The 56438-nt window shown below is 63.7% G+C and carries 54 protein-coding genes, 2 tRNA genes and 1 other RNA gene (2 of these 57 running past the window's edge); 33 read left to right on the plus strand and 24 right to left on the minus strand.

The features are described from left to right. Positions 1-1347, plus strand: the 3' portion of a protein-coding gene (locus tag K3M67_RS05230) for a ComEC/Rec2 family competence protein (RefSeq protein ID WP_285832476.1). It extends 804 nt beyond the left edge of the window; only the last 1347 of its 2151 coding nucleotides appear in the window; the start codon falls outside the window, past its left edge; the stop codon is at positions 1345-1347. On the opposite strand, the gene lexA is transcribed toward K3M67_RS05230, so the two are convergent. Beyond that, a complete protein-coding gene (gene lexA, locus K3M67_RS05235; protein ID WP_066855594.1) occupies positions 1338-2021 on the minus strand; it encodes a transcriptional repressor LexA in 684 nt (227 codons plus the stop codon). The genes K3M67_RS05230 and lexA overlap by 10 nt on opposite strands. 150 nt (positions 2022-2171) lie before the next feature. Between lexA and K3M67_RS05240 the strand changes: the two genes are divergently transcribed. After that, the gene (locus K3M67_RS05240) at positions 2172-2327 is read left to right on the plus strand and encodes a hypothetical protein (protein ID WP_198162805.1); all 156 of its coding nucleotides are present in this window, start codon (positions 2172-2174) and stop codon (positions 2325-2327) included. 54 nt (positions 2328-2381) lie between these two features. Here the strand turns inward: K3M67_RS05240 and K3M67_RS05245 are convergent, their stop codons facing one another. The 5 genes from K3M67_RS05245 to K3M67_RS05265 form a co-directional block, all read right to left on the minus strand. Beyond that, complete coding sequence (locus K3M67_RS05245; protein ID WP_285832477.1) at positions 2382-3563, minus strand: molybdopterin molybdotransferase MoeA; 1182 nt, start codon at positions 3561-3563, stop codon at positions 2382-2384. Then, the gene (gene moaC, locus K3M67_RS05250; RefSeq protein ID WP_066855588.1) at positions 3560-4030 is read right to left on the minus strand and encodes a cyclic pyranopterin monophosphate synthase MoaC; all 471 of its coding nucleotides are present in this window, start codon (positions 4028-4030) and stop codon (positions 3560-3562) included. Before moaC ends, K3M67_RS05245 begins: the two co-directional genes overlap by 4 nt. After that, positions 4027-4818, minus strand: coding sequence for an indole-3-glycerol phosphate synthase TrpC (trpC, locus tag K3M67_RS05255; RefSeq protein WP_285832478.1), 792 nt, complete (start codon positions 4816-4818; stop codon positions 4027-4029). Before trpC ends, moaC begins: the two co-directional genes overlap by 4 nt. Further along, positions 4815-5807 carry an anthranilate phosphoribosyltransferase gene (trpD, locus tag K3M67_RS05260; protein WP_066855582.1) on the minus strand — a complete coding sequence of 331 codons (993 nt, stop codon included), beginning with the start codon at positions 5805-5807 and terminating at the stop codon, positions 4815-4817. Before trpD ends, trpC begins: the two co-directional genes overlap by 4 nt. A 162-nt stretch (positions 5808-5969) precedes the next feature. Continuing rightward, entirely contained in the window at positions 5970-6560 is a 591-nt protein-coding gene (locus tag K3M67_RS05265) for an anthranilate synthase component II (RefSeq protein WP_285832479.1), read from the minus strand. Positions 6561-6744: 184 nt separating this feature from the next. Between K3M67_RS05265 and K3M67_RS05270 the strand changes: the two genes are divergently transcribed. Together K3M67_RS05270 and K3M67_RS05275 are read left to right on the plus strand one after the other, a co-directional pair. Continuing rightward, on the plus strand, positions 6745-6963 hold the full coding sequence (locus K3M67_RS05270; protein WP_066855577.1) for a hypothetical protein: 219 nt from the start codon (positions 6745-6747) through the stop codon (positions 6961-6963). Continuing rightward, complete coding sequence (locus K3M67_RS05275) at positions 6960-7196, plus strand: hypothetical protein (protein WP_066855574.1); 237 nt, start codon at positions 6960-6962, stop codon at positions 7194-7196. The genes K3M67_RS05270 and K3M67_RS05275 overlap by 4 nt, the downstream gene beginning before the upstream one ends. A gap of 12 nt (positions 7197-7208) precedes the next feature. On the opposite strand, the gene K3M67_RS05280 is transcribed toward K3M67_RS05275, so the two are convergent. Further along, positions 7209-7970: an NRDE family protein gene (locus K3M67_RS05280; RefSeq protein WP_285832480.1), complete on the minus strand. Its 762-nt coding sequence runs from the start codon at positions 7968-7970 to the stop codon at positions 7209-7211. Positions 7971-8053: 83 nt separating this feature from the next. On the opposite strand from K3M67_RS05280, the gene K3M67_RS05285 reads away from it, so the two are divergent. From K3M67_RS05285 to K3M67_RS05315, 7 genes are all read left to right on the plus strand, one after another. Next, on the plus strand, positions 8054-8455 hold the full coding sequence (locus K3M67_RS05285; RefSeq protein WP_066855568.1) for a DUF6766 family protein: 402 nt from the start codon (positions 8054-8056) through the stop codon (positions 8453-8455). Positions 8456-8530: 75 nt separating this feature from the next. Then, positions 8531-9043, plus strand: a complete 513-nt coding sequence (locus tag K3M67_RS05290) for a hemerythrin domain-containing protein (RefSeq protein ID WP_066855566.1) — start codon at positions 8531-8533, stop codon at positions 9041-9043. Between the two features lie 15 nt (positions 9044-9058). Then, positions 9059-9416: a transfer-messenger RNA gene (gene ssrA / locus K3M67_RS05295) on the plus strand. 293 nt (positions 9417-9709) lie between these two features. Next, positions 9710-10093 (plus strand): tetratricopeptide repeat protein, encoded by a 384-nt coding sequence (locus K3M67_RS05300; RefSeq protein ID WP_285832481.1) that lies wholly within the window; start codon positions 9710-9712, stop codon positions 10091-10093. Positions 10094-10352: 259 nt separating this feature from the next. Continuing rightward, the gene (locus K3M67_RS05305) at positions 10353-11942 is read left to right on the plus strand and encodes a beta-helix domain-containing protein (RefSeq protein WP_066855560.1); all 1590 of its coding nucleotides are present in this window, start codon (positions 10353-10355) and stop codon (positions 11940-11942) included. A gap of 89 nt (positions 11943-12031) precedes the next feature. Beyond that, positions 12032-14740, plus strand: a complete 2709-nt coding sequence (locus K3M67_RS05310; RefSeq protein WP_285832482.1) for a TonB-dependent receptor domain-containing protein — start codon at positions 12032-12034, stop codon at positions 14738-14740. A gap of 150 nt (positions 14741-14890) precedes the next feature. Then, positions 14891-16321 carry a CYTH and CHAD domain-containing protein gene (locus K3M67_RS05315; protein WP_285832483.1) on the plus strand — a complete coding sequence of 477 codons (1431 nt, stop codon included), beginning with the start codon at positions 14891-14893 and terminating at the stop codon, positions 16319-16321. Positions 16322-16327: 6 nt separating this feature from the next. Here the strand turns inward: K3M67_RS05315 and K3M67_RS05320 are convergent, their stop codons facing one another. After that, complete coding sequence (locus tag K3M67_RS05320) at positions 16328-16978, minus strand: prolyl hydroxylase family protein (RefSeq protein ID WP_285832484.1); 651 nt, start codon at positions 16976-16978, stop codon at positions 16328-16330. Between the two features lie 186 nt (positions 16979-17164). Between K3M67_RS05320 and K3M67_RS05325 the strand changes: the two genes are divergently transcribed. The 13 genes from K3M67_RS05325 (at position 17165) to K3M67_RS05385 (ending at position 29343) form a co-directional block, all read left to right on the plus strand. After that, positions 17165-18007 carry a type II secretion system protein N gene (locus K3M67_RS05325; protein WP_285832485.1) on the plus strand — a complete coding sequence of 281 codons (843 nt, stop codon included), beginning with the start codon at positions 17165-17167 and terminating at the stop codon, positions 18005-18007. Further along, on the plus strand, positions 18004-20220 hold the full coding sequence (gene gspD / locus K3M67_RS05330; protein ID WP_285832486.1) for a type II secretion system secretin GspD: 2217 nt from the start codon (positions 18004-18006) through the stop codon (positions 20218-20220). Before K3M67_RS05325 ends, gspD begins: the two co-directional genes overlap by 4 nt. Further along, positions 20217-21758, plus strand: a complete 1542-nt coding sequence (gene gspE, locus K3M67_RS05335; protein ID WP_285832487.1) for a type II secretion system ATPase GspE — start codon at positions 20217-20219, stop codon at positions 21756-21758. Before gspD ends, gspE begins: the two co-directional genes overlap by 4 nt. After that, positions 21751-22968 carry a type II secretion system inner membrane protein GspF gene (gene gspF / locus K3M67_RS05340; protein ID WP_066855543.1) on the plus strand — a complete coding sequence of 406 codons (1218 nt, stop codon included), beginning with the start codon at positions 21751-21753 and terminating at the stop codon, positions 22966-22968. Before gspE ends, gspF begins: the two co-directional genes overlap by 8 nt. Positions 22969-23135: 167 nt before the next feature. After that, on the plus strand, positions 23136-23603 hold the full coding sequence (gene gspG / locus K3M67_RS05345) for a type II secretion system major pseudopilin GspG (RefSeq protein WP_066856229.1): 468 nt from the start codon (positions 23136-23138) through the stop codon (positions 23601-23603). Between the two features lie 115 nt (positions 23604-23718). After that, positions 23719-24165, plus strand: coding sequence for a GspH/FimT family pseudopilin (locus tag K3M67_RS05350; RefSeq protein WP_353051174.1), 447 nt, complete (start codon positions 23719-23721; stop codon positions 24163-24165). A gap of 22 nt (positions 24166-24187) precedes the next feature. Then, a complete protein-coding gene (gspI, locus tag K3M67_RS05355; protein WP_285832489.1) occupies positions 24188-24562 on the plus strand; it encodes a type II secretion system minor pseudopilin GspI in 375 nt (124 codons plus the stop codon). Next, positions 24559-25302, plus strand: coding sequence for a type II secretion system minor pseudopilin GspJ (gene gspJ / locus K3M67_RS05360; protein WP_285832490.1), 744 nt, complete (start codon positions 24559-24561; stop codon positions 25300-25302). Before gspI ends, gspJ begins: the two co-directional genes overlap by 4 nt. After that, the gene (gene gspK / locus K3M67_RS05365) at positions 25295-26284 is read left to right on the plus strand and encodes a type II secretion system minor pseudopilin GspK (RefSeq protein ID WP_285832491.1); all 990 of its coding nucleotides are present in this window, start codon (positions 25295-25297) and stop codon (positions 26282-26284) included. Before gspJ ends, gspK begins: the two co-directional genes overlap by 8 nt. Beyond that, positions 26281-27399 (plus strand): type II secretion system protein GspL, encoded by a 1119-nt coding sequence (gspL, locus tag K3M67_RS05370; protein ID WP_285832492.1) that lies wholly within the window; start codon positions 26281-26283, stop codon positions 27397-27399. The genes gspK and gspL overlap by 4 nt, the downstream gene beginning before the upstream one ends. Next, a complete protein-coding gene (locus K3M67_RS05375) occupies positions 27396-27884 on the plus strand; it encodes a type II secretion system protein M (RefSeq protein ID WP_066855531.1) in 489 nt (162 codons plus the stop codon). The genes gspL and K3M67_RS05375 overlap by 4 nt, the downstream gene beginning before the upstream one ends. Next, complete coding sequence (gspN, locus tag K3M67_RS05380) at positions 27881-28603, plus strand: type II secretion system protein N (protein WP_285832493.1); 723 nt, start codon at positions 27881-27883, stop codon at positions 28601-28603. Before K3M67_RS05375 ends, gspN begins: the two co-directional genes overlap by 4 nt. Then, positions 28600-29343 (plus strand): prepilin peptidase, encoded by a 744-nt coding sequence (locus K3M67_RS05385; protein WP_285832494.1) that lies wholly within the window; start codon positions 28600-28602, stop codon positions 29341-29343. The genes gspN and K3M67_RS05385 overlap by 4 nt, the downstream gene beginning before the upstream one ends. Before the next feature lies 1 nt (position 29344). Here K3M67_RS05385 and K3M67_RS05390 read toward each other — a convergent pair. The 3 genes from K3M67_RS05390 to K3M67_RS05400 form a co-directional block, all read right to left on the minus strand. Beyond that, positions 29345-29421: transfer RNA gene (locus tag K3M67_RS05390), tRNA-Pro, on the minus strand. A gap of 204 nt (positions 29422-29625) precedes the next feature. Beyond that, entirely contained in the window at positions 29626-29829 is a 204-nt protein-coding gene (locus K3M67_RS05395) for a hypothetical protein (RefSeq protein ID WP_066861382.1), read from the minus strand. 157 nt (positions 29830-29986) lie between these two features. Next, positions 29987-31363 (minus strand): M20/M25/M40 family metallo-hydrolase, encoded by a 1377-nt coding sequence (locus K3M67_RS05400; protein WP_285832495.1) that lies wholly within the window; start codon positions 31361-31363, stop codon positions 29987-29989. 101 nt (positions 31364-31464) lie between these two features. Here K3M67_RS05400 and ettA point away from each other — a divergent pair, with 101 nt between their 5' ends. Then, positions 31465-33150, plus strand: coding sequence for an energy-dependent translational throttle protein EttA (ettA, locus tag K3M67_RS05405; RefSeq protein ID WP_066861388.1), 1686 nt, complete (start codon positions 31465-31467; stop codon positions 33148-33150). Between the two features lie 170 nt (positions 33151-33320). Here the strand turns inward: ettA and K3M67_RS05410 are convergent, their stop codons facing one another. Next, positions 33321-34325, minus strand: a complete 1005-nt coding sequence (locus K3M67_RS05410) for a cytochrome-c peroxidase (protein WP_285832496.1) — start codon at positions 34323-34325, stop codon at positions 33321-33323. 194 nt (positions 34326-34519) lie between these two features. Continuing rightward, positions 34520-34595: transfer RNA gene (locus tag K3M67_RS05415), tRNA-Lys, on the minus strand. Positions 34596-34850: 255 nt separating this feature from the next. Here K3M67_RS05415 and K3M67_RS05420 point away from each other — a divergent pair. Further along, positions 34851-36287 (plus strand): tyrosine-type recombinase/integrase, encoded by a 1437-nt coding sequence (locus K3M67_RS05420; protein WP_285832497.1) that lies wholly within the window; start codon positions 34851-34853, stop codon positions 36285-36287. On the opposite strand, the gene K3M67_RS21935 is transcribed toward K3M67_RS05420, so the two are convergent. Both K3M67_RS21935 and K3M67_RS05430 read right to left on the minus strand, forming a co-directional pair. After that, the gene (locus K3M67_RS21935) at positions 36257-36661 is read right to left on the minus strand and encodes a helix-turn-helix transcriptional regulator (RefSeq protein WP_353051166.1); all 405 of its coding nucleotides are present in this window, start codon (positions 36659-36661) and stop codon (positions 36257-36259) included. The two genes, K3M67_RS05420 and K3M67_RS21935, sit on opposite strands and share 31 nt — an antisense overlap. Before the next feature lie 199 nt (positions 36662-36860). Then, positions 36861-37844 (minus strand): FAS1-like dehydratase domain-containing protein, encoded by a 984-nt coding sequence (locus K3M67_RS05430; RefSeq protein ID WP_285832499.1) that lies wholly within the window; start codon positions 37842-37844, stop codon positions 36861-36863. A gap of 368 nt (positions 37845-38212) precedes the next feature. Here K3M67_RS05430 and K3M67_RS05435 point away from each other — a divergent pair, with 368 nt between their 5' ends. The 4 genes from K3M67_RS05435 (at position 38213) to K3M67_RS05450 (ending at position 42689) form a co-directional block, all read left to right on the plus strand. Then, positions 38213-38998, plus strand: coding sequence for a tyrosine-protein phosphatase (locus tag K3M67_RS05435; protein ID WP_285832500.1), 786 nt, complete (start codon positions 38213-38215; stop codon positions 38996-38998). Between the two features lie 385 nt (positions 38999-39383). Continuing rightward, positions 39384-40592, plus strand: coding sequence for an MFS transporter (locus K3M67_RS05440; protein ID WP_285832501.1), 1209 nt, complete (start codon positions 39384-39386; stop codon positions 40590-40592). A 308-nt stretch (positions 40593-40900) separates the two neighbouring features. Beyond that, positions 40901-42166 (plus strand): MFS transporter, encoded by a 1266-nt coding sequence (locus tag K3M67_RS05445; RefSeq protein WP_285832502.1) that lies wholly within the window; start codon positions 40901-40903, stop codon positions 42164-42166. An 85-nt stretch (positions 42167-42251) separates the two neighbouring features. Then, positions 42252-42689 carry a nuclear transport factor 2 family protein gene (locus K3M67_RS05450; RefSeq protein ID WP_285832503.1) on the plus strand — a complete coding sequence of 146 codons (438 nt, stop codon included), beginning with the start codon at positions 42252-42254 and terminating at the stop codon, positions 42687-42689. Between the two features lie 76 nt (positions 42690-42765). Here the strand turns inward: K3M67_RS05450 and K3M67_RS05455 are convergent, their stop codons facing one another. From K3M67_RS05455 to K3M67_RS05495, 9 genes are all read right to left on the minus strand, one after another. Further along, positions 42766-43524: an SDR family NAD(P)-dependent oxidoreductase gene (locus tag K3M67_RS05455; RefSeq protein ID WP_285832504.1), complete on the minus strand. Its 759-nt coding sequence runs from the start codon at positions 43522-43524 to the stop codon at positions 42766-42768. 222 nt (positions 43525-43746) lie between these two features. Further along, positions 43747-44517 (minus strand): SDR family oxidoreductase, encoded by a 771-nt coding sequence (locus tag K3M67_RS05460; protein ID WP_285832505.1) that lies wholly within the window; start codon positions 44515-44517, stop codon positions 43747-43749. Positions 44518-44573: 56 nt separating this feature from the next. Then, positions 44574-45377: an SDR family NAD(P)-dependent oxidoreductase gene (locus K3M67_RS05465; RefSeq protein WP_285832506.1), complete on the minus strand. Its 804-nt coding sequence runs from the start codon at positions 45375-45377 to the stop codon at positions 44574-44576. Next, complete coding sequence (locus K3M67_RS05470) at positions 45377-46327, minus strand: alpha/beta hydrolase (protein WP_285832507.1); 951 nt, start codon at positions 46325-46327, stop codon at positions 45377-45379. Before K3M67_RS05470 ends, K3M67_RS05465 begins: the two co-directional genes overlap by 1 nt. A 13-nt stretch (positions 46328-46340) precedes the next feature. Further along, complete coding sequence (locus K3M67_RS05475) at positions 46341-47081, minus strand: SDR family NAD(P)-dependent oxidoreductase (protein WP_285832508.1); 741 nt, start codon at positions 47079-47081, stop codon at positions 46341-46343. Further along, positions 47078-49033 carry a flavin-containing monooxygenase gene (locus K3M67_RS05480; RefSeq protein ID WP_285832509.1) on the minus strand — a complete coding sequence of 652 codons (1956 nt, stop codon included), beginning with the start codon at positions 49031-49033 and terminating at the stop codon, positions 47078-47080. Before K3M67_RS05480 ends, K3M67_RS05475 begins: the two co-directional genes overlap by 4 nt. Before the next feature lie 21 nt (positions 49034-49054). Further along, the gene (locus K3M67_RS05485; protein ID WP_285832510.1) at positions 49055-49921 is read right to left on the minus strand and encodes an SMP-30/gluconolactonase/LRE family protein; all 867 of its coding nucleotides are present in this window, start codon (positions 49919-49921) and stop codon (positions 49055-49057) included. A gap of 38 nt (positions 49922-49959) precedes the next feature. After that, on the minus strand, positions 49960-51720 hold the full coding sequence (locus tag K3M67_RS05490; RefSeq protein ID WP_285832511.1) for an N-acyl-D-amino-acid deacylase family protein: 1761 nt from the start codon (positions 51718-51720) through the stop codon (positions 49960-49962). A gap of 1 nt (position 51721) precedes the next feature. Then, entirely contained in the window at positions 51722-53395 is a 1674-nt protein-coding gene (locus tag K3M67_RS05495; protein WP_285832512.1) for a flavin-containing monooxygenase, read from the minus strand. A gap of 154 nt (positions 53396-53549) precedes the next feature. On the opposite strand from K3M67_RS05495, the gene K3M67_RS05500 reads away from it, so the two are divergent. From K3M67_RS05500 to K3M67_RS05510, 3 genes are all read left to right on the plus strand, one after another. Continuing rightward, on the plus strand, positions 53550-54506 hold the full coding sequence (locus K3M67_RS05500) for a LysR family transcriptional regulator (RefSeq protein ID WP_285832513.1): 957 nt from the start codon (positions 53550-53552) through the stop codon (positions 54504-54506). 208 nt (positions 54507-54714) lie between these two features. Continuing rightward, on the plus strand, positions 54715-55581 hold the full coding sequence (locus K3M67_RS05505) for an enoyl-CoA hydratase (RefSeq protein WP_285832514.1): 867 nt from the start codon (positions 54715-54717) through the stop codon (positions 55579-55581). A 97-nt stretch (positions 55582-55678) separates the two neighbouring features. Then, positions 55679-56438 carry the 5' portion of a DUF2889 domain-containing protein gene (locus K3M67_RS05510; protein ID WP_285832515.1) on the plus strand. 164 nt of this gene lie beyond the right edge of the window, so only the first 760 of its 924 coding nucleotides appear in the window; its start codon is at positions 55679-55681; its stop codon lies beyond the right edge, outside the window.

The following is a 56438-nucleotide window of genomic DNA, read 5'->3' on the forward strand; positions in this document are numbered from 1 at the left end:
ATGCGGCGGAGCGGCCTGGCCCATCTGCTGTCGATCAGTGGGCTGCACGTCACCGCGCTGATCGGCGCCGTGATCTTCCTGCTGATGCGCGTCATGGCGCTCAGCCGGCGCGCTGTGCTGGGCTGGCCGCTGATGCTGATCGCGGCGACCGGCGGGGCGCTGGCGGGGATCGGCTACACCTTGCTGACAGGGGCCGAGGTGCCGACGGTCAGATCCTGTGTCGCCGCACTGCTGGTTCTGGGCGGGCTGGCGATGGGGCGCGATGCGATCACCTTGCGGCTGGTGGCGGCCGGCGCGCTGGTCGTGCTTCTGTTCTGGCCCGAGGCGCTGGTCGGGCCGAGTTTCCAGATGAGTTTCGCCGCAGTGACGGCATTGGTGGCGCTGGCCGAGCATCCGCGCTTTCGCGCCTTTGCCGCGGCGCGTGATGAAGGGATGATTCGCAAAGGCGGCCGTCTTCTGGCGGTGACGCTGGCGACCGGCGTCGCCGTCGAACTGGTGCTGATGCCGATCGCGCTGTTTCATTTCCACAAGGCGGGCCTGCTGGGCGCCTTCGCCAACCTGATCGCGATCCCGCTCACCACCTTCCTGGTCATGCCGCTGGAGGCCTTGGCGCTGGCGCTCGACCTGGTGGGACTGGGGGCTCCGGCCTGGTGGGTGACGGAACAAGCGCTCAACCTGCTCCTGCTTCTGGCCCACAGCGTGGCCGCCAGTCCGATGGCGACCATGGTGGCGCCGGCCATGGGCGCCACCCTGTTCGGCATGACCGTCGTCGGGTTGCTGTGGTGCCTGTTGTGGCGGACGGGAATCAGGTGGCTGGGGCTGGCGCCGCTGGGCATCGGCATGGCGGCGACCCTGATGGCGTCACCGCCGGATGTCCTGGTCACGGGCGACGGACGGCATGTGGCGGTGCGGATAGAGAAGGGCATGGCGACCCTGCGCGCCGGGGCGGGAGACTATGTCCGCGACGTGCTGTCGGAAAGTGCGGGCCATGACGGTGAGCTGGAAGCCATCGCGGCGCTGCCGCAGGCGCGCTGTTCAGCGGACCTTTGCGCAGTCGGGTTGAGAGACAGGACGGGTCGAGACTGGCGGTTGCTCCTGACCCGCAGCGACATGCTGATCGCGCGGCGCGACTTTGCACGGGATTGCGCGGCGGCGGATATCGTCATCAGCGATCGGGGCCTGCCGCGCTGGTGCCGTCCGCGCTGGTTGAAGATTGACCGCCGGTTGCTGGCGCGCACCGGCGGCCTGTCCATCAGCCTGCAAGATGGCGAAGTTCACACCGTCCATCGACCGGGCGACGCCCATCCCTGGATCGTGCGCCCGAGGTCCGGAAAATCTCAGTTATAGCGGCGCAGCAGACCGGCGAGTTTGCCCTGGATACGGACCTGACGCGGATCATAGATCTGCGGTTCATATGCCGAGTTGGCGGGGTCGAGCCGGACCCGGCTGCCTTCGCGCCGGAAATATTTGAGCGTCGCTTCCGCATCGTCGATCAGGGCGACGACGATCTGCCCCTCGCGCGCGACATCCGTGCGCTGGATCAGGGCGAAGTCGCCGTCGAGGATGCCGGCTTCGACCATCGAATCGCCAGATACTTCCAGCGCATAATGATCGCCCGCGCCGAGCAGCGCGGCAGGGACGGAGAGCATGGCCTGTCCCTCCATCGCCTCGATCGGAACGCCGGCCGCGATGCGACCGTGCAGGGGGATTTCGATCACGTCATTGGCGGCGATTGGCAGGGCAGGCGCCACCCTGGGCTGCGGCGCGACCGCAGGCGCCATCACCGGCGCGGGGGGGCGGTGCATGGCGTCGGGCAGCTTGAGGACCTCCAGCGCGCGAGCGCGGTTGGGCAGGCGACGGATGAAGCCGCGTTCTTCCAACGCGTTGATGAGGCGGTGGATGCCGGACTTGGAACGCAGGTCGAGCGCATCCTTCATCTCCTCGAAAGAGGGGGACACGCCGCCCTCCTCCAGCCGGGTCTGAATGAAGCTCAGCAATTCCTGCTGCTTGGGCGTCAACATCGCTGCGGTCCTCCGTGGAACGTATGAGGAACGCATAGGAAACACATGGGGATTAGTCAAGCGCCGAACGGCCGGTCGCATTTCGCGGAACGCGCGTCGTGGTCCGGGGGTTTCAATGCCACCCTCCACAGAGGGTATAGGAGAGTGACAATGGCCAACCAGAATGATCAGGACAAGTCCCAGCGCCGCGACCAGCAAGGCGGCGGTGGTCAGAGCGACCGTCAGCATCAGCAGGAAAACCGGCAGGACCAGATGGGCGACGAACGCCGCCAGGACAAGGCGCCGGGCAACAAGCAGCAACGCTGACCAAGCCGACAGATCAGCAGAAAGGGGCCGTTCCGCGGCCCCTTTTTCTGTCCGTCACGCGAGTGGAAGCACGGTCATGCGGTCGCCGGGCAGGGCTGGCGGCGATCCTGCCGGGCGCAGGATCAGGCAGTCGGCCTGCGCCATGGCGGCGGTGGCGGCGCTGTCCTGCGACGTGACGGATACGGCTCCGTCCCTGCTGCGCCAAGCGCGGAGATAGTCGTCGCGATCACCCGTGGCCGGCAGGGGGGATGCAAGCCGCGATTCGCCGACGGGCGGCAGAGGATCGACCGCCCCGCCGAGGTGACGGATCAGCGGCAGCAGGAACAATGTGCCGGTGACGAAAGCCGATACGGGGTTGCCGGGCAAGCCGAGGAACAGCGAACCGCCAAGCCGACCGGCCATCAGCGGCTTGCCGGGACGCATCCTGATCTTCCAGAAATCGAGTGTGCCGCCCGCCTTGGCGAAGGCGGGACGGACGAGATCATGGTCGCCGACCGACGCGCCGCCGGTCGAGACGATGATGTCGGCCTCGCGGGCCTGTTCCAGCGCAGCCACCATGGCGTCGAGATCGTCGGCTATGATGCCGAGGTCGATCACGTCGCAAGGCACGTCCGCCAGCATCGCCGCCAGCATGGGCGCGTTGGAGGACGGCAGGAAGCCCGGCGGCGTCGGCGCGCCGGGAGGCACAAGTTCGTTGCCGGTGGACAGCAGCGCGACCCTGGGCCTGGCATGGACCGGCAGATCGCCATGGCCCGCCAGCACCGCAAGGGCGATCTGGGCCGGACCGATGCGCGTTCCGGCCCGGAGCAGGACAGTGTCGCGGGCGAAATCCGAAGCGGCGGGGCGAACGTGGCGGCCGGCGGGCAGCGGATCTGCGTTGGCGCGCAGCAGGTCGCCATCGCGGGTCGCATTTTCCTGCATCAATATGGCGTCGGCGCCAGGGGGCAGCGGCGCGCCCGTGAAGATGCGGACCGCTTCGCCGGGCGAGAGCGCGGGGAGGTGAGCCGCACCGGCCGCGCTTTCGCCGGCTAAGCGCCAGGGACCGGGATATTCGGCCGCGCGCACGGCATAGCCGTCCATCGCCGACAGGTCGGCCCAGGGCTGATCGCGCAGGGCGAGGATGTCCCGCGCCAGCCAGCGGCCGACCGACCGGCCGACCGGAACCATCTCGATCGGCAGGCGCCGCGCCAGTGCGAACAGGCGCGCCTGCGCGTCGGCGACGGGCAGTAGACTCATGCCGCGTGCCAGTCCCCGGACTTGCCGCCGGTCTTGGCGATCAGGCGGACGTTGCCGATGACCATGGCCTTGTCCAGCGCCTTGGCCATGTCGTAGACGGTGAGCAAGGCGATCGAAGCGGCGGTCAGCGCTTCCATCTCCACCCCGGTCTGGCCGGCGGTACGGGCGGTGGCGGTGGCCGTGACGCCGCTCTCGTCGAGATCGAAATCGACCGTCACGGCGCTCAGTGCGATCGGATGGCAGAGCGGGATGAGGTCGGCCGTCCGCTTGGCGGCCATGATGCCCGCCACCCGGGCCACGGCGAGCACGTCCCCCTTCTTGACCAAGCCTTGCGCGATCGCGGCGGCGGCATCCCCGCTCATCTCGATCCGGCCGGAGGCGACCGCCTCGCGCGCGGTCACGGCCTTGGCCGAGACGTCGACCATGCGCGCCGCGCCATCCGCGTCCAGATGCGTCAGGCCGGTCATGCGCCGGTCAACAGGTTGCGGGTCGCCGCCTCGACGTCGGTCTGGCGCATCAGCGTTTCGCCGACCAGGAAGCAGCGCACCCCATGGTCGGACATGGCGGCCAGATCGGCATGGCCGGTCAGGCCGCTTTCGGCGACGAAGGTGCAGCCGGCGGGCGCCTTGCCCACCAGTTCATAGGTGCGGGCGAAGTCGACGCTGAAATCGCGCAGGTCGCGATTATTGACGCCGATCAGGCGCGAGCGGAGATTGAGCGCGCGTTCCAGCTCGCTTTCGTCATGAACCTCGATCAGCGCGTCCATGCCGAGGCCCAGCGCGGCGTCCTCTATCTCCCGCATCTGGCCGTCGTCCAGCGCGGCGACGATGATGAGGATGGCGTCGGCGCCGAGCGAGCGGCTTTCCAGCACCTGCCAGGGATCGACGATGAAATCCTTGCGCAGCACTGGCAGCGCGCAGGCGGAACGGGCGGCCATCAGATAATCGTCATGTCCCTGGAAATAGGGTTCGTCGGTCAGCACCGACAGACAGGCCGCGCCGCCGGCGGCATAGGCCTGGGCATGGGCTGGCGGGTCGAAATCGGCGCGGATCAGCCCCTTGGAGGGGCTGGCCTTCTTGATCTCCGCGATCAGGCCGAAGCCCGAGCGCGCGGCATCGTCCAGCGCCTTGCGAAAGCCGCGCGGCGGCGTCTGCTCGCTGGCGCGAGCGTGGAGTCCGGCCACGGTGGTCGCGGCCTTGCGGCGGGCGACATCCTCCCGCTTGAAGTCGCAGATTTCGATCAGCTTGTTGGTCATGAATAGGCAATCCAGCAATTGAGGAGCGCGTTGGAAAGGCCGCGATCGATGGTTTCGGCGGCTTCCTCCACGCCTTCGCGAAGGTCGGGTACGGCGTCCGCCACGACAAGGGCGGCGGCCGCGTTCAGCAGCACGGCGTCGCGATATGGCCCCGGTTCGCCCTGGAGCAGCGCGCGGAGCGCCGCTGCATTGTGGCGGGCGTCACCGCCGCGGATCGCCTCGACCGGATGGGTGGAGAGGCCAAGCTCGGCGGCGGCCAGGCGACGCATGGCGACCAGTTCGTGCCCCATGACCTCCGCCATGTCGTTGCCGCCGGCCAGCGAGAGTTCGTCCAGTCCTTCATCGCCTGACACCACCATGGCCCGGTCGACGCCCAATTCAGCTAGCGCCTCGGCATAGATGGGGACATAGGCGGGGCGGGCGATGCCGACGAGCTGGCGGCGGACATTGGCCGGATTGGCGAGCGGCCCCATCAGGTTGAAGATGGTGCGTTCGCCAATCGCCTTGCGGATCGGACCGAGGCGCTTGAGCGCGGGGTGATAATTTTGCGCGAAAAGGAAGCAGATGCCGAGATCGGCAAGGGTCGCCTCGGCGGTCGCGGCCGCCCTGTCGAGGTTGAGGCCCAAGGCTTCGAGCGTGTCGGCGGCACCGGCCTTGGAAGAGGCGGCGCGGTTGCCATGCTTTGCGACCGGCACGCCGGCGGCGGCGACGACGAGCGAGACAGCCGTGGAAACATTCAGCGTATGGTGCCCGTCGCCTCCGGTGCCACAGACATCGATCGCCCCTGCGGGGGCGCCGACCGGGATCATGCGCGCGCGCATGGCGCGGGCGGCGGCGGCAATCTCGGTCGCGGTTTCGCCTCGCCTGGCCATGGTGACGAGGAAGGCGGCAATCTCCGCTTCGGGCAGGTCGGCGTCGAACAGCAGGTCGAAGGCCGTTGCGGCGGCCTCGGGCGGGAGCGGCACGGAAGGATCGGGCAGGCTGGTCATCGGCGCAGCCTTAGTCGGGGGGAGGTGACGGAGTCGAGAGGGCGTTCGTGCGAGAGCCCGCACTTTTCCTGCACGTCCCGAAATATGATGTCCCGTCTGGATCATATTCGACAAGCATGTGCGCCCTCATCGGCGGGCCGGCTGGCTGTAACAGGGCGGCGGTCAGGCCGCTTCTCGCTCCCGCACCGGCAGGCCGGCGATCGCCATGAAGTTCGCCAGCATCTCATGCCCATGTTCGGTGGCGATGCTTTCCGGGTGAAACTGCACTGAATGGATCGGCAGGGTCGCGTGGCGGAAGCCCATGACCGATCCGTCCTCGCTGGTCGCGTTGACGCGCAAGGTTTCGGGTATGTCCTCGACAATCAGCGAATGGTAGCGCGTGGCCGTGAACGGCGAGGGAAGTCCCTTGAAAAGGCCCGTGCCGTCATGGCTGACGGGCGACGTCTTGCCGTGCATCAGCCCGCCGCGCACGACCTTGCCGCCGAAATGCTGGCCGATCGCCTGATGGCCCAGGCACACGCCCAGCAGCGGCGCGCCCGCATCGGCGCAGGCAGCAACCAGGTCGAGGCTGACGCCCGCTTCATTGGGCGTGCAGGGGCCGGGCGACAGCAGGAAGGCCTTTGCGCCGGTCGAAAGTGCCTGACCCGCCGAAATGGCGTCGTTGCGGACGACCTCCACCTTCGCTCCCAGTTCCATCAGATAATGGACCAGGTTCCAGGTGAAGCTGTCATAATTGTCGATGACGAGGATCATGGATCAGGGCTATAATGGCGAGGGCCGGCGAGGGGAAGCGTGGCTTTGCGATGAGGACGAGAATTATCGCGACAGATGGCGATCCCTTCTGCTAGGGCTGGTGCATCGCCGCGAACCCCGCCCGCAAGCCTTCGCGTGACCGAGAGACCATCGTGCTCCCGCTTGCCAGCAAGGAGCGTCTCTCATGGGCGATCTCAATCATCTTCTCTATTCGGAGCAGGAAGCGCTGCTGCGTGCGCAATATTGCGCCTGTCCCGATGCGCGCGCTGCGCTTCGCCGTCGCGCCAACGGCTATGCCGACCGTATTCGCGACCATCGGCTGCCCTATCGTTCGCTTGCCATGGCGACCGGGCGCACGGCCTTCGATCCCTTCCCCTATGGCGCGAAAGGAAACCGCCCATGAGCCGCGCGATCAATCTGAAGGCCGAACCGGCGGATGTGCAGGCGCTTTGCACGCGCCATGCGTTGGCCATTTCCACGATCGAGGCGCTGCCTGCGGGTGGCACCCGCGTCGTCATGCTGAACCCGGACGGAGCGGAACGGGTACGCGCGTTGATGCAGAACAAGCTGATCCTGACGCCGGTGGTGCGTTCGTCGGTCTATCTGGCGCGGCAGCCCCGGTCCGCGCTGCGCTGAGGCGGCAGGCGCTCAGTCCGGCCAGCGGAAGGCGATGCCGTCCTCCCCGTTCTGCGCGCCATGTCGGTCGAAGCGGCGCTCCATGATCCTTCCCCTGCCTTCGGCGTCGATCGCGACGATCGTACTGCATCGCGTGCCGTAGATGGCGTTGCGGATGAAGATAGGTGACGCGGCGGCCTCGTCGGGCGCGTCGGAAGGAGCGGTCGGGGCGATGCCCGCGTCGGGAAGATCCTCCCGACGCAGGATATCGAACAGGCGCTCTGGCTGCTCCGCGCCGCCGGTCAGCCAGCCGAGCAGCCCCTCCTTGAGCGCAAGCGTCTTGGGCCAGGGCGCGTCCAGCGCGCCATTGGAAAGGCCGTAGAGGCCCGGCGTCAGTGCTGCCCGCATCGGGGCCGGGCGGTTGGTTAGGAAATGGGCGCTGGCGCCATCGACCAGGACCAGGTTGAAGGGGTTGAAATCCTCCAGCGCCGCCTGTTCGGCATCGCCATAGCGACCGTCGCCCGCCAGCAGATCCGTCACCAGCGCCCCGCGTGACGCGCGGTCGGATCGCGGGCCGCCATGGCCGCGCAAGTTGGTCACGATCGCCGCGCGCCCCGCTTCTGACACGCCGAGCCAGGTGCCGCCCGATTGCAGGTCGCGCCCGGCGATCAGGCCGGGGCGGCCGGCCCAGCGGGCGATCGGCGCGGCCGGGCGGGCATGATATTCGTCGCGGTTGCCGATCAGGATCAGCTGCCAGCGCCGATGCGCCCTCCATGCCATGGCCATGATGCACATGCCGCCGTCCTTCCCTGAACCCGCCTCTCGTCCGCGCGTTGTTCCAGCCTTCGCGTCCAGGAGCAAGACGAAGGAGCAGGATCATGAAGCGTTATGCCTATGGATGGATCACGGCCTTCTTTTTCCTCGTGTCGATCGCGGGGCATTGGCTGTTCGGCTGGTGGGCCTATGTCGACGAAGCGCGCAGCCATGGCCAAGGCCCGGAACTCGCCGCCTATCTGGTCGAGATGGGTCGGGACACGTTCGAGAACTGGCAGTCGGAATTTCTCCAGCTGATCTGGCAGGTCGTCGGTCTGGCCTATTTCCTCTACGCCGGATCGCCGGCCTCCAAGGAGAATGACGACCGGCTGGAGGCCAAGGTCGACGAACTGATGAAGATGGTCGGCGGCGACCGGGCCGAGCATCTGATCGGTGTGATCGACAAGCGCTACATGCGGACCGGGGGCCATGCCAAGCCCCACGCCCATGATGTAGGTTATGAATAGACGCGCGATTTTCAGCCATGGGAACCTTGCCAGTGCTGAGGGCTTCCACCTCCGTCCACGGACGAGGAGGATGTCATGCCCAAGGCCCAGTTTACCGACGCCATTGCCCTGTTGAAGGCCGACCACCGGACGGTCGAGGATCTGTTCGGAAAATTCGAGAAAGCCAGCGCATCGGCGCGCAAGCAGGAGATCGCGCGCAAAATCTGCCTGGAACTGAAAATCCACACGATGATCGAGGAGGAGATCTTCTATCCGGCCTTTCGCGGGAAGATCGAGGATGACACGCTGGACGAAGCCTATGTCGAGCATGATGGCGCGAAGGTGCTGATTAACGACATCGAGGCGGGATCGCCGGACGATGATTTCTACGACGCCAAGGTCAAGGTGCTTTCGGAGGAGATCAAGCATCATGTCCATGAGGAGGAAATGCCGTCGGAGGGCATGTTCGCCCAGTGCCGCAGGACCGATGTCGACCTGGTCGCGCTGCGCGACTTGATGGCCGCCCGCAAGGAGGAATTGCTGGCGCAGGCAGGCGCGGGCGGGCTGCCGGTCGCCAGGCCGAGCGCGGTCAACCTGATCGCGGCCTGACGCCTTTCACCAGGATGACTTGAAAAACCATCTGCTTGAGCCCATATGGGCAGTGCCGGGTTCGCTCGGCTATGGTGATAAATTGTGTCGAGTAATAGACGCAGCGGACCCGGGGGCAGTACCCGGCGGCTCCACCACATGTCCCGTTCCGGTCCGCAAGGCCGGGCGGGGTGTCTGACGGGGCCGAACTAGGATCGACGTGTGTTCAAAGGCGATGTTTTCACCCGGCCCGTGTAAGCCGTTAAACTGTGCAAAACTCACAAGTGCCAACGATAACGAAGCACTCGCCATTGCAGCGTAATTGAGGGCCTCACGGCCTGACATTACTCTAAAATAGCGCGGTTGAACCCACCGGGCAACAGAAGGGAATTCAGCGGCCTCCGGAGGCGCCGGGCAACAGAAGCCTCCGGACCCTTTACCGACATTGTGAGATTCTGACCGACGCGACCGGCAGGTCGGCTCGATAGCCGTCGGATCGTGCGAATCGGGTTCCTTGTGCGCGCGATTTCGATTACGCTTTTATGACAGTCTTGCGTAAAATTATTAAAGCATTGATTTTACTGTAAAGAAAATCGATTTTCTGGGTCGTGACCTGCCTTGCTCCGATGTCATCTAAATGAAATACTCCTGGCTATATTAGGAAGTTTTTTTTTGAGGAGATCGGGCATGAAGAAGGTCGCTGGAATGGTGGCGTTGGCGCTGGCCGGGATGGTGCCGGGCCTGGCCCATGCAGCGCCCGAGGAGATGGTCGTCGTCGGCGTGACCGACGGCAGCCTGGCCGCCAAGGCGCTGACCGCGGGACGGTTCGACGATGCGCTCGACAGGCTGGCCCCGATGCCGGTGTACGGCGAGAATGATCCCGCTCGCCTCATCAATCTTGGTAACGCCTATGCCGGCCTGGGCAAGATGGCGCAGGCCCGCGAAGCCTATCGCGCCGCACGCTTCTCGCCGGAAGTGACGCTGGTGCTGGCGAACGGGTCCGAGGAATCCTCGCGCGACGTGGCCGCCCGCGCGCTGGGCCGCCTCAATCCGAGTTACGCATCGCGCTGATTTCCACCGGATAGGTGCAGGGAGCAGAGGGCGTCATCCGTCGCGGATGGCGCCCTTTTGCATGGACGCCTGTCATGAAAATGAAAGATAATTCATCAAACTGTCATTCCAAAGTCTCTCCAGTGTCACAGAAGCGGAATGATCATGTCATCTGCCGTCCTTACCTGCCGCCGCAGAGGGCGACAGGGGGCGTTGTCCGATTCGAGTTTCCCCTGCGCTCCGCACTTCAACAACCCGGTACAGCCGGAGCGGAGACGACATGGCCAAGATTAACCGTATCCACACGATCCTGATGGCGAGCTGCGCCTGCGTGGGCCTGAGCGCCTGCGGTGCGGACGACATCGCGTCGCCTGGTCAGGGCACGATCGTCATTCCCGCTCCGACGCCGACCCCCACGCCAACGCCGACCCCGACGCCGACCCCCACGAGCGTGACCCCGGCCGCCAGCTGCCCGACCATTGCCGGCAGCGACCAGTTGACCGACCTCGGTACGATTTCGGATGGCTCCAACACCTGGCGCAATTGCGGCTTCCCGGCGCGCTTCAACAGCTCGACCGCGATCGCCAAGGTTGCCGGCGTAATCTATTCCATGCCCGGCCGCGTCGATGTCGGCACCGACCAGGGTGCCGCGAGCACCAATACCAACGTCACGCTGACGATCGATCCGGGCGTTGTCGTGTTCGCCGGCACCGGCAATACCTTCCTTGCCGTCAACCGCGGCAACAAGATCAACGCCGTAGGCACCGCCAGCCAGCCGATCATCTTCACCAGCCGTGAAAATGTGCTCGGAACCTCGACCGACCAGTCGTCGGGCCAGTGGGGCGGCGTCGTGCTGCTCGGCCGCGCCAAGATCACCGACTGCGCCGCGCCTGCGGCCGCGCCGGGCACCACGGCGTGCGAACGCGACACCGAAGGCGCCAGCGGCGCGCTCTATGGCGGCGCAAACGACGCCGACAGCTCGGGCCGCATGTCCTATGTCCAGATCCGCTATTCGGGCTTCGTCCTGTCGGGTTCGAGCGAGTTGCAGGGCCTGACCCCCTCGGGCGTCGGTACCGGCACCGTGCTCGACCATATCCAGGTCCACAACAGCTCGGACGATGGCATCGAGATTTTCGGCGGCTCCGTCCACCCGCGCTACCTGGTCCTGACCGGCAACGAGGATGACAATCTCGACACCGACGTCGGCTATCGCGGCACCATCCAATATGTAATCGGCGCGCATCGCGACGGCAACAATATCGGCGACAGCTTCATGGAAACCGACTCGAACGGTGGTTCGGCGTCGAACAATGGCGAGGACGCACTGCCCCGCCAATATGTGAAGGTCGCCAACTTCACCTGGATCAACCGCTCGACCACGGGCAGCAACGGTTCGGCCATGCTGCTGCGCGGCGGCGCCGACCTGACGCTGGTCAACGGCCTGATCGTCAGCCCGACCCAGACCTGCCTGCGCATCGACAGCGCCACGACCGTGCGTGACGCCGACACCGCGTTGCAGGATGCGGGCAAGCCGCGCTACATCTCGGTGGCGATGCAGTGCCTGGCGGCGACCCCGTACAAGGGCAATAACGGCGTGACCGCCGACGTCGTAAAGTCGATCTTCGAAGCCGGCCCGAACAGCACGATCAGCTACACGCCGTCGCTGACCAGCCTGTTCATCAACGGCGCGACCGAAACCGCCCTGGTGGCCACCGATCCGAAGACGGTCGACAGCAACTTCGCCACCACGGCCTATGTCGGCGCGGTCAAGGACAGCAGCGACACCTGGTATGCCGGCTGGACCTGCAACTCCGTGACGGCGAGCTTCGGCACGAGCAGCAAGAACTGCACCGCCATCCCGACCACCTGATCGGCACCTGACCTTAACAGGGGCGGGGGAGCGTTGACCGACGCTTCCCCGCCTTCTTTGCTCTGAATAATCCCAAGGGGGACCATCGCATGTCGAAGCCGCTGACCCTGGCGCGCCTGCTCCTGATTTCCACTGCCCTGTCGGCGCCTGCCGCCATGGCGCAGACCGACACGACTGCCGGCCAGGCGGGCGGCGCCGTCGCGCCCACGACGCCCAGCGGCACGCCCAGCGCGGCCGAGGAAGCCGATGCCCAGTCGGGCAATGTCGATGTGTCGATCCCCGGCGCCGACATCGTCGTCACCGGCCGTCGCACCGCCAACATCTCGCAGGCGGCGCCGCAGGTGGTGAACGTCCTGTCGGCCGCCGACATCAAGCGCACGGGCGAGGGCGACATCGCCGGTTCGCTCCAGCGCGTCACCGGCCTGTCGGTCGTGTCGGGCGGCTATGTCTATGTCCGCGGCCTGGGCGATCGCTATTCGCTCGCGCTGCTCAACGGTTCGCCGTTGCCCAGCCCCGAACCGCTCAAGCGCGTCGTGCCGCTCGATCTCTTCCCGACCAGCGTCATCGCGTCGACCCTGGTGCAGAAAAGCTTTTCGGCCAATTTCCCCGGCGAATTCGGCGGCGGCGTCATCAACCTGACGACCAAGGCGATCCCGACGGAAAGCTATCTGGAAATCGGCATGGGCAGCTCGGCCAACACCGAGACATCGGGCCAGCTGGGCTACACCCATTATGGCAGCAAGTCCGACTGGACCGGCTTCGATGATGGCACGCGTGACGTTCCGAACCTGCTGAAGAATGCCATCGGCAGCGGCATGGCCTTTTCCAACATGGAACGGGCGGACCTGCGCGCGATCGCGATGTCGTTCCAGAACAGCAACACGTCGGTGGTGCAGCGGACCAACAGCCTGCCCTTCAACTTCTCAGCGTCGCTGAATGGCGGCACGGCGTTTGACGTCGGCAGCGACGGGCGCATGGGCATCATCGCCACCGCATCCTACAGCAACAAGTGGCGCACCCGCGACACGCTCCAGCAAGCTTCGCTCGACGTGGCGGCCGGAGCGGGCAAGAATTTCCAGCAGGTGAGCACCGACAATGAGGTGACGGTGAACGGCCTGCTGGGCGTGGGCCTGGAACTGGGCGACCAGAAGCTGCGCTGGACCAACCTCTATATCCGCGACACGCTGAAGCGCAGCGCGCTGGCGATCGGGCAGAATGACGGCCAGATCCAGGGCGCCGATTATCTGAACCAGAATACCGCCTGGTATGAGCGTCAGCTGATCGACACCCAACTGGTCGGCGAGTTCAAGCTGAGCGATGCGCTGAGCCTCGACATGCGTGGCGGCTATGCCAATTCGCAGCGCGAGGCGCCCTATGAGCGCGAGTTCGTCTATGTCCGCAGCAATGTCGACACGGCGACCGATCCGGTCGGCGACCGTTTCGTCAATGCGCTCAACCGCCAGCGCGGTGACGCGTCGATCACCTTCAGCGACCTGAACGAGGATCTTTGGTCGGCCGGGGCTGACCTCAGCTACAAGGTCTCGCCCGACGTGACGCTGACGGCGGGCTATGCCTTCACCGACACCAAGCGTACCTCGTCCCGCTACGAACTGCACTATGACGCGACCAACCTGCCGATCCCGGTGCAGCAACTGCGTCCCGACTATCTGCTGTCGGACGTGTCGATCCAATATTATGACATCAGCCTTCTGGAATTTTCGGGCAATTATCCGGTCTATGACGCCGCGCTGCGCGTCCATGCCGGCTATGGCCAGTTCCAGGCGGAGGTCATTCCGGGCGTGACCATCAATGCCGGCGTCCGCTACGAAAAGGGCGAACAGTCGGTGACTGGCGTGGACGTCTACAACACCGGCGTCACCCCGTTCAACGAGATCAGGAAAGATTACTGGCTGCCGGCCGTGACGGTGACCGTCGAGGCGGCGAAGGGGTTGCAGTTCCGGGCAAGCGGGTCGAAGACGATCGCCCGGCCACAGTTCCGCGAACTCATCGCCCAGCCCTATCTCGACACCGAATCCAACCGTTTCTACCGCGGCAACCCCTATTTGCAGGATAGCCAACTGTGGAATGCGGACATTCGCGCCGAATGGTATATGGGGCGTGACGAGCGGCTGACGGCGGCGGCCTTCTACAAGAAGATCGAGAACCCGATCGAAACCTACACCACCATCACCGATACCTATGCGGTGACGACCAGCTTCGCCAACGCACCGGAAGCCACACTTTACGGGTTCGAACTGGAGGCCCAGAAATATATCCCGCTCGACGGCTGGTCGGACTCGTCCTTCTTCCAGAGCCGCCGGATCGCGCTGATCGGCAACTATACCTACACCCAGTCCAAGCTGAAGGTGAGCGACGGGGACACCACCATCCCCTATAGCTACACCACGGGCGACCTGCCCGCCGCTTCAGACTATTTCCTGGACGGCGTGCCGCTGACGGGCCAGTCGGACCATCTGGTCAACCTGCAACTGGGGCTGGAGGATACCGATCGCCTGTCGCAGCAGACCCTGCTGCTGACCTATGCCAGCCCGCGCGTCACCAGCCGCGGTCCGAACCTTCAGCCCGACATCAAGGAAAAGCCGGGCCTGACGCTGGATTTCGTCGCGCGCCAGGGCGTCACCCTGCCGGGCGGCATCAACAGCGAGTTCAAGTTCGAGGCCCGCAACATCACCGGCCGCAAGTTCCAGGAGTTCCAGGAAGCCGGCGGCAACAAGGTCTTCTATAACCGCTACAAGATCGGCACGACCATCGCGGCGTCGCTGACCGTGGCCTTCTGACGACCCGATAAGGAGGGTGGCGACACCCTCTTGCCAGCCGCGGCCGGCCTGTCCTCGGCAGGTCGGCCGTTGCGATTCCGGATAGATGTTCCTCCGTCCCGCATCATGCTACAAGCCCGGCGCTCGCCCCGGTCATGGACGGAGAGACGCATGGGACGCGAAATCGAACTGAAGCTCGACCTGTCGGAGGTGTCGGCGGAAGCCTTGTCCCGCTGGGACGGCCTGCCGGAGCGGGAGGATGTGTCCCGGCTGCACTCCGTTTATTTCGACACGCCCGATGGCAAGCTGGCGGAGCGCGGCATGAGCCTGCGTATCCGCAAAGATGGCAAGCGGCGCATCCAGACGGTGAAGGCCGATGGCGGGACGGCTGCCGGCCTCTTCGCGCGGCGGGAATGGGAAATGCCGGTGCGGGGCAGCGTACCCGTGCTTGATGATCGCACGCCGGTGGCGGTGCTGCTGGGCGACGCCGTGGGCCAGGTCGCGCCCGCATTCGAGGTGGATGTCGAGCGGACCCGCTGGATCCTGGCGGAAGGCGAGGCGCGGGTCGAACTGGTGCTGGACCGGGGCATCGTGCGCGCGGGCGAGCGCGAGGCGGCGCTGTGCGAGATCGAACTGGAACTGATGGCGGGGCCGCCCGCCGTCCTGTTCGGCATCGCCCGGCGGATCGACGGCGAAGTGCCGGTGCGGCCCGGTATACTCAGCAAGTCCGATCGCGGCTATCGGCTGCGCGACGCGATACCCGATGCCTACCGGGCCGAACCCGTGCGGCTCGACCCCATGATGCGGGCGGGCGAAGCCTTCCTGCACATCGCTCAGGCGTGCCTGCGCCACTATCGCCTGAACGAGACGCTGCTGCTGGAGCAATATGATCCCCGGGCGCTGCATCAGGCGCGGGTCGCGGTCAGGCGCCTGCGCACGGCGCTGGCCTTGTTCAAGCCGGTCCTGCTGGAAACCGACCTGCTCCGATTTCAGGGGGAATTGCGCTGGCTGGCGGGGATGCTGGGGGAAGCGCGCGATCTGGACGTGCTGGCCGAGCGGATCGAGGATGAGGCGGCGAGGAATATGCTGGAGGTGGCGCGGCAGGCGGCGCATGTCCGTGTCGGGCAATGGCTTCATTCCGCGCGGGTGCGGATATTGTTGCTCGACCTGGTCGAATGGCTGGCGCTGGGCGCGGGGTGTGGCGGGGAAGCGGAAAGACCGGCAGCCGATCTGGCCGCAGCGCGGCTGCGGCGGTTGCGCAAGCGGGTGGTGAAGGGCGGACGGCACATGGAAAATCTGCCGGACGCCGCCCGGCACGAAGTTCGAAAAAATGCGAAGAAACTTCGCTATGGTACGGAATTTCTGGCCGATCTATTTCCAAAGGGTGGACAAAAACGGCGCCATCGCAAATTTGTAACCGCGCTGGAGCGGTTGCAGAAGCATCTGGGCGATCTCAATGATCTGGCGACGGCCCCGCCATTGCTGGCCCATCACGGCCTCGCGCCGACCACCCCCCTGGGTCTGCGGGACAGGAAGAAGCTGCTGGCCGACGCGGCCGAAGCCCATGCCGAACTGGCCGACGTCCGCAAATTCTGGACCTGATCCCATTCAGCCCCAGGGCTTTTCCCGATACCATTTGGTGATGACATGCTTGACGCCGCTGCGCACCTTCATGCCGTGGTGCAGGCTGGCGGGATTGGGCTCGCCCGGCGCGATCCGGTTGTTCCAGGCGAGCAGCTTGCCGGTTTCGGGCTGGACCGTCTTGCCGACCTTGGGGAAGCGCGTCGCGCCGCCGGCCGCCGGTTGGTTGAGATAGACCATCAGCGTCCAGGTGCGATTGCCCGCCACCGAGCAATATCTGGCGAAGTCCGCGCCCTTGGGGTCGAAATAGTCCGTATGGGCCTTGAACTCCTGCCCGACGGCGTAGCGCTGGCCCTGGATCGGTTCGCCGAAAATCGGGTCTACGCCGGCGAACGCGGCCAGCTTGGCGTCGATCGCGGCGACGAAGGCATCGGCCGGGTCGAGGTCGCAGGTTTCGCTCGTGCGGAAATAGCCGTCGCCATTGGCGTCAGCGATCGTCGAGGGACGGCGGTCCGCTTCGATCCGATCGACCAGCGCGGCGCATTCCTCCGCCGAGAGGAACTGGCGCTGGATGAACAGGGTGAGGTCGCGGCTGGGCAGCTTCTGCACGCGGGTATGCCCCGCGATCCACGCCGGATCGGCATCGGCGGCCCTGGGATGATCGGAAATATCGGACATGACGGACCTCGCATGAATGCGGCGCGCCTCTGGCACAATTCGCCGCCTAGCTATCGTTGACGGCACGAAATGCAAGCATCCTTCCTTGTCGTCCTGCCTGTCATATTATGGTCACATAAGTGTCATTTCAGAGTAAGAAGATGTGCCTAGCAGGCAGGCGGGACTTCGAGGGGGCGATCCAATATCATGCGCGTGCCGTTTGGCGACAAAGTCCGGGGCCTGAAAACAGGCGTGCCGTCGATCGACTGGCTGAAGCTGGGAGAGCGCGCGTTGCTGGCGCTGCTGGCGTTGCAGGTCGTGCGGTTCATCTGGGTGCTGTTGACGCCGGTCGGCAGTTTCGGCCTTTGGGAAGGCCGGCAGGCACAGCTTCTTTCGTCCAGCGCGCGGACGGCCCTGTTCGCCAGTTTCGATCCCTTTTTCCGGTCCGATGCGCCGCAGCAGGCGGGGGGCGGCGTCGTCACTTCGCTGGCGCTGACCGTCTACGGCATCCGCCTCAATGAAGGATCGGGACTGGGATCGGCGATCATCGCGACACCCGACGGTGTGCAGAACAGCTTTGCGGTCGGCGACGAGATATTGCCCGGCGTGGTGTTGAAGGCGGTTGCCTTCGACCATGTGACGATCGACCGGGGCGGCGCGGCGGAGCAGGTCTTCCTCGACCAGTCGATCCCTGCGCCCTCCGCAGCGACGCCTGTCCCGGCATCGGGCGAAGGCTGGCAGAGCGCCGCGCCGCCACCGCCCGCGCCTCCCGGCGTGGATGCGCCCACGGCCGACAGCCTGAAGCGCGACATCGGCTTTGTCCCCCGGATGCAGAATGGCCGCGTGACCGGACTGGCCGTCCTGTCCAGGGGACCGGCCTTCGCCAATGCCGGTTTCAAGCCGGGCGACATCGTGACCCAGGTCGATGGCCAGCCCGTCGCCACCATGCAGAATATCCAGAGCAGGATCGCGCCTGGCGCGCGGCTTGCCCTGACCGTCGAGCGCGGCGCCGCCGTCGCCTCCGTCAACATCATAGTGCAAGGCCAATGACCCGAAAACTCCTCCTCTCTGCCGCCATGGCCCTTGCACTTGCTGCGCCCATCGCCACGCCCGTGCTGGCGCAACAGACGCTCAACGTGCGTGACGCCGACATCCGAGCCTTCATCCAGGATGCGGCGCGCGTCACCGGCCGCACCTTCATCATCGACAATCGGGTGCAGGGGAAGGTGTCGGTCGTGACCGACCGGCCGTTGAGCCGATCCGAATATTTCGAGATTTTCCTGTCGACCCTGCGCGCCAATGGCCTGGTCGCGGTGCCGGCGCCGGGCGGCGCCTATCGCATCCAGCCGGCGGACGGCGCGGCGGGCCAGCCGAGCGGCGTAGGGAGGGCGGCGAACCGCAACAGCTTCGTCACCGAAGTCTTCCGCCTGCGCTCGATCGACGCGGCGAGCGCGCTGGAAACGCTGCGCCCCCTGGTCAGCAAGGACGGGTCGGTCACGGCCAACCGGGCCGGAAACAGCGTGGTCGTGGCCGACTATGCCGACAATATCGCGCGCATCCGCCAGGTGATCGCCCGGATCGATCGCGATACGGCAGCGACGCAGATGGTGACGCTCAGAAATGCCGGCGCGCGCGAGATCGCGACCTCGCTCCAGGCGCTGGTCGGCAGCGGCGGCAGCGGCGAGAATGCCGCGCCCGCCGCCGCGACGGTGGTGCCGATCGACAGCAGCAATGCGGTGGCGATCCGGGGTGACGCCAACACCGTCGCGCGGCTGGCCAACATGGCGCGCGAACTGGACCGGCAGGCTGCGAGCGGAACCGAAATCCGCGTCTACTGGCTGGAATATGCCGACGCGGAAAAGCTGCTGCCGGTGTTGCAGCAACTGATCGGCCAGTCGAGCAGCCAGCCGGTGACGGCGTCCACCCCGGCGGCGGGCGGGCAGGGGGCTGCACCCGCATCGCAGGCGGCGGTCGCGGTGGCGGCGCCATCCTCCTCCTCATCGTCATCATCCGGCAGCGGCATTTCGACGCGTGGCCCGGCGATCGTCACCCGCTATGAAGGCGCCAACGCCATCATCGTCGCCGCCAACAGCGACGTGCAGCGGATGCTGGGCGAGACGATCCGCCAGATCGACACCCGTCGCGAGCAGGTGCTGGTGGAAGCGATCATCGTCGAGATCAGCGACGCCGCCGCCAAGAAGCTGGGCGTCCAGTTCCTGATCGGCAGCACGTCGACCGGCTTTGCCGCGACCAATTACAGCAACGCCTCGCCCAATCTGCTGACACTGGCGGGGGCGGTGGCGGCCGACCGGCTGGGCACGACCAAGACGACAGTGGTGGCGGCCGACGGCTCCACCACGACGACCGAGACGCAGACCAACAGCGATCTCGCCAGCACGCTCCAGCAGGCGGCGGTCAGCAGTCTGCAAAGCGCGACCGGCGCGATCGCGGGGCTGGGCGGCAGCATCGGCGGCAACGGCATTTTCGGCGCGATCATCAATGCGGTAAAGTCCGACACGGAAAGCAACCTGCTGTCCACGCCGTCCGTCATGACGCTGGATAACCAGAAGGCTTCGATCCTGGTGGGCCAGCAGGTGCCGATCACGACCGGCGAGGCGCTGAGCCAGAATTTCGACAATCAGTTCCGGACCGTGCAGCGGCAGGATGTCGGCATCAAGCTGGAGGTGAAGCCGCAGATCAATACGGGCGGCGCGATCAAGCTGTTCCTGAAGCAGGAAGTTTCGAGCGTAGCCGGGCCGGTTTCGAACAGCAACAGCGACCTCATCATCAACAAGCGCGAGATCGAGACGACCGTGACGGTCGACGATGGCGAAATCCTCGCGCTGGGCGGGCTGCTGGACGATAATGAGCGCAAGACGATCGAGCGCATCCCGCTGCTGTCGGACATTCCCGGCCTTGGCGAATTGTTCAAGTCGCGCAGCAAGAGCCGGACCAAGACCAACCTCATGGTCTTCATCCGGCCCACGATACTGCGGTCCAAGGAGGATGCGCAGAAGCTGACGCAGCAGCGCTATGGCTATATTCGCGGGATGCAGTTGCAGCGCGATCCCGATGCGGAGCCGACGATCGACGAACTGGTGCGCGACTATATGGGCGCCGCCCCGCCGATCGCCGCGCCACTGCCGGGCGATGCGGTGGTGCAGCCGGCCGCCACGGCGCCGCAGGTCATCGAGCCGACTGTCCGCCAGTCGAGCGGCGTCGTGCGGCCGGTCGAGATACCGCCAGGCGGAGAAAAGAAGTGAGCGACACGGATCAGGGCGAAGTTATTTCCCCGGTCATCCCGCCGCGTCCGATCGACATTCCCTACAGCTTCGCGCGCAAGCATGGCGTCGTGCTGCTGCCGCCCGAGGACGACCGGCTGACCATCGCAGTGCGCGAGGGCAGCGACCCGCGTGTCCTGCTGGAAGTGCGGCGGCATCTGGCGCGCAGTTTCGACGTGCGTTTCGTCGAGGCTGCGCAGTTCGACCGCCACCTGTCCGACCATTATGCGATGGAAGGCAGCGCGGCGGCGATGGCGGGATCGCTGGAGGTCGGCGCGGACGAACTGGACATATTGGCCGCCGATATTCCGACCGCCGACGACCTGCTCGACAGCGCGGACGATGCCCCGGCCATCCGCCTGATCAACGGCATCATCGCCGAGGCCGCGCGGCAGGGCGTGTCGGACATTCATATCGAGCCCTATGAGACGGGCCTGGTCGTGCGGATGCGGATCGACGGCGTGCTGCGCGAGACGCTGCGGATGCCGCCGCACGTTGCGCCGGTGGTGGTCAGCCGCATCAAGGTGATGGCGCGGCTGGACATTGCCGAGCGGCGTGTGCCGCAGGACGGACGCATCGGCCTGACCCTGGGCGGGAAGCTGCTCGACGTGCGTGTTTCGACCCTGCCGAGCCGGGCGGGCGAACGGGTGGTGCTGCGTATTCTCGACAAGGAGAATGCGGGCATGAACCTGGATCTGCTGGGCATGACCGGCGCGCCCGATCGCATCTTCCGCGAAGGGTTGAGCGAGCCGAACGGCATCATCCTGGTCACCGGTCCGACCGGTTCGGGCAAGACGACGACGCTCTATGCGGGCCTGCGCCAGCTGAACGATGGGTCGCGCAATATCCTGACGGTGGAAGACCCGGTCGAATATGCGATCGAGGGTGTCGGCCAGACGCAGGTCAACGCCAAGGTCGGCCTGACCTTCGCGGCGGGGCTCCGCGCCATCCTGCGCCAGGACCCGGACGTGGTGATGGTCGGCGAAATCCGCGACCGGGAGACGGCCGAGATCGCGGTGCAGGCGTCGCTGACGGGGCATCTGGTGCTGTCCACCGTGCATACCAATGATGCCGTCGGCGCGATTACCCGGATGCGGGACATGCGGGTCGAGCCATTCCTGCTGGCGTCCACCTTGCGCGCGGTGATCGCGCAGCGGCTGGTGCGCCGCCTCTGCCAGCATTGTCGCGAGCCGGTGCAGGCGGACAAGTCGGCCAGTGCGCTGCTGGGCTTCGATCCGGGCACCATCATCTACAAGGCGCGTGGCTGCGACCAGTGCAGCGGCACCGGCTACAAGGGACGGATCGGCGTGTTCGAGGCCATCCGCGTCGACGACACGATCCGCCGCCTGATCAACGACGGTGGCGATGAATCGCTGATCGCGCGCCATGCCTTCCTGAATGCGCCGAACCTGGGGTCGGCGGCGCGCGCGCTGGTGCGCGACGGCCAGACCACGGCGGAAGAAGCCATCCGCGTGTCGCGCCGCGACGCGACCGAGGTGGAAACCATCACCGATGGCTGATTTCGACTATGTAGCGATCGACCCGGCGGGCAAGGAGCGCAAGGGCGCGATCAGGGCCGAGACGATCGACGATGCGCGCGCCAGGCTGGACGCGCGCAAGCTGTTCGTCGTGCGGTTGGAGCCGGGCGCGGTCGAGGCAGCGCGCAAGCGCGCGGGCCTGTCGCTGCGGGCGCCGCGCCTCAGCGCCAAGGAACTGACTCTCTTCACCCGCCAGCTGTCGACGCTGATCCAGGTCAGCCCGCTGGAGGAATCGCTGCGGACGATTGGCCGCCAGAGCGAACAGGCCCATGTCCGCGCGATCGTGGGCAAGGTGCATTCGGGCGTGCTGGAGGGGCGGCGGCTGGCCGATGCGCTGGGCGCGGAGCCGAAGAGCTTTCCGCCCCTCTATCGGGCGATGATCTCGGCCGGCGAAAGCTCTGGCAGCCTGCCGACGATCATGGAGCGCCTGTCCGACCTGATGGAACGGCAGGCGGTGATTCGGTCCAAGGTGCTGACCGCCATCGCCTATCCCTCCGTCCTGGCGGCCTTTGCCGTCTGCGTGGTGGCCGCGCTGATGATCTTCGTCGTGCCCAAGGTGGTCGAGCAGTTCGATACTGTCGGCCAGGAACTGCCGTTGCTGACTCGGCTGGTGATGGGCGTGTCGGCTTTCCTCGCCGGCTATTGGTGGCTGCTGCTGATCCTGCTGCTGCTGGCCGGAGCCGGGTTCTGGCGCGCGATGAAGGTCGAGAGTTTCCGCTATCGTTTCGATGCGATGCTGCTGGGCCTGCCCCTGCTGGGGCGGTTGATTCGCGACTTACATGCCGCGCGAATGGCGCGGACGCTTTCTACCATGGTGGCGAGCCGCCTGCCGTTGATGGAAGGCCTGTCGCTGACTGCCAACACCGTGCATAATCGCGTTCTGCGCAAGGCGTCGGACGAGATTGTCGAGGCGATCCGGGGCGGTGGCAGTCTGTCGGCGGCGCTGCGCCGGGCGGGCGTCTTTCCGCCCCTGCTTGTCTATCTGGCGGCGAGCGGCGAAAGCGCGGGGCGGCTCGATACGATGCTGGAACGCGCCGCCGACTATCTGGAGCGCGAATTTGACAGCTTCACCTCCACAGCGCTTGCGATGCTGGAGCCGGTGATCATCATACTGATGGGCGGCATCGTCGCCGTCATCATCCTGTCCATCCTGCTGCCGATCTTGCAGCTGCAAAGCCTGACCGGGGCTTGAAGGAGTTGAATATGTTCAAACGAAAATCCCTTCGGGCCGAGCTTGCCGAAGCCCTTTCCTTCTTCGATAAGAAAGTGAGGCCCTTCGACAGCCTGAGGACGAACGGTGACAAGAGGTCCGGTGAAGCTGGTTTCACCCGCGTGAGGCGTTCCGCCGAAATCGGCCTCATGTCTTCGAGGCGTTCCGCCGAACACGGCTTCACATTTTCGAAGCGTTCCGCCGAACACGGCTTCACTCTGGTCGAACTGATGGTCGTGATCGTCATTATCGGCCTGTTGGCGACGATCGTGGCGATCAACGTCATTCCCGCGACCGACACCGCCCGGATCGAGAAGGCCAAGGCTGATATTTCGACCATCGAGCAGGCGCTGGAGCAATATCGGCTCGACAATCTGACCTATCCGGCAGCGAGCGACGGCTTGCAGGCGCTGCTCAACCCGCCGGCATCGCTGGCCCAGCCCCAGCGCTACCGGCGCGGCGGCTATATCAAGAAGCTGCCTGACGATCCGTGGGGTCGCGCCTATCTCTACAACGTGCCGGGGCGCCGGGGCGCGTTCGACATCAGCTCGCTGGGCGCCGATGGCCAGCCGGGTGGCGAGAATGAGAATGCGGACATCTTCTCCAGCGAACTCTGAAGCGAGGCGACGCATGGGGCGGCGGGGCGCTGCCTTCGCGGGGACGCGCTCGCGTGCCAGCGGGCGCGGCGTCACGCTTTTGGGACGTTCTGCCCAGCAGAGCTTCACGCTTGCGGTGCGTTCCGCTCAACAAGGCTTCACGCTGTTGGAACTGATGGTCGTGCTGACGATCATCGGCTTCATTTCGGCTGCCGTCATACTCGCCATCCCCGACCCGCGTGGCCGGGTGATCGAGGATGCCGACCGCTTCGCCGCGCGCGTCGCCGCCGCGCGCGACGAAGCGGTCGTCACCGCACGCCCCATGGGGCTTTGGGTGTCCGCCTCCGGCTATGGCTTCCAGCGCCGCGAGGGCGGCCAGTGGGCGGAGATAGAGGACAAGCCCTTTGGCACCGCCAACTGGAAAAGCGGCACGCGCGCACTGGTGGGCAAGGACGGACGCCAGCAGATCGCGTTTGACGGCACCGGCCTTCCCACTGATCCGCTGACCGTGACGCTGGCGCGCGAGGGCGAGCGTGTGTCCGTGACCGTCGACATGGCGGGGAAGGTCATGGTCGGTGGCTAGAGGCGACAAGAGCGACGCGGGTTTGCCCCCCTTACGGACTTCCGCCGAACACGGCTTCACGCTGCTCGAAATGCTGGTCGCCCTGGCAGTGTTCAGCCTGGCCGCGCTGGCACTGGTACGCTTGCAGGGCGTGACGCTGCGGACGGCGGCGGACCTCGACAGCAAGGCGCTGGGCCAGATCGTCGCGCGCAACCTGATGGTCGAGGCGCAGACGGACCCCGCGCCGCCTTCGATCGGCGAGCAGGATGGCGAGGTCGAAAATGGCGGTCGGCGTTGGCACTGGAGCCGCAGCGTGAGGGCCACGGACGACAAGCGTCTGTTGCAGGTCGACCTGACCATCGACGGCCAGCCGGGCGCCTCGCCCGTGGTCTTGAGTTTCATCCGGGTTGTCGAGTGATGGGCATCGACCGGTCACCTGTTCCGTTGGCTTCGCTGGAAACGAACGGAGGCGACGAAAAGACGCCTTCCGCGCGTTCCGCCCAACAGGGCTTCACGGCTTCCCCCCGTTCCGCCCAACAGGGCTTCACGCTGATCGAACTGCTCGTCGCGCTCATGATCTTCGCCATGCTGGCGGCGGCGGGCGTACTGCTGCTGGGCAACAGCGTGTCCGCGCAGGCGCAGGTCAAGGCGCGGTTGGACGACATGGCGGCGGTGCAGCGTGCCGGCGGGGCGCTGGCCGGCGATCTGGGTCAGGCGGTGCCACGCATCACCCGGACCGAGGCGGGGACGCTTGCGCCGGCTTTCTGGGCGCATGACGGTGGCGAAGGCCAGCCGGTGATGCAGTTCGTTCGCGGCGGCTGGGACAATCTGGGCGATCTGCCGCGTCCTTCCTTGCAGAAGGTCGAATATTGGGTGCGCCAGGGGCGGCTGGAGCGGCGGACCTACGCGCAACTGGATGGGGCGGCGGGCGATGATCCCGCCGCGCTGCTGGAGAATGTCGAGGCGGTGACGCTGCGGTTTCGCGACGCCCAGGGCGAATGGCGCGAAGACTGGACGCCGACTCAGCCCGACCTGCTGCCGAAAGCGGTGGAGATGAGCGTGACGCGCACCGGCGAGCCGGCGGTGACGCTGCAGTTCCTCGTCGCGCCCGGTCCGGCGGAAAAGCCCGCCGAAACGGCAGGAGCGGGCGGTGCCTGATCCCCGCAGGAAAGCCGAGGCGGGCGCAGCGCTGCTGACCGTGCTGCTGCTGGTGGCGGTGATGGCGGTGGTCGCCGCCGGCGCGCTGGAGCGGCTGGCGCTGGCCACGCGCATGACGGGCAATGGCGGCGCGGTCGACCAAGCGCGGGCCTATGCCGATGCGGGGACCGAGATCGCCCGGCTGCGGATCGGCGATCTGGTCGCGTCCAATCCCACGAAGATGACGCTGGCGGGGGGATGGATGGGCGCGCCGCAGGCGATCCCGGTGCCCGGCGGCGTTGCGACCGCGCGCGTCACCGACGGCAGCAACTGCTTCAACCTCAACAGCGTGGTTAGCGGCGAGAATGAGGCCGCGCTTCAGGTCCGCCCCATCGGCGTCACCCAGTTCCAGGCGCTGCTCCAGGCGCTGGGCGTCGACGCGCGGCAGGCGCAGGCGGCGTCCGCCAGTCTTGCCGACTGGATTGACAGCGATGCCGTGCCGCAGCCGGGCGGAGCGGAGGATGATCTTTATGCGCAGGCCGAGCGTCCCTATCGCGCGGCGAACCGCATGATGGTCGATCCCAGCGAGTTGCGGGCGGTGGCGGGGATCACGCCGGCCATCTATGATCTGGTCAAACCCTGGATATGCGCGCTGCCGGTCACGGATTTGTCGCCGATCAACATCAATACGCTGCTGCCCGATCAGGCGCCGCTCGTCGCCATGCTGTTGCCAGGGGAAATGAGCGTCGCGCAGGCACGGCAATTGCTGGCGCAGCGGCCTGCGGACGGCTACGGCGGGACGGTGCAATTCTGGGCCTTGCCTTCGCTCGCCGGCCTGTCGCCGATGACCGAAGTGTCGGAACAGGTCAAAATGACGACAGGATTTTTCGGAGTAGAGGTTTCTGTGGATGTCGGGGGAACGCAACTGGTGGAGCGGGCGCTGATCGACGCGCGGCAAAGCCCGGCGATATTGGTGCGGCGCAGTTGGGGGGCAGGTGCATGAGCAGCCGCGATGCCCTGATCGTCTTTCTGCCCGAGGCGGAAACCGCGCCCGCGCGCTGGACGCGGGTGGTGGATGGCGCGCCGGTTCGGACGGGCGAAGGCGCAAACTGGCTCGCTGCGTGCGGGATCGCCGCGCTGCCGGAGCAGGCTCGCGTGCTGCTGGTGCCGCCGGCCGCGCTGGTGACGTTGCACTGGATAGCCCATCCCGACCTGCCCGCGCGGCAGGGGCGGGCGGCATCGCGACTGACCGCGCTGGCGGCAGGACTGCTGCCGGCCGACCAGCTGTTCGCCGCTACCGACGAGAATGACGATCCGGCGCGGCCGTATGTGGTGGCGGTCGCCAGCCGCGCCGACATGCAGCACTGGTTGCTCTGGGCGCAGCATCATGGCCTGGACCCGGACATCATCGTCCCTGCGCCACTGCTGTTGCCGGAGCCGGACAAGGGGCTGACCCGTGGCGTGGTGGGCGGGAACGCAATGCTGCGCGGCGTGGACATGGCGCTGCCCGCCGACATGGCCTTGCCCGAACTGATCGGCGATGCGCCCATCGTAGACGCCGATCCGGGGGCGATCGAGGGCCGCGCGATCGCCGCGCTCGATGCGCCGCCGCTCGATCTGCGACAGGGCGAGTTTGCCAAGCGGGTGCGGCGTGCGGTCGACCGCATGGCGATCGGTCGCATCGCGCTGTGGAGCGGGCTGCTCCTGCTGGTCAGCCTGCTGATCGCGCTCGTCACGATCGCCCGCCAGCATATGGAAGCGAGCAGGCTCGACGGGGAAAGCCTGGCCCTGGCGCAGCAGGTACTGCCCAACGCCACCGATGCCGCGCAGGCGCAGGTCGAGATGGAAGCGAGGCTGGCGGCGCGCGGTGCAGGCGGCCGCGCCTTCACCGCGCCGGTTTCGGGCCTTCTCGCCGCAATGCAGGACGCGCCGGGCGTCGCGCTGACCAGCCTGTCGCGTGACCCCGACGGCATGGTTCGCGCGACGCTGGCGGCGGCCAGGTCGGATGACATCAACATAGTCTTGCTGGCGTTGCAGGCGTCCGGCTTCACGATCACGGCCACCCCGTCGCAGGATCCGGGCGGGCGGACGCTGGCGGACATCACGGTGCGGTCATGATGGAACGAATAGCCACTTACTGGGCGGAGCGTTCCGCCCGCGAACACTATCTGCTGGGCGTCATGTTCGTGCTGCTGGCCGGGGTGATCCTGTGGTTCGGGGTCGCCATGCCGCTCGATCGCGCGCAGAGGAGCGCGCGAGACTCCATGGCCGAAGCGACCGATCGCAATGCCGCCATCCGTGCGGCGGTGAAGCAGTTGAAGGCGCTGCCCCGCACGCCTGTGAACAGCGGTCCGGCAACCCCGCTAGACCAGTTTGTCGGCCAGGGCGCCGGCGAGGCCGGGCTGACGCTGGAGCGTGCACAGGCGCAGGGCAATGACCGGATGGACATCGCCATCGCATCGGTCCGGCCGATTGCGCTTCTTTCCTGGCTGTCGCAGCTCGAGGCGCAGGGCGTGCGCGTGGAAACGATGAGTGCGCGCCCGTCGCCCACGGTTGGCAGCGTGTCGGTGCAGGCGGTGCTGGTGCGGGGGGAGGGGCAATGATGGGCCTCCATCTGTCACGCCGCAGCCGGATTGCACTGATCCTGGTCCTGCTCGTCGGACTTCTGCTGTTTCTGCCGATGCGCGTCGCGCTCGGCCTTGCCGGGCTTGAGCGGCTGGGCGTCGCCGCGCGGGACGTGCGGGGCACGGTGTGGAACGGGCGGATCGAGCAGCTGATGCTCGGCGATATGCCTATGGGCAGCGTGCGGGCGGGTCTTTCGCCCGTCTCTCTGCTGGTGGGCCGCGCCCGCTTCGACATCGCCCGAAGCCAGGGGCTGGCCGACGATATCAAGGGGGCGTTGACGGTCGGCTTCGGCCGGGTCGGCGTGGACGACGTGACCGGCGCGGTGCCCCTGGGCCGCAGTTTTGCGCCGCTGCCGGTCGGCGGCCTGATGCTGGACGATGTCAGCGCTTATTATCGCGGCGACCGGTGCGGCCATGCCGAAGGGCGGGTCCGCGCGCGCATGGCCGGGCAGTTTCCGGGGCTGAACCTCAGCCAGGGGCTGTCGGGCGCGGTGGCGTGTGACGGCGATGCGCTGCTCCTGGCGCTGGTCAGCCAGTCCGGCCTGGAGAAAATCAATCTGCGTATCTGGCGATCAGGCCGATATACTGCGGAAATGCGGGTCGAAACCGCCGATCCCGCCCTGACCGGCGCGCTGGGTCAGGCCGGTTTCGCCAGCGTCGGCAATGCCCAGGTGCTGAAGGTCGAAGGCACGCTGTGATCCAGCCGGTAGCGGCGTTGATCGGCGCGCTGGCCGGCGCGATCATCGGCAGTTTCCTCGCGACCCTGATCCTGCGCTGGCCGCAGGGGCGCAGCGTCATGCGCGGGCGCTCCGCCTGTGACGGGTGCGGCCGGACGCTGACTGCCAGCGATCTGGTACCGATGGTCAGTGCGCTGCTGAGCGGCGGCCGCTGCCGGACCTGCGGCGCGCGGATCGATCCGCTGCATGGGCGGGTGGAGGCCGGCTGTGCGATCATCGGAGCTTTGGCATTGGGTTTCAGGCCGGATCCGGGCGGGATCGGCTGGATGTGCGGCGGCTGGGTGCTGCTGACCCTGGCGATTCTCGATTGGCGCCATTTCTGGCTCCCCGATGCGCTGACGCTGCCGCTCGCCTTTATGGGGCTGACGCTGGGACTCTGGGCGAGCGACGTGATTCTGGCCGACCGGATCATCGGTGCGGCGATCGGCTATGGCCTGTTGCTGGCCATCGCGCTCGGCTATCGGGCGCTGCGGGGGCGGGACGGCCTGGGGCTGGGCGACGCCAAGCTGCTGGGCGCGCTGGGCGCCTGGTTCGGATGGCAGGCGCTGCCCTTCATCCTTCTGATCGCGTCGTCGGTCGGACTGGCGGTCATGCTGGTGTCGGGGCGGGCGCGGCAGGCCACGGCGCGCGTACCGCTCGGCACTTTCCTGGCCGGCGCAGCGCTGCCCGGCTGGCTGGTCGCTTCGCGCCTGATGATGTGAGTGGTCGGGGAGACAGGATTCGAACCTGCGACATCCTGCTCCCAAAGCAGGCGCGCTACCAGACTGCGCTACTCCCCGAATGCGGCGGCCTTAGCGGGGAAGCGCGCGTGCCGTCAATCGGCGATCGGCGGAACAACTGCCACAAAAGCAGAATTATCGGGATCGATACGCCCGGAAACCCCAACAGGGTCGTCATTCCCGGCGAAATGCGAAACATTCGGTCCAAATGAAAAGGGCGGGCCCTTTCGGACCCGCCCTTCGAAAATCTCGCTAGCGCGAAGATTACATCGCGTTCGCAACGTTGTTCGTCGCGTTCGCGGCGTTTTCAGCGGCGTTCGCGGCGTTGTCAGCAGCGTTGACGGCGTTTTCGACGACGTTTTCGACGACAGCGTTCGAAGCGTTCGCGGTCTCGTTGGCCGGCTTCTCACCGCAAGCGGCGAGGGCCATCAGGCTGGCCGAAGCGAAAACAACTGCGATCTTCTTCATTGTGTACGGCTCCCATAGCATTATGCCGCGTCTGGCACGTTACAAATGTGGCCCTACGCGAGCGACCCGCATTAACGTGTGCGCTGCACAAATCAATGCTTTTCTGCGTCGGTGAAGCGGCAGAATCACGCGACGGAGTGTTGTCTACTATAAAAGTTCAGTTAGCGCTCAATGTTTCTGAGGCATTGGCGACAAGGTCCAGCGTCACCGACCACGCGGCGACATTCTGGCGCAGCTGCTCGGGATCGACCTTGTCCAGCGTATCGTCCGGCGTGTGGTGCAGGTCGAAATAGCGGGTGCCATCCTGTTGCAGATCAATGACCGGAACCCCGGCCTTGACCAGCGGCGCGATGTCTGCGCCGCCGCCCGCTTCCTGCGTGCCGGCGCCCACGCCGAGCGGGGCGAGCGCCTGCGCGATCCGACGGGACAAGGCCTCATGGCCCTTGGGCAATTTGAAATCGACCCGCCAGATTCGATCCGCACCGAAATCCGATTCGATCGCCAGCGCATGTTTCTCGGACCCATGCGCCTTGTAATAGGCGCGCGCGCCATCGCCGCCGACTTCTTCCGCGCCGGCCATCAGCACGCGGATGGTGCGGCGGGGTTGCCCGGCCTTGGCGACCTGAAGCGCGGAGGCGGCAGCGATGGCGCAGCCCGTCGCGTCATCGATCGCGCCGGTGCCCTGGTCCCAGCTGTCGAGATGGCAGGCCGCCACGACCAGACCCGCCGACGGGTCGCTGCCCGGAATTTCGGCGACGACATTGCCCGATGGCTGGTCCTTCAGCATCCTGGACGTCAGGGTAAGATGGAGCGTCACCGGCTGGCCCCGCTTGACGACGCGCGCGAGTTGCTCGGCGTCGGGTACGGAGAGCGCGGCGGCCGGGATCGGCGTCGCGCCTTCGGCCCACATCTGGACGCCGGTATGCGGCACGCGATGATGGTCGGTGCCGATCGACCGGATCAAAATGGCGATTGCGCCCTTCTTCGACGCGATGCTCGGTCCCTGCCGCCGCGCGGCCCCGAAATAGCCGTAGGAGGAACCGTCCTGCGTCGCCTTCATGCCATGATCGACAAAGGCGATCTTGCCCTTGAGGCTCGCATCCGGCGCGGCCTCCAGGTCGGCGATGCTTTGGAAATAGACGACCTCGCCCTCAAGCCCCTTGTCGCTGGTCGATCCGCTGTTGCCCAGCGCCGCCAGGACCAGTGTCTGCGGGAAGGGGGAGAGGATGCGCGCTTCGTCGCGCCCGCGCACCCAGACGGGCATGGTGTAGGATTCGGCCCGGACGTTCGAGAAGCCCAGCGCCTTGAGCTTCGCGACGGCCCAGTCGCGGGCGCGCGCTTCCTGCGGCGTGCCGGCGGGGCGCGGGCCGACTTCCGTCGTCAGCCCTTCGGTAAAGTCCCAGGCGACATCGTCCTTGAGCGCCGATTCCCGAATCGCGCCGCTGCTGGCGGCCGGAGCGGCGAAGGAGAGGGAGGGGGTGAGGATGCTGCCAAGGAGGAGGGCGGCGAGCGGACCCGATCGGATTTTCTGCATGGATGAAGGCGTAACGAGCCATCCGCCATTTGCCAATATGGTCCGCCTCCGCTAACCCGACGCGGATTTCCCTATCTGTTCTTTCGGAGCTGCGCGAACCCATGTCCGCTTCCTCGCAATATGCCTATGTCATGAAGAGCATGACCAAGAGCTTCGCCGGTGCGGCGAAGCCGGTGCTCAACCAGATCAACCTGCAATTCTACCGCGGCGCCAAGATCGGCATCGTCGGCCCCAACGGTGCGGGCAAATCGACCCTGATGAAGATCATGGCCGGCATCGATACCGATTTTTCGGGCGAAGCCTGGCCGGGCGAGAATATCACAGTCGGCTATCTGCCGCAGGAGCCGCAGCTCGACCCGACCAAGAATGTCCTGGAAAACGTCAAGGACGGCGCGCGCGAAATCGCGGACAAGATGGACCGTTTCAACGAGATCAGCATGATCATGGCCGATCCGCCGGAGGATGTCGATTTCGACGCCCTGATGGAGGAAATGGGCACGTTGCAGGAACAGATCGACGCGGTCGACGGCTGGACGCTCGACAACCAGCTGGAAATCGCGATGGAGGCGCTGCGCTGCCCGCCGTCGGACTGGTCGGTGGAAAATCTGTCGGGTGGTGAAAAGCGTCGTATCGCGCTCACCCGCCTGCTGATCCAGAAGCCGGACATCCTGCTGCTCGACGAACCGACCAACCATCTCGACGCCGAAAGCGTCACCTGGCTGGAAAATCACCTCAAGGAATATGCCGGCGCGGTGCTGATGATCACCCACGACCGCTATTTCCTCGACAATGTCGTCGGCTGGATCCTGGAACTCGATCGGGGCAAATATTTCCCCTATGAAGGCAACTACTCCACCTATCTGGAGAAGAAGTCCAAGCGTCTGGAGCAGGAGGACCGCGAAGCCACCGGCCGCCAGAAGGCGATCAACGATGAGCTGGAATGGATCAGGGCTGGCGTCAAGGGCCGCCAGACCAAGTCCAAGGCGCGCATCAAGAAGTTCGAGGAACTGGTCGCCAGCCAGAACAACCGCACCCCCGGCAAGGCCCAGATCGTCATCCAGGTGCCCGAGCGTCTGGGCGGAAAGGTGATCGAGGCAAAGAATATCAGCAAGGCCTATGGCGACAAGCTGCTGTTCGAAAACCTGTCCTTCCTGCTGCCGCCGGGCGGCATCGTCGGCGTGATCGGGCCGAACGGCGCGGGCAAGTCGACCCTGTTCCGCATCATCACCGGGCAGGAAACTCCCGATTCGGGCGAGATCGACATCGGGTCCACCGTGCGCCTGGGCTATGTCGACCAAAGCCGCGACCATCTCGACCCGACCAAGAACGTCTGGGAGGAAGTCTCCGACGGCCTCGATTACGTCAAGGTCAACGGCCATGACATGTCGACCCGCGCCTATGTCGGCGCCTTCAACTTCAAGGGCCAGGATCAGCAGAAGAATGTCGGCAAGCTGTCGGGCGGTGAACGCAACCGCGTCCACATCGCCAAGATGCTGAAGCGGGGCGGCAATGTGCTGCTGCTCGACGAACCGACCAACGACCTCGACGTCGAAACGCTGGGCGCGCTGGAAGAAGCGATTGAGAATTTCGCGGGCTGCGCCGTGGTTATCAGCCACGACCGCTTCTTCCTCGATCGACTGGCCACCCACATTCTCGCCTTCGAAGGCGACAGCCATGTCGAATGGTTCGAGGGCAATTTCGAGGCCTATGAAGAAGACAAGCGCCGCCGCCTGGGCGATGCGGCCGATCGTCCGACGCGTCTCGCCTACAAGAAGCTGACGCGTTGATGGGGCGCGATCCGTTGCAGGCGGGGTAACCGGATTGCAATCTTTGCAACCGCGAACGGCGTTTTCGCACTTGCGATGGTGGCGCTAACATTTCATAGAGAGCGGGCCTTTCAGGCATCCTCTCCTAAAACTTTCCAGGCCGGTCCTTTTTGGATCGGCCTTTTTTTTGGTCAGGTCGCGGCCGGGCAGGCATCCGCCGGCCGCCCGAGCGCCCTATTCTCCAGGAACGGGCGATCGGTCAGCGAATCGAGGAAAGCGAGCAGCGCCGGCATGTCGATGCCCACCAGCTGGGCAGCGGCATGGCGCCGAATCGCCGCTTCGATGCTCCGGCTCTGGCCGTCGTGCAGCCACGGCCCCGTCACCGCGACGTTGCGGAGCGAGGGCGTGCGGAAGCGTTCGGGCGGCGGCTCGAAGCCGGGCGGGGGAGGCTTGCCGCCATAAGCGCTGCTGTCGATTTCACCGGGCGCGGCCGTGCCGACATAATGAACCTTGCCGTCGGTGAAATCTGCGCCGCCATGGCAGGAGGCGCAGCCGGACGCCGCGAATTGCGTGGCGCCCTTGCGGGCGAGCGGTGAAAGTGCGCCCCGGTCATGCGCGCTGCCGAAGGAGATCATCGTCCGCTGGAATGCGCCCAACGCCGCCGTCACCTTCGCATAGGTCGCGCCGCCCTGCGCAGTGGGGAAGGCGCGGACGAACAGGCGGCGATAGCAGGGATCGGCGTCAAGGCGCTGCCCCAGTTCGGCGTCGATGCCGGCCATGCCCATCTCGACCGGCCTGGTGCCGGTCATCGGCACCATCGCCTGCGCCTCCAGCGTGGTAATGCCGGCCTCGGTCCAGGTGAAGCCGGAGCGCCAGGCGACATTGGCGAGGCCCGGCACGTTGCGGACACCCATGTCGCCGGTGACCCCGGCATGGGTGGGCAGGCCATCGCTGAAGCCGCGCGCCTGCTGGTGGCAATCGGCGCAGGCCATGCTGCCGTCTCGCGACAGGGCGCGATCGTAGAAGAGGCGGCGCCCCAGCGCGACCTTGGCGGCGCTCATGGGGTTGTCGGCCGGGAGGACGGGAGCAGCCACGCCGGCGGGCAGGTCCTGCCATTGCCAGTCCGGCCCGGTCGCCATCACGCCGGTCGCCAGCAACGCCGTCGCCCCGATGATTGCCGCTATGCCAACCCGCATGGCCTTTTCCCTTCGCCGCGCAAGACGAACGGAGGCTGGCCGATCCGCAGGGAGACGTAAAGGAGGGCGGTCATTGCAGCGTGGAAAAAGCAGTGCAGGATCGCGGCATCCCCTTCGATAGCCGGATCACCGAAATGCGCTGTCACCCGACGCGAGAGCTTTGCGCCGCATGGGAGGAAAATGACAGGAAAATTTGGTGGACGCACTAGGGCTCGAACCTAGGACCCGCTGATTAAGAGTCAGCTGCTCTACCAACTGAGCTATGTGTCCAAAACGACCGAAATCCGCAGATTTGCGTGCGTTGAAGGCCTGCTAGCACTTGGTTTTGAGGGTGTAAACCGGATTATTGCGGTTTGACGGCACTCGTCTCACCGTGTCTCACTAAAGCGTTATAAAACATCATGAAAGTTCCAGGCGTTGGATCATGCCATTGCCAGCCATCTCACCCAAGCGCAGCGAATGTGTGGCCAAAAGTGTGGCCAAAAACTCTTGCCCGAAAATCGTCCCCATGCGAGCTTCTTACTCATGGAACGCTTCGAATTTACCCCCCGGTGGCTGGACAATCTGAAGCCCGCCTCGGATGCCCCGCAATATGAGGTGGCCGATACGCTGGTCGGCGGTTTGCGGGTGAGGGTCGGCAGCAAAATCGTCCCCGACGGCCGGTACAAGGGCAGGGCTGCAAATATCTCCTTTATCCTCGCGGCGCGCTTTCCTCCTTCCAAGCAGCCCACACGCAGGGTCATCGGACAATATCAACGTGCTGAAGCGGGCATGACGCTTCAAATGGCGCGAGCCACGGCCGCAACGTGGAAGGAGGCAATTCGAGCGGGAATCGATCCCATGGCCGGCTCCGCTGCAGAGGGGGATGAGGCAAGCACTAACGAATCGGCTGTCGAGGACATTGCGCTTTCAACCTCGGTTACTGATGCTCTCGATCTTTACGAAACGAACAAGCTTGCGCTTCTGGAGCGCGGATCAGGGGTACGACGTGCTCTAGACGGCCGAGAAGGCATTTTGAAGGAGTTGAAGAATCAGCCCATCCGCTCGCTTACGCGGGCGGATCTCGCTCAGCGTATTCGCGACAGGGCAAAGGTCGCGCCGATCTCTGCCAATCGCCAGTTGTCCTACTTGAAAACCTTCCTCAGCTGGTGCGTCGACGAGGAGCTAGTGGATAGCAACGTTGCCGAGACCATCAAGAAGCCATCTTCCGAGAATGAAAGGGACCGCTACCATTCGCTTCCAGAGTTGACGGAAATCTGGGCCGCGAGCGGTAAGTTAGAGTATCCGTTTGGACCGTTAATCCGGCTTCTGATCACGCTTCCAATGCGGCGGGAGGAGGTCGCGGCCATGAAGGTTGCTGAGCTTACGCTTGGCGACGACAAACGACCCCAAGGTGCGGAGTGGGTTCTTCCTGGTGACCGCACGAAGAAGAAGAATGCGCTGCGCGTTCCTCTGTCCGCCCTTTCTCGATCGATCATCAAAGCTGCGATCAACGATCCGGAGCGCCCAAAGGACTCGCCCTTCGTTTTCACGACCACAGCTGAAACCTCGGTCTCCGGCTTCAGCAAAGCGCGTAAACGTCTGGACGACATTATCGCGCAAGCGAGGAAAAAGGTAGCCATAGAGGAGGGCGTGGATGCCGAGGATATGCCGCATTGGGTGCTCCATGACTTGAGAACCACCTTCAACACCCATGCGTGCGAGCGGCTCGGAATCGACGCGGCGGTAGCCGATCGGATCCTCAACCACATGGCGACAGCGACTCGATCTAAAATAATGCGGATCTATAATCGGTCCGAGCTTTACGAGCCTCGGAAACAGGCCCTGGCGGCTTGGGCCGATCTACTGGATGCAGAGGTTTTGAAAGCCAAGCCAAAGCGGAGTCGGAAGCGGCAACAGTCCTCTGCTCCCCGGCTCAATGGCGCTCCCCTTCACCCCGAGGCTTCTGCAACTGTTCTGTAAGCCATCGGATTTGCAATCCAACGAGATACCTCCGACGCATGCCAGCCTGAAGCGTTGTCGCTCAGGGGGAGCTGCTTTGGGAAGGTACCCTTCGCGATTTTCCGATAAACAGTGGCCCGGCTTAGCCCAGTCCTTTGCAGGACCTCGGCAATCCTAAGAATGCGCTCGTCACTTTGCATTTGGCACGACCTAAAGAGGTCTGCCCGCCACCGGCTTATTCTGCCGAAACTACCTCGAATTTGCAACCCGTGTGGCGCAGATCGACTATACAACCTCAAGCCGGTGATCACCCTCAAAGGAGCCCCGTCACGGATTGAGCCAGGGCGCGACCAATTGTGGGAAATTTCCCTTGGTTTCAGCCTCGGCAAGATCATCAGCCTGTCGGTGCGAGAGGTTTTGCGAACCCAGGCAGGTGACAGACGCCAATACCCGTCAATTCTCAGATGGTTGTCTGGGAGTTGCCTCCACGTTTCTCTCCATCGATGCAATCGTCACATTGCCCTTTTGCAAGCAGGAGGCTGACGTTGGCGCCGGGGGGCAGCCAGCATTGCGAACGGCATCGCCGCTTCTTTTTTAGTGCTTGGCGCGTATCAAGAGATTGGCGCTCGCGACCCGGGCTCCCTGCGCGTCGGTAATTTGGGCGCGTATCCTGACTAGCTTTCCGTTGTCTCGGCTATTCACCGTGCCAGGTGATATCACTCCGCCGGACACCCGCAGGAGGCCTTCGTATGCAGGTCGCGCAAGATGGAGATCATTCTCTATCAGGAACGAGTCCGGGCCGGCCCATTCCGTCGCGAAGCGGGCGAAAAGCCCCATGATCTGCATCGTGTTGAGAGAAATCGCCTGCAGGCCTATCGCGCGGGCGTATTCGAGATCATAGTGCGCTGGGTACTGATCCAATGAGACCATGGACCCCAGTGCGGCCTTGTACTTGGAAACTTTGAACATGATGTCGGGTATCGATATCCTATCTTCAGCGGGCGACGAGGGCACTTCGATTCGTTGCACAGCAGCAGCCGCTGGACCGGATTCCTGATCCGCTGTGAAACGGAAGGAGGTGTTGGAGATTTCCGCGATCGCCTCGCCACTCTCGTCAGAGAAGATCAATCTCACGGTGACGAAATGTCCCTTGCCGAGATGTGATTGCTTCTCCTCGCTGATTTGATCGAGGCGTTCCCAGATGGAGAGACGGCTCCCGACCCGAAGGGGTGCAAGATATGTGACCTGATGCCGGCTATTGATGATCTGGTTGCCAGGTAACGGGACGAGAATGGCGAGCTGCGGTAGCCGCTCCCGGGTGCCGGGAGACCATGCCAAGGGCTGACCAAAGGCAAAAAGCATAGCGGGAGGGGCGATCAGAGAACCCCAGGTCGATTTTGCAAAGGTTTCGTCCCAATAACTCGGGTTGCCGTCCTCGATGCTGCTGCAAAAGAGCCGTCCTAGCTCCGCAGAAACCGGAATTTCGGCTTTGCGTTCACGCTCGATGCCAACCATTCCCGCGCCTTCGTCGTAACGTCCCAACCTGAGAGCGTATGGCGCTTTTTGAGCGTCCGTCATGCATTTCTCCACCAACTATATGGGGAGTTTGGCTTAATCCCTTAGCCGGATCAAGCATGGGGATTTCAATGCAAACCAGGAGACACGCGATAGTGCCCGGGGGATAGCCCAAGTTTGGAGGGTTGAAAAAGCCAAGTTTGGGAATTTGTCGGCAGTTTGCTTTCCGCTGTGTCTCCTACCGCTGCAGTCGATTCCACTGACGGTATGGTTGATTTGCCTCGATGATCGTTTACAATCGAGCCGACCGTCTCGACGCAATGCCTTGGATATATCAACGTTATGACAAATAAAGCGTCCACCCTAATGGCCTGGAAAGGGAGGCATGTTTGGTTCGCATGCCGGATCGGACCTCGTTCGCAGAGCTTATCATGACAGGCGTTCTCCCTCTTGCCGGTGGCGTAAACTTCCGAGATATCGGAGGACAACCCGTCAATGGAGGAGTAATTCGCCGTGGCATTGTGTTCCGGTCCGGGCGCCTCAGCCATTTGACCGTCGAGGACCGGGCCGCTGTAGACAGGCTTGGAATCCGGTTGGTTTGTGATTTCAGGGGGCCGGCAGAGCAAACATTGGAGCCTTACCTGTGGTTGCCGCAAGGCGCGCGCCTTGCTGATTGGGGGGCGTCTTCGAGTGGTGATGTGACTGCACTTAGACTGGGTATTGATTCGACGGTCAGCGATGCCCGTGAAGCTATGTTTGATCTCTACCGTAACATCGCTGAGCGGCATGCCGATCGTTACTCCCAAGCAATCAAGGCGTTAGCGGCGGGGGAGGGGCCTGCAATTCTTGCCTGCACAGCGGGGAAGGATCGCACCGGCGCGGCGATCGCGATCGTGATGGGCCTTATTGGCGCATCGCAAGACACTATCGTCGAGAATTTTGCTCTGTCAGCAAAGGTCTTTGACTTCCCTGGGTTGTTCCACAAAGAGGCAGAGCGCGCCGAAAATGAGGGGCGCCTTGACAGCCCCTATCTCGGTCTGGTGCGCAGAGTGCAGCCCGATGCTCTGCAAGCCGTTCTTGCCTCTGAACCCGATTACATCCTCACATGCCTCAATGCGATCGATGCCAATTACGGTTCTCTCCGAAGTTACGCCAAACGACGTCTGGGGCTAAGCGCTGAAAATGTCGGCGCCCTCAAGCGCTTTCTGATCGAATAGATATACGTAGCCTGCCAGGTGTTCCGAAAGGGAGCCGACAGAAGCGACTAGCACCGGTCTGTCCATGTCGGGTTTTGTGCCCTCGGGAGCAGCATCATCTATGCGGTGATCGACGATGCCGACCGAAACGAGGCTTTCGGACGGTCGGTGGCTGAATGGAGAACTCAGGCGCGATTGCGAGTTATGGTCGCGATTGTAATCCTACCCTCATAATTTGTCTTGGCGAAACCATTCAACCATCCGTATGGCTGAATTTGGTTCGTAAGGGGGCTGTAGTGGATATGCAGATCGATGTGGTTGCCCGACTCTTGGGCATACGGGAGAGGGTGCTGCGATCGAGGAGCGTGAAATTTGGTTCGCCAATAGTGGGCGGGGGCCCTTCCTGATGTCGTTGCAGGCGACCTTTTCGCCGTTACGGCACCGCGCGTATCGATGGCTCTGGATAGCTGTAATGTCGTCGAGTTTCGGCAACATCGTACAGATCATGGCCGCCAGTTGGATGATGCTGGACATGGGCTCGTCCGTGATGGTTCCATTTGTCCAGACCGCCGCGAACCTGCCGGCAGTGGCTTTCGGACTGCTCGCCGGCGCGCTTACCGACTCGATGGGCCGGCGCAAGCTGATCCTGGTTTCGCAGATCTTCGCCTTGACCGTCGCGATGCTCCTTCTTCTTGCTGTCACCCGCGGCGCCGTCGACCCGTTTGTCTTGCTCGCGTTTACATTCCTGCTTGGCGCTGCGAACGTGTTATTTCTGCCAGCTTGGCAAACCTCGATCCATGAATTACTGCCAAAGGAAGATCTCGCGGCTGCCGTCGGCCTTAATGCCATCATTGTAAATGCGGCACGCTGCGTGGCCCCGGCATTGGGGGGGATGCTCATGGCCATAGGTGGCGTTCGGGCTGCGTTCCTTTTTAATGCGCTAAGTTACTTTTTGCTTGCGGTGGTCTTGATAGCGCATCCTTGGAACAGTCCCGCAACAGCAGGAAGCCCATTGTTAAGGTCCATCAAGGAGGGGCTACGCTACGTCGGCTCCGATCGGTCGCTCGTATCGATTGTGGCACATGCCTTCGTGTTCTCGTTCAACGTGTCAGTATATATGTCCTTTCTTCCCTTAATTTCGCGCTCGTTGCTCGGCACCAATCTCGACAGCTATGCGCTGGCTCTCAGCCTGTTCGGTTCGGGGTCTGTGCTGGGAGGCCTTTTGGGGACGCGCTTGCGCGGTGTCTTCTCGGGTGCATTGCTATTGGCCGGGTGCATGGGGGCGATGGCACTATGTACGGTTCCGCTGAGCTTCCATGCGATCCCACCAATTATATATGGAGCTCTATTTGTTGCGGGGTTTGGTTGGGTTCTTGCCCTAAGCACGTTGAATTATACATTGCAGATGGCTTCGTTGGCCCAATTTGTTGGGCGTGCACTTTCAATATACCATCTTGCAACTTTCTCGGGATTGGCCCTTGGGAGTGCTCTTTGGGCTTGGGTTGCTACCTGGATAGGACTTGAGCTGACCTTATCTCTTTCAGGCGCCGCCTTAATCGTGGCGGCCTTTGCTTTGCGCCGGTCTGTCGGAGCGATCCCGTCTGTGGCCCAGTAGAGTATGCCGTTTAGCACGAGCATCGGCCATGGCAGGCCAGAAAATGCCGGGTGGCTCATGCCGTTGGCCGGAGGAAGAATTTAGTAGGGTCTCGGGTTTTTGCGGCGACTCCCAAGCTGATATGGACTCGAAATCGAACGCGGTGCCCGCTGTGCGAGACCGGGGATGCTGAAGCGGGGGTTGGACCTGTTCTCAACAAAATTGAATGTTGGACAGTGGGTGAAGTCTCATTCATATGACTGGTGGGTTGAGTGGTCGTTTTGAGAAACCGCTCGCTCGGACAGTGACAATAGCTGGGAGGAGCAGGGATGACGGTAGAGGCGCCGGCTGGCGAGAGTTCCAGGCATCCATCCGGAGCAGGGGAGTGGCGGACGGGATGGCTCCTCGTTCTGGTGGCGATGATCGCGTACGCGTCCGCAACGGTTTACTCATTCAGCTTGGGCCTGTTCATTTCTCCGCTTCAGGAAGAATTCGGCTGGTCGCGAGCTTCAATCAGCGGCGGAATGCTGCTTAGCGCGGTGCTGACAGCGATCGCCGCCCCCTTCGTCGGCCGCCTCATCGATGTGTTCGGATCTCGGCGTATCGCAATTCCGGGCATCACGATCTACTGCGTGGCACTAGCGTTGCTCGCGACAGTATCGTCATGGATTTTCCATTGGTGGGCGCTCTGGCTGGTCATCGCTTGTGGTACAGCCTTTACCAAGCCGACCGTCTGGGTAGCCGCTGTCTCGAAGTCCTTCATTAGCCAGCGCGGCATCGCTCTTGCACTGACTATGACAGGAGGAGGTCTTGCAGCTTCAATTACGCCAATTGTTACGGCCATGCTGATCGAAGGCATTGGCTGGCGTGGAGCCTATGTCGCGCTTGGCGTGGGCCTTGCGATCTTGAATCTCCCGCTTCTGTTCCTGTTCTTTGACAAGAAGGCATCCTCTGCCAGCAGAACCAACGCGGCAGGCGGACTTGCGGGAATGGAGGCGCGGCAGGCGATAATGTCGCGGCGCTATCTCCAGCTCGCGGTCATTGCGTTTTTGATGACGGCGGCCATGACAGGTACGCAAGTCCATTTTGTTCCTCTGCTTGGCTCGCTCGGCATGCGGCAGGTGGATGCGGCTGCGGCCGCAGGAATGATTGGTCTTGGCTCGATTATCGGTCGGTTGGGTACGGGCTTCCTGCTGGACAGGTTTCATGGCCCGCAGGTAGGGTTCATCGCGTTCCTCGTGCCGGTTGGAGCATCATTGATTTTGTTGCTCCACGAAGGGAACCTGTCCCTTACCGCCACTGCTTCAGCATTCGTCTACGGAGTGGCCCTTGGAGCGGAGCTAGACATCCTGGCCTATCTAACTGGCCGATACTTCGGGCTGAAGAACTATGGTACGCTTTTTGGCGGACTGATCGCGTTGGTCGCGCTTGCCGCAGGAATAGGCCCGACCTTGGCGGGATTGCTGTTCGATTTGTCGGGCACTTATGTTGAGTTTCTCTCTTTGACGATTTTCATGTTTGTCGGTTCCGCGCTGCTTGTCGGAACGCTTGGTCGATATCCGGGGGAGTTCGGACCGAAATCTTGTGCTGTATAAGTGGCGAGTGCCATCGACTGGCAAGCAATCTGTCAAGGGTGGGCGCGAGTGGCCAAATCGATCATCGCATGAAAGGAGCAGAAAAATGAAGCTGTCTCACGAAGACCGGATCGAAATTTTGGAACTGGCGTCGCGCTACAACCATGCGGCCGATCATCGGGACGAAGAGGCTTGGGCCGACTTGTTTACCGAAGAGGGGTCCATCCAGGTTAACGGAAACTTTCTGTGCAAAGGCAAGGACGAACTCCTGGCGTACATCGTAAAGGCGAAAACCATGCCGCAGAAGCGACAGCATTGGCTCAACAACATTGTGGTTGACGAAGTAGAGCAGGACGACAGGGCACAGCTGAGGGCGTATGTCTGCTGTTACGACATCACTGATGGCGGAGTGGAAGCTCCCTATATGCTCGGCGAGTATTGCGATGAGGTTGTGAAGGATGCAGGTCGATGGAAATTCGGCAAGCGCCGTCTGTCGGTAATTGCGGGCAGGTCGGCTGTCGCGAACCTCACGCGCCCGAAATAGGCCGCTCGGACGGAAAACATGCCGCGCTGCTCAAAGGCGGCGCGGCGAAAGAGAGGAAGATGCCCCCTCCTGCTCATTATTCGGCCAGCAGCCCGCCATCGACCGCCAATGTGGTTCCCGTGACGTAGGCCGACAGGTCTGACGCAAGGAAAGCAGCCGGCCCGACAAGATCCTCGGGTTTACCGAAACGTCCCATCGGCGTTCGGCGTATGAAGTAGTCGACCGCTTCGGGGTCGGCGCGCAAGGCTGTCGTCATCGGCGTGGTAATCGCGCCGGGCAGGATCGCGTCAACCCGGACACCGTCTTTCGCCAATTTCTGCGCCAGCGAACGGGTCAGCCCGATAACCGCTGCCTTCGAGGCATTATACCCCGGAAATGTGCGCGTCGTGACCACTCCGGCTATCGAAGCGATATTGATGATGCTCCCCTTGGTGATACGCAGCTGATCTAGGAAGGCCAGAGCCATGTTGAAGCTCCCCGTTGCGTTGACCGCAAGACATTCGTCCCAGGCAGTCCTCACTTCCGGATCGTCCACTGTCACGCGGCGGCTGATGCCCGCGGAATTGATCAGGGCGCGGCAGGAGCCCATCGCCTCTTGTATGTGCGCGGCCGCGTGACGGCACTCGGCGAGATCGGTGACATCGAGACGTACGGGAAAAGCTGACCCGCCGGCGGCAGCGATTTGCGCGGCCGTGCCCTCGGCTCCTTCAAGGGAAATATCGGCTGCAACGATCGTCGCGCCGCAGGCCGCGAGACCCAGCGCCATACCGCGTCCGATGCCGCTGCCGGCCCCCGTAATGACGATCAGGCTGTTTTCCAATATGATATGTGCCATTCGTAATGCTCCTCCCCTGAAGGCCAGCTTCGCTATGCACGGCGGCTGCTCGGCCGACCTGTTCTCCAGACATCCGGGCGGAAATGGCGGACTGGTTGGCCCTATGCATCCATTCCTGCGCCGGGCCGCGCTCGTTAGTGGGGCGCATTCAGGCGATCAGAAGCTTTCCGCTCTCCCCGGAGCGCTGCGTTGTGCAAGCGCGCAGCGTTTCCGTAATGGCTGTCAGAACAGGTTGTGCGAGTAATTGCCGTCGATCCGGATTGTTTCCCCGGTAATATAGCCAGCCCGGTCGGAACACAGGAAGGCTGTCAGCGCGGCGACTTCTTCCGGCGTTCCCCAGCGCTTCAACGCGGTGCTGTCGAGCAGGCTGGATTCGGTATAGGCTCCCGCACCTTCCATGTAACTGCTTTGAGCGGCGGTCCGGATTGGACCCAGCGCAATGCAGTTGGCGGTGATGCCCGAGCGGCCATATTCGTGGGCGAGTGTTTTGACGAACGATGCCGCGCTGCTGCGCAAATTTTGCGCATACATCGGATCGTGGAGGTGCGGCGCCTTCATGCTGACAGAACCGAGAACCACGATGCGTCCCCAATCCCTTTTCACCATGTCGGGCAAGACGAGGCGGCCAAACCAGGCGAGGCTCATCACCCAGGTTTCAAAGGCATCGCGAAGCGCCTCATCTGAAAGGTCATCGAGCGATCGCGCATGGCTCACGCGCCGGGGATTGACGACGAGAATCTCGGGCGGCCCGAACCTTGAACGGCATTCCTCGACGATTGCGTCGACGCCCTCCGCAGTCGACATGTCGGCGACTTTGCCCGCAACGGTGCCCACTTGGGCGAGTTCATCGACCGCCGAGCCGACTATATCGGCGTTTCTTCCGGTGAGTAGGACCTGAGCGCCTTCGTTGAGGAGTTCCCGTGCAATGGCAAAGCCGGAGCCTCGGCTTCCAGCCGCTACCACTGCCACTTTATCCCTAATTCCCAGTTCCATGGCATTTGATACCTTTGGTCAACAGCTTCGCCCCCGGCCGCCCGCGGCGGTCCGCTTTAAGGTCCTCGCCATCCAGGCCGATTCTTGAGATTGGCGGCCATCCAACCACCATCCACCAGCAGGTTATGGCCAGTCACATAGCTGGCCAGGTCGGACATCATGAACAAGATACCCTTGGCGACCTCATCCGCGGTACCTCTGCGTCGCATCGGGACGCCGCTTTGCGCGACCTCCTCAGTTCGCTGTGGGGTGTCGGGTACACGCGGAGTGATCACTGTTCCCGGTGCTACCGAGTTCACGCGAATCCCAAATTCCGCCCACTCGATCGCCATGGACTTCACGAGATGTTTCAGCGCCGCCTTGGCGGCGCCATATGCGGCATGGTCAGGGGCCGCCTGCAAGCCGCTCACGGAAGTCACGCAGACGAGCGATCCGGGGCACCGGGCAGAGATAAGCCGATTGGCGACTTCCTGGAACAACAGAAAGACGTGGCGCAGGTTGAGGTCGATATCGCGCTGCCAGAAGTCGAGCGACATCTTTGCAAGCGGAACCTGATGTGATGCGCCCACCACGGTGACGCAGCCGTCCAGGCCCCCCAGCAAGTCCCACGCCGCGGTCACGATCTCCGATATCGCGCCTGGATCCGTGACATCTCCCACCACATACTCTGCTCTACTCCTGTTCGCGCGAAGCTTTGCGACGATCGCGTCGGCGTTGTCGGCGGATACGTCGACAATACAGATATTGCATCCGGTCTGGGCAAGGCGGATCGCCGTCCGCTCACCTATGCCTGCTCCCCCGCCGACCACGAGGATATTCTTGCCCTGCAATCCGAACAGGCTGGCCTCTGATTCTTCCATTACACGGTTTCTCCCAGTTTACTGTGCGGATCGCATTCCCAGGCCGGTCCTTTGTCGAAGCGCGCATCGAGAAAGGCGCCGACCGACGTGATCGTGTCGACAGCTTCGGCAAGCACGGCTCCGCGGCTGTGAAAACCGTGGAACATCATCGGGCGGACTTCGAGCCGCACCCGCACATCGGCCGCGGCGGCCCGGGCCGTAAAGGCAAGAGCGTCATCCAGCAAAGTTTCGCGCGATCCGACCTGGATCATCAGCGGCGGCAGGCCACCAAGATCTGCGTAGAGAGGCGAGGCGAGGGGTGTGCGGGGAGACGTTCGCTCGCCCAGATAGGCCGCTGCCATCTCGTTCAAGCTGGCGTTGGTAAGGATGGGTTCATGGGGGCCATTGCGGATGACACTATCTCCGGACATAGCCAGATCGACCCAGGGGGAAATCATCGCCGCCGCCACCGGCAGCGCCAGACCGGCATCGCGCGCCGCTACCAGGGTGGCCGCCACCAGCCCGCCGCCCGCAGAGTCTCCGCACAAGGCCAGTTGGGCCGGATCTGTGCCGTTGGCGAGAAGTTCGCGATAGGCGGCCAGGGCATCATCGACTGCCGCCGGGAAAGGATGCTCGGGCGCGAGACGATAATCCAGGATCATCACAGTTGCCCTGCTGGCGCGCGCAATCTCGCCGGCAAGGGCACGGTAGCCTTTTGCAGAACACATCGTGTAACCGCCGCCGTGTAGAAGCAGCACCGTGCGCGAACGGACGCTGCCGGGCGCCCATGTCCGGATGCAGGGCCGGCCGCCGAGGGTCGTTTCTTCAAATGCGAGGTCGGCGGCGATAGGATAGGTATCCATCATCGCTTCGACCAGGCCGCGCTTGTCCAGCAGGGTGGTTCCAGCAGGCATGGCAGGTGCGGCGCGGATCGCCGTAAGCAGGGTATCGAGTTCATCGCGAGGGTGCATGGGGAACCTTTCGTTAGATCGAGCGGCCGCCGTCGACAGCGAATTCGGCGCCAGTGATGAACGAGGCTTCGTCGGACAGCAGGAAAGCCACCAGCGGCGCGATGTCGCTGGGCACTGCGGCATGGCCCAGCGGGACCGACGAGGCAGCTTGCTCGAAGAAGCTTGGATCTTCGCGGGTCATCGGCGTATCGACGACGCCGGGAAATACAGTATTGACGCGGATGCCATGCGAAATCAGGTCAGCCGCTGCGCACCGGGACAGCCCGCGCACCGCCCATTTGCTGGTGGCATAGGCGGTCAGATCCTTCATCCCGCGAAGTCCGGCGCCAGAGGAAATGTTGACGATCGCGCCTGTGCGACGCGGCGTCATATGCGCCGATACGGCCTGCATTCCGAGGAATGCTCCGGTGACGTTAACCCGGAAGGCTAGCTCCATATCAGCGAGCTCTGCTTGCGCGATTGAGCCCGTCAACAGCACGCCGGCATTGTTGACCAGGCCGTCGATCCTACCGAAGATCGCGCATGCGCGGTCCACCGTCCTGGTCCAGTCCTCGGCACGGGTGATATCGTGAACCTGCCAGGCTGCACGCTCCCCAAGCGAGCCGGCCGCCTCCGCCAGGCGTGCCTCGTCCTGATCGGTGAGGAGTACATGACTTCCCCGCGCCACGAGTTCCCGAGCTACGGCGGTACCGATCCCGCCTGCCGCTCCTGTCACGATAACGACTTTGCTCTCCAGCTTCGCTGCCGTGTTCATGCGGCTACCTCCGGAACGCTGGTTCGCTCCAGCAGATAGTCGTCCAGGTCGACATGGTGCATCATCTGCCACATGTCGAGCAGCCGCCATGGCCAGTTGGTGACCATTCTGCCGGATGTGGTCTTGTACCAGTTATTGACCGAAGGATGGGCCATCACCAGGCGGCTCGCAGCTTCGTCGAAGCGTTCGAGATAGGTGCTGCAAGCCTCCTCGGTCACCTCCATGCTGGCGATGCCCTTTTCTATCATCAGGCGCACGGCGTCGAGGATGTAGCGAACCTGGCACTCGGACACGAAGATGATGCTTCCGCCGTGGGAGAGATTGGCGCCCGGGCCATATAGGAAGAAGAAATTGGGAAAGCCAGGCGATGTCACGGTGAGGTAGGCGGAAGGCCCTTCGGCCCAGGACGCGTGGATTTTCTGCCCGTCGCGCCCGCTTACCTCCATGGGAGCCAGCATCTTGATGGAGTCGAAGCCGGTCGCATAGACGATGATGTCGACCTCGTGGGCACGACCTTCCGCGTCGATGATCGCGTCGCCCTCGATTCGACTGATGGGCGTATCTACCAGATCGACATGCGCCTGACGCAAGGTCTGGAGCCAGAGGCCATTGTCCTGGAGCATCCGCTTGCCACCCGGCGGGTAGCTTGGGAGGACCTTGCGTAAAAGTTCAGGGTCGTCCCCGACCTGCGCGGTAATGTGTGCTGTCAGAAGCTCCCGCAGAGCTTCGTTTGACGCGCTCAAAGAGCGGGGCGCGCCGGCCCATTCTGGATCAGCGATTAGCCCGGGAAGCGTGGCATCGCCCAGATGCCAGAGCATCAGGAATCGGAACCATCGAGAATAGGTCGGGACATGCGCCATGACCCACTGCACCTCCGGGCTCACTTCGTCGTGATAGCGCGGATTATATTTCATCCAGGGAGGCTGGCGTTGGAACACGGTCAGCGAGGTGGCCATCTTCGCCAGTTCCGGCACCACCTGGAAAGCGCTCGCCCCCGTCCCGACAACCGCGATCCGCTTGCCCGCCAGATCGACGGAGTCGTCCCATCGGGCGGTGTGCATCGACACCCCTGCAAAGCTTTCTCTGCCGGGGATATCAGGATATTTGGGCCGATTGAGCTGGCCGACCGCTGAAATAACGACGTTCGCTTCGATGTGTTCGCTGGACCCATCGGGACGCCGGACCTCGACCGTCCAGCGGTCGCGATGAAATTCCGCCGCGAGTGCCTCCGTAGAGAACTGGATCGAGTCGAGGAGACCCTCTTCGCCAACGAACTCCTCGAAAAAGGCCGCGAGTTCGTCGCGCTGGCTGAAGTAGGAGTTCCATTGATGGCCGGGGCTGAAGGAGTAGGAGTAGAAGTGATTGCCCACGTCGACCCGGCAGCCGGGATAGCGATTTTCATGCCAGGTCCCGCCGGGCTTCCCGTTCTTCTCTATCACGGTGAAGGGAATGCCGGCTTCCCTGAGGCGCTTGGCCGCAAGCAGACCGGACATGCCCGCACCGATTACCAATACGTGGAACTTCGCGCGTTCCTCCGGCGGGGGATTGGTCGTCCAGGAGAAACGCCGTTTGTCGGCGCCGTCAAGGGCAAGCTCCTCGCTGAACATCCCGGCATAGGCATCGGAGATATCCGTTCCGGTGTAGAACTGCGTCAGCCGCATCAAAGTCTCATTGTCTGGCGCGGGCACGGGGGGGAAATTCCCCGACCAGAACCTGAGGAGCGCATCGGCAAGCTGTGCGCACACCGCTGCTTTCCCGTCCGCGGCAAGGCGTTCCTGATACCACTGGCCGATTGCCAGGGGACCGGGACGAAATGTGTCGTCGAGGAAAGCGGAATCCCCGGTGAGACATATCAGCGACATCAGCAGCGTCGCGCCGTCCGCCTCCTGCAAGCGTCGGATCAATTCTTCGCGTGAAGGAATCTCGGCGGGTACTTCGCGATCAGCGTGCATGTCGGCATCCTGTTTGCTTGTTCAGACGATTGCCTTGAACAGTGTTTCGGTGAGTCCGCGGACTGGTGCTGGCATGGCGAAAAGCCGCCCCTCCAGTTCTTCTTTTCCCGGCTTCGCCCCGCGGATCGAAAGCGAGGTGACGAAAACGGTTTCGAGTTGCGGTCCTCCGAAGGCGGGTTTGGTCGGCCAGTCGCACGGGGTCGTAAACTCGTGTTCCAGAGTGCCGTCGGCGGCGAGGCGGCGCAGACGTCCTGCGCCCGCGCAGGCGAACCAGTATCCGTCTTCGGAATCGACCGTCGCCCCGTCCGGAACGCCCATTCCTTCGGGCAGGCGGTGGAATTCGCGACGACGCCCGACCGATCCGGTCGCGACATCGTAATCGAACGCCCAGATGATGCGCTCAGCGGTATCCGCATAATAGAGGGTCGATCCGTCCCGGCTCCAGGCCAGACCATTGGAGACGGTGCCGCCAGCCGCTTCCGCACAGGACACCAGTCGCCCCCCGTCCAGACGAAAAAGCTCGGCTCCGCCGCGCTTGCCATGGCTGACATAACCGAGGTTAATCACCCCGACCCACAGTCTGCCCGCCGGGTCGCAGCGTGCCTCGTGCAGCGCCAGCGCCGTGTCGTTCAGCGGCGCCGGCGCGATCTCGGTGAGGGAGCCGTCGATTGGATCAAGAGCGAATATCCCGGTCTTGAGCGCGACCACCGGACCGCTCTCGGACAACACCACGCCGCCGATGCGGCATGGCATTTTCCAGGCCCGCTCCTCGCCGGTCGCGGGCGTGAGGCGATAGAGGGCCGGAGCATTGCAGTCGATATAATAGACCGCCTGTTCGCGTTCCGACCACAACGGGGATTCCCCGATGGCGGCGAGGCGGCTCGACACGGGAGCGCAATCGTGGCGGATCACTGACACCCGTCCGCTCAGTTCGGCCGTGCGAAACGACCCGGACGCGCTCCCGTAGCCGAATCAAACCGGCGTGTGACGACGCCGTTGACCAGGGTGGCAAGGTAGCCGCGCGATCCTTGCACATACCGTCTCCCTCCCGAGGGCAGGTCGTTCACGATGCGCGGGCGCTCGATCTGAAGTCTTGCGTGATCGATGACGTTGATGTCGGCGCGAAGGCCCGGGGCAATCCGCCCGCGATCGCTGAAGCCATAGAGAGCGGCGATTTCCCCGGTCAGCTTGTGGACCATGCGCTCCAGCGGGAAGCGGTCGCCGCGCGTTCGGTCGCGTGTCCAGTAGCTGAGGCAGAAAGTCGGAAACGAGCCGTCGCAGATGGCAAGCAGGTGGGCCCCCCCGTCGCCCAGACCCAGGATGCTGCCCGGCGCGTCCATCATGCCGCGCACCGCTTCGAGATCGCGATCCCAGTAGTTCAGCATGAAGAACACGGCGAGATTGCCGCCGTCGCCGCTCGCCAGAAGGTCGTAATAGAGTTCCAGCGGCGTCACGCCGGACGCTTCGGCCCGCGACTGGAACGAATCCGCAGAAGAGGGTTCGTACTGCGGCGGATCGCCCAATGCATACATCAGACCCGCCCCAGTGGTCAGCCGCGAAACCACGCCGCTGATCCGCAATGCATTAGGTCCGGTCGCTTCGATATCCGTCTCAGCCAGAATGCGCGCGCGGCGTTCCGGGTCACGCATGGCTGCCGCACGCTCAGGAATTGCAAGCCCGGCAATCTCCCGATACGAGGGCTTCAGCAGAAACGGATGATGCCCGTCCAAAGAACTCAGGAAGCCGATCCCGCGGGGCGCGACTTGAGGATAGATCGGTATCCCTTCCTCGCGTTTGCGGGCGCTGGCTTCGCACATCCACACCCAATCATCGGGGTCGTTGCGGATCTGGTGCAGCAGGTAGTTGACCGGCCTTCCCCCCGCCATCGCGATCCGTTCCATCAGGCCATGCTCGAATTCGCGCTCGTCGCGGCTTAGCGGAGCGTTGATGAGATCGCCCGAATCGCCCTTGGGAATGATCTGGAAGACGCCGCAGTTATGGCGGCTCATCGCCTGGGCGAGCGCGATCAACTCTTCTTCCCGCGCCTTGTAGCCCGGCGCTCGCACCCCTTTGCTGGAGACATGTTCGAGAATGCGGCCCGCGGAAAAGCCGGCGGCGCCAGCGGCCATGGCATCGTCCATCAGACGCGCCATTTGGGCGATATCCTCGGCGGTCGCGTCTTCATGGGAGAGTGCGCGCTCGCCCATGACGTAGACTCGGAGCGGGGCGTGCGGCACCTGGGCTGCTACGTCGATCGTATATTCCCTCTCCTTCAGACGGTCGAGGTAATCCGGGAAGGTGGACCATTGCCAGTCAAGGCCCTCGGTAAGGACAATACCGGGAATGTCCTCCACCCCTTCCATCAGTTCGATAAGCGGTTCGAGGCAGTCGTGGCGGAGTGGCGCGAAGCCTACACCGCAATTGCCGCCGATAGCGGTAGTGACTCCATGAGAGAATGCGGGTTCGAGCACATCGTCCCACAGGAATTGGCCGTCAAAATGGGTATGTGGATCGATGAAGCCGGGCGTGACGATCGCGCCATCGGCGTCGATGACCTGGCGCGCGGCGGTGTTGATTGTGCCTCCGACCTTGGCGATGCGGCCGTTTTCGATGGCGATGTCGCCTGTGAATGCGGGCCGGCCCGTGCCGTCAATGATGTGGCCTCCGCGAATGATGGTGTCGTACATGTCAGGCTCCCACTGCCTGTGCCGCCGCGCTGATGCCGGCGTGCACGCCCTTCTGCATGACGAAGCCGCTGTATCCGGCTTTCGCGCAGGCTTCGAGTTCCTGACGGTAACCGTCGAACCCGCCAGTATAGATCATGAACTTCCGGCTGCCGTCCGGGGCCTTGAATATGTAGGAGGATTCTGGCGCGTAATAGTGGACGAGGCTCTTCGCGAGCTCGTCGCACTTGATCGTCCAATCGATTGCTGCCTCTTCAGTCGCCTCGATCTCCGTTATGCCGTTCTCGCGCGCGTGGACCAGCAGAGTTGCAAGCCAGTCGGTCTGCAGTTCGTTGCCCTGGATCATGCTGGCCAGCGTCCCGGTGCTGAGCGGCCCGGTCTGGTAGAACAGGTTCGGATAGCCTGCCACGGCAAGGCCCATATGTGCCACTGGTCCGTTCACCCACTTGTCGCGTAGCAACGCCCCGTCACGGCCGCGGATGTCGATCCGGCACAGAGCGCCGATGACCGCGTCGAACCCCGTCGCGAGAACCAGAACGTCGAGTGGATAGACTGCATCGCTGGTCCGAACGCCACCGGGAAGGACTTCCTCGATGGGCGTGCTGCGCACATCCACCAACGTCACGTTGTCGCGGTTGAAGGTCTCGTAATAACCATTGTCGGTGCAGATGCGCCGGCTGCCGATCGGATGATCGGTTGGCATCAGCTTGCCAGCGACTTCCGGGTTGCGGACGGTTTCTCCGATCTTGCGCCGAACGAAGTCGGCCGCCAGGCCGTTGGCCTCGTGGTCGCTGAACAGATCGGTGAATGCCCGTAGGAAGCCCAGTCCACCGGCCTCCCAGCGCCGCTCCAGCTCGCGTTCGAGTTCTTCGGCATCGACTTCCAGCGCGCTTCTGGTGGGCGTCTCAAAGATGATTGCAGCCCGCTGCTGCCACTGCTCCTTGCGCAACTGCGTGTAATTCGCTTTCCACTCGGCATCGGTCGCAGGGTTCATCGGTGCGTTGCGCGAGGGGATCGAAAAATTGGCCGTCCGCTGGAATACGGTGAGGTGGCTCGCCTGTGCCGCCAGATGGGGAATCGACTGGGTGCCTGATGCGCTCGTGCCGACAATGCCTACACGTTTGCCGGTGACATCGACGCCATCGGCTGGCCAGGTCGCGGTATAGTATATTTCGCCCGCAAATGCGTCCTGCGATGGCAGAACCGACGTGCGCGGGACGGAGAGCGAGCCGGTCGCCATGATGCAGTACGGCGCCACCCAAGTGTTGCCGTCTTCGGTTTCGATCTTCCATTCCTGCCTGGCTTCATCCCAGTTCGCGGCCGATACCGTGGTGTTGAATGCTATGTCGCGGCGAAGATCGAACCGATCGGCGACATGCTGAAGATAGGAGAGGATCTCCGGCTGGGGCGCGAAGCGCTCACTCCAGGTCCATTCGCGCTGGAGTTCCTCGGAAAAGGAATAGGAATATTGGTAGCTTTCGACATCGCAGCGACACCCGGGATATTTGTTCCAGTACCAGGTGCCGCCCACATCACCTCCCTGCTCGAGGACCTGGACAGTGAATCCGAGCTGCCGGAGGCGGAACAGGGTATAAAGGCCGCCGACACCGGCTCCCACCACAACGACGTCGCAGGAACGCACCATGTTCTGATCGGCAGCGGCCGAGCTGTGTGCCATTTGCAAAGCTTCCTTTCCCGCGCCGCCGGATAATGGCGGCCAATTTTCTCAACTGACCGTTAGGTTGCGTGGATTGAGGCTCAATGTCCAATCCGAACTTGCATTCTTTTGATGCGAAATTCATATCACAATCCGGTTAGCTGGAGTGAGGGCGTTGACGGTCGATTTCGGACGAATCCGGACTTTCCTGCAAGTGGTCGATGCCAACGGCTTTCAGGCCGCTGCGCGGCGGGAGCATCGCTCTCAACCCTGGCTTTCCGTGCAAATCCGGCAGCTCGAGAAGGCGATTGGTTTCCCCTTGATTGTGCGGTCACCGTCAAGGGGTGTCGATTTGACAGCGGAGGGCAGGCAGTTTCTGGTATATGCGCGAAAGCTGGGTCAAGCGTATGACGAATTGCTACAGGGGGCGCATGAAATCGCAAGGACGCGCGGCGGCGAGTTGAGGATCGGTGCGGACCCTTTCACTTTGCATACCCCAGAGAGAAATTTGCTGCTCGCCCGTTACATTGACGCAAATCCGGAAGTACACGTTGAAATAACCAGTGCAGCGCCTGTTGAGCTTTACGGTTTGCTTGAAACTGGTGAACTCGATCTGATCGTGGCGACGGAGCCCGATCGGACGAAGTTTCAATCCTTCCCGTTGTTTACCTATCAGATTTCATTGCTGGTTCCAGTCGAGTCTCCGCTTGCTGTACATGAGGCTATCGATCTGGAGTTGCTCAGGGGGGATTATGTTCTCACTGTGGCCAAAGACTATAGCCCCAAATTTATGGCACAATTGGCGCGGCATTTCGATAAATTCGGCGTAGCGTTGAAATCGGCGCGCGAGCCGGGATACGGCGCTGTCCTGCGATATGCGCAGCTTACCAGAAAGCCGTTGGTCACGGTGGATTTTTCACCCCTTTTCCATGAAGTCCCGGCCGATATGACGTTTCGGTACATCAAAGGTAAGCAGTTGGAAGTGACATGGCATGCCGTGAGGCAACGCATGCCGCAGACCCCTGCCGTCAGGCGCTTTTTGAGCTTGGCCAGGCAGCTGGGTAAAACAAAGGCGCCGCGTGTCTCCGTGATCCGGCCCACGACTGAGCGGGCTGAGAACGGTGCTCCGTGATCCAGCGGATGGCTGGAGGCTTGCCGCCGCAGCCGTTCGATATTCCATTCATATTTTATCGACAGCCGACTTGCGTGCGAGGATTTCAACCATATAGGTGGTCGAAACCCGCGCGGCAGTGTCGGTTGGGGAGGTTTGTTTCGGTCGATTCCGGGCCTGCATTCCAGTTGCTTCATGCCGCGACAAGATTTCGGATGGGAGCAAGCACATGTCCGGCGACTTGATTGAACCGCGCGAGCAGGAGCCGAATTACGAAACCGGCGATCCCGTTACTTATGCTGTCGAAGGCCCTGTCGCCTGGATCATGCTCAACCGGCCCCAGTACAGCAATGCGCAAAATTCCCAGATGACCTATGCGCTCGATGGGGCGTTCAGGCAGGCGGTGGACGACGACTCGGTGCGGGTGATCGTTCTTGGCGGCAACGGCAAGCACTTCAGTGCGGGACATGACGTGGGAACGCCAGGTCGCGACAATCTGGTTTCCTTCGACCGGACCGGACTCTGGCCCAATCACACCAATCGTCCCGGCGCGGAAGCCATGTACACGCGGGAGCATGAGGTTTACCTCGGAATGTGTCGCCGATGGCGGGATATTCCCAAACCCACGATTGCGATGGTCCAGGGGGCCTGCATTGCCGGCGGTCTTGCGCTGGCATGGATTTGCGATCTGATCGTCGCCTCGGACGACGCCTTCTTCCAGGATCCGGTCAATCGCATGGGAGTGCCGGGGGTGGAATATTTCGCACACGGCTTCGAACTGCCTCCGCGGATCGCCAAAGGCTTTCTGTTGCTTGGTGAGCGGATGCCTGCCGCGCGGGCCTATCAGTTCGGCATGATCAACGAGATTGTTCCGCGTGAAGCGCTGCGGGAGAAAGTCGCTGCGATGGCGGCTGAGCTGGCAACCAGGCCACGCCTTGGCAATTGGCTGACCAAGCAGGCAATCAACCATGTTGAAGACCTTCGCGGACATCGTACGGCCATGGACGCCGTATTCCACATGCACCATTTTGCCCATGCCCAGAACGACCTGGTGCTGGACGATCCGCTTTCCGGCCTCAAGGGGCAGTCCCGCTAGCGGGCAGGGGATACTTGGCGTGACTGAGGAATATGGGGAGGGCTTTGCCCGAGAGACGCCGTCGCGGCGGCCACACTCGGTGCGACGGACGACGTCGATGGAATTGTCCTGGCCGGAGGGTGGCTCTGGCCCGGCTATCATGAACGGCCGCGCGCGAGATTTGATCACGCTCGATTCACCCGCCGAAACGCGGGTCGTGAACGATGATCGCCTGCAGGTTCGGATCGGGCACGACAAGATCATTGAGGAACTGTCTCTTCAGCCGCCCTTGCCGGGCGTCGAGGTCCTAAAGGGTTGCCATGCCACGGTCGGCTTCCGACGTGCGCTGGTGCCGATTGTGACACAAGAGGCGGCGTTTCGGCGGCCGGCTACCGTATTGCTTGACGATATCGTCGGCAGTTCGGTCATTTCGCCATGGATAGCCGTCAAGTGGGATCCGCCGCGCGATTCGCACGAGGTTGATCGGACGTCGCAGGAGAATGTCTGCAGCGGCTATGCGACGGGATCGGTAGCGCTGTTCGACCGCAGCCAGGTCGATGTGCCGCGTCTTGTGCCGCGCCTCCAGCCCGACGATGATGCTTTGGCGTTCCACGATCTGGGACCTGACCGCGACCGTCTGCTCCGGCGCGTCCGTCGGATCGATCTGTGGCGCGAAGGAAACGGTATCGTAGGAATCGACGCGATGTTTCAGGACAGCGGCGTCATCATGGGTACCCGGAGGGCGGCATTGCACGAGTACCGCCTTATCGCACGCGCGGCTGTCAGCGACAACGGGTTGATCCTTACGGAAATTACTGCCGTCCCGGGGGTCCTGCCTTATTCCGAATGTCTCGGCGCAAAGTCTTCGCTTCAGCGGC

It is taken from the genome of Sphingobium sp. V4, from assembly GCF_029590555.1.
In the GTDB taxonomy this organism is placed as follows: Bacteria; Pseudomonadota; Alphaproteobacteria; order Sphingomonadales; family Sphingomonadaceae; genus Sphingobium.

Bases quoted from the DNA above. Each gene is read 5' to 3' on its own strand.
- gspN (WP_285832493.1), top strand. From the start codon at position 27,881: ATGATGGGCCTCCATCTGTCACGCCGCAGCCGGATTGCACTGATCCTG.
- K3M67_RS05240 (WP_198162805.1), top strand. From the start codon at position 2,172: ATGGCCAACCAGAATGATCAGGACAAGTCCCAGCGCCGCGACCAGCAA.
- K3M67_RS05445 (WP_285832502.1), top strand. From the start codon at position 40,901: ATGACGGTAGAGGCGCCGGCTGGCGAGAGTTCCAGGCATCCATCCGGA.
- K3M67_RS05410 (WP_285832496.1), bottom strand. From the start codon at position 34,325: ATGCGGGTTGGCATAGCGGCAATCATCGGGGCGACGGCGTTGCTGGCG.
- K3M67_RS21935 (WP_353051166.1), bottom strand. From the start codon at position 36,661: ATGATCTTGCCGAGGCTGAAACCAAGGGAAATTTCCCACAATTGGTCG.
- ettA (WP_066861388.1), top strand. From the start codon at position 31,465: ATGTCCGCTTCCTCGCAATATGCCTATGTCATGAAGAGCATGACCAAG.
- K3M67_RS05470 (WP_285832507.1), bottom strand. From the start codon at position 46,327: ATGCACCCTCGCGATGAACTCGATACCCTGCTTACGGCGATCCGCGCC.
- trpC (WP_285832478.1), bottom strand. From the start codon at position 4,818: ATGACCAACAAGCTGATCGAAATCTGCGACTTCAAGCGGGAGGATGTC.
- moaC (WP_066855588.1), bottom strand. From the start codon at position 4,030: ATGACCGGCCTGACGCATCTGGACGCGGATGGCGCGGCGCGCATGGTC.
- K3M67_RS05315 (WP_285832483.1), top strand. From the start codon at position 14,891: ATGGGACGCGAAATCGAACTGAAGCTCGACCTGTCGGAGGTGTCGGCG.
- lexA (WP_066855594.1), bottom strand. From the start codon at position 2,021: ATGTTGACGCCCAAGCAGCAGGAATTGCTGAGCTTCATTCAGACCCGG.
- K3M67_RS05310 (WP_285832482.1), top strand. From the start codon at position 12,032: ATGTCGAAGCCGCTGACCCTGGCGCGCCTGCTCCTGATTTCCACTGCC.
- K3M67_RS05320 (WP_285832484.1), bottom strand. From the start codon at position 16,978: ATGTCCGATATTTCCGATCATCCCAGGGCCGCCGATGCCGATCCGGCG.
- K3M67_RS05375 (WP_066855531.1), top strand. From the start codon at position 27,396: ATGATGGAACGAATAGCCACTTACTGGGCGGAGCGTTCCGCCCGCGAA.
- K3M67_RS05275 (WP_066855574.1), top strand. From the start codon at position 6,960: ATGAGCCGCGCGATCAATCTGAAGGCCGAACCGGCGGATGTGCAGGCG.
- K3M67_RS05505 (WP_285832514.1), top strand. From the start codon at position 54,715: ATGTCCGGCGACTTGATTGAACCGCGCGAGCAGGAGCCGAATTACGAA.
- K3M67_RS05475 (WP_285832508.1), bottom strand. From the start codon at position 47,081: ATGAACACGGCAGCGAAGCTGGAGAGCAAAGTCGTTATCGTGACAGGA.
- gspD (WP_285832486.1), top strand. From the start codon at position 18,004: ATGACCCGAAAACTCCTCCTCTCTGCCGCCATGGCCCTTGCACTTGCT.
- K3M67_RS05440 (WP_285832501.1), top strand. From the start codon at position 39,384: ATGTCGTTGCAGGCGACCTTTTCGCCGTTACGGCACCGCGCGTATCGA.
- K3M67_RS05280 (WP_285832480.1), bottom strand. From the start codon at position 7,970: ATGTGCATCATGGCCATGGCATGGAGGGCGCATCGGCGCTGGCAGCTG.
- K3M67_RS05400 (WP_285832495.1), bottom strand. From the start codon at position 31,363: ATGCAGAAAATCCGATCGGGTCCGCTCGCCGCCCTCCTCCTTGGCAGC.
- K3M67_RS05460 (WP_285832505.1), bottom strand. From the start codon at position 44,517: ATGGAACTGGGAATTAGGGATAAAGTGGCAGTGGTAGCGGCTGGAAGC.
- K3M67_RS05395 (WP_066861382.1), bottom strand. From the start codon at position 29,829: ATGAAGAAGATCGCAGTTGTTTTCGCTTCGGCCAGCCTGATGGCCCTC.
- K3M67_RS05495 (WP_285832512.1), bottom strand. From the start codon at position 53,395: ATGGCACACAGCTCGGCCGCTGCCGATCAGAACATGGTGCGTTCCTGC.
- K3M67_RS05290 (WP_066855566.1), top strand. From the start codon at position 8,531: ATGCCCAAGGCCCAGTTTACCGACGCCATTGCCCTGTTGAAGGCCGAC.
- K3M67_RS05430 (WP_285832499.1), bottom strand. From the start codon at position 37,844: ATGACGGACGCTCAAAAAGCGCCATACGCTCTCAGGTTGGGACGTTAC.
- K3M67_RS05455 (WP_285832504.1), bottom strand. From the start codon at position 43,524: ATGGCACATATCATATTGGAAAACAGCCTGATCGTCATTACGGGGGCC.
- K3M67_RS05450 (WP_285832503.1), top strand. From the start codon at position 42,252: ATGAAGCTGTCTCACGAAGACCGGATCGAAATTTTGGAACTGGCGTCG.
- gspF (WP_066855543.1), top strand. From the start codon at position 21,751: ATGGCTGATTTCGACTATGTAGCGATCGACCCGGCGGGCAAGGAGCGC.
- K3M67_RS05435 (WP_285832500.1), top strand. From the start codon at position 38,213: ATGACAGGCGTTCTCCCTCTTGCCGGTGGCGTAAACTTCCGAGATATC.
- K3M67_RS05270 (WP_066855577.1), top strand. From the start codon at position 6,745: ATGGGCGATCTCAATCATCTTCTCTATTCGGAGCAGGAAGCGCTGCTG.
- K3M67_RS05285 (WP_066855568.1), top strand. From the start codon at position 8,054: ATGAAGCGTTATGCCTATGGATGGATCACGGCCTTCTTTTTCCTCGTG.
- gspL (WP_285832492.1), top strand. From the start codon at position 26,281: ATGAGCAGCCGCGATGCCCTGATCGTCTTTCTGCCCGAGGCGGAAACC.
- K3M67_RS05465 (WP_285832506.1), bottom strand. From the start codon at position 45,377: ATGGAAGAATCAGAGGCCAGCCTGTTCGGATTGCAGGGCAAGAATATC.
- K3M67_RS05265 (WP_285832479.1), bottom strand. From the start codon at position 6,560: ATGATCCTCGTCATCGACAATTATGACAGCTTCACCTGGAACCTGGTC.
- K3M67_RS05480 (WP_285832509.1), bottom strand. From the start codon at position 49,033: ATGCACGCTGATCGCGAAGTACCCGCCGAGATTCCTTCACGCGAAGAA.
- trpD (WP_066855582.1), bottom strand. From the start codon at position 5,807: ATGACCAGCCTGCCCGATCCTTCCGTGCCGCTCCCGCCCGAGGCCGCC.
- K3M67_RS05305 (WP_066855560.1), top strand. From the start codon at position 10,353: ATGGCCAAGATTAACCGTATCCACACGATCCTGATGGCGAGCTGCGCC.
- K3M67_RS05325 (WP_285832485.1), top strand. From the start codon at position 17,165: ATGCGCGTGCCGTTTGGCGACAAAGTCCGGGGCCTGAAAACAGGCGTG.
- K3M67_RS05300 (WP_285832481.1), top strand. From the start codon at position 9,710: ATGAAGAAGGTCGCTGGAATGGTGGCGTTGGCGCTGGCCGGGATGGTG.
- K3M67_RS05490 (WP_285832511.1), bottom strand. From the start codon at position 51,720: ATGTACGACACCATCATTCGCGGAGGCCACATCATTGACGGCACGGGC.
- K3M67_RS05420 (WP_285832497.1), top strand. From the start codon at position 34,851: ATGGAACGCTTCGAATTTACCCCCCGGTGGCTGGACAATCTGAAGCCC.
- gspG (WP_066856229.1), top strand. From the start codon at position 23,136: ATGTCTTCGAGGCGTTCCGCCGAACACGGCTTCACATTTTCGAAGCGT.
- K3M67_RS05245 (WP_285832477.1), bottom strand. From the start codon at position 3,563: ATGAGTCTACTGCCCGTCGCCGACGCGCAGGCGCGCCTGTTCGCACTG.